Here is a 57,671-nt window from a genome sequence, read left to right as displayed (position 1 = left end):
ACTCGAAGAGGTCCGCGAATTCCTGGCCGAACCCGAAAAGTTCACCCGCCTGGGCGCCAAGATTCCCAAGGGTGTACTGCTCTACGGACCTCCCGGCACCGGTAAGACCCTGCTCGCTAAGGCCGTAGCCGGTGAAGCTGGCGTCCCCTTCTACTCCATCTCCGGTTCTGACTTCGTTGAAATGTTTGTGGGTGTGGGCGCATCCCGCGTGCGCGACCTCTTCAAGGAAGCCAAGTCGAACAAAGCCGCTATCATCTTCGTCGACGAAATTGACGCCGTAGGCCGTCAGCGTGGCGTCGGCATGGGCGGCGGTAATGACGAACGCGAGCAGACCCTCAACCAGCTGCTGGTTGAGATGGACGGCTTCGATGGCACCTCCAACATCATCGTCATCGCGGCAACCAACCGCCCCGACGTGCTCGACCCCGCCCTGCTGCGTCCGGGCCGCTTCGACCGCCAGGTCGGCGTCGACGCCCCCGACCTCAAGGGCCGCCAGCGCATCCTCGAAGTACACGCAATCGGCAAGCCCATTGACCGCCGCGTTGACCTAGCCTCCGTCGCCAAGCGCACCCCCGGCTTTACCGGTGCTGACCTCGCCAACGTCATGAACGAAGCTGCCCTGCTCACCGCCCGCGACGGCGGCAACGTGATTGACGAACGCGCTATCGACGAAGCTATTGACCGCGTCATGGCAGGCCCCCAGCGCTCCTCCCGCATCATGAGCGAGCACGAACGTACCGTCACCGCCTACCACGAAGGTGGCCACGCCCTGGTCGCGGCTGCCCTGCGCAACTCAGCGCCCGTCACCAAAATTACGATTCTGCCGCGCGGACGCGCCCTGGGCTACACCATGGTCATGCCCCAGGACGACAAGTACTCCACCACCCGCCACGAACTGCTCGACCAGATGGCCTACGCTATGGGTGGCCGCGCCGCCGAAGAGCTGATTTTCCACGACCCCTCTACCGGTGCGTCCAACGATATTCAGAAGGCAACCGATACCGCCCGCAAGATGGTGACCGAGTACGGCATGAGCGCCAAGGTTGGTTCAGTTCGTCTTGCAGCTAAGGACTCCGATCCCTTCCTGGGCGGCGGTGCTGGTGGCGGCAACAACTTCTCCGACGAGATGGCCTACCTGGTTGACCAGGAAGTCGCAGCCCTGCTGGAGCAGGCCCACGATGAGGCCTACGAGATTCTGCGCGATAACCGCGACGTACTCGATGCCCTCTCCCTGGCCCTGCTCGAGAAGGAAACCCTGCTCGAGAACGACCTGGCAGAAATCTTTGCGGGCGTGCGCAAGCGCCCCGAGCGCGACCACTGGTACTCCAAGGCCAACCGCGAGCCCTCAGCTCTGCCCCCGGTCAAGGTAGCTAAGGCAGAGTCCGACGAGACCCCGGTTGCCGAGGAGCCCATCGTCCAGCAGCCTACCGTTGACCCCATGGATCCCGGTAACCCCCACCCCGGTGCCGCAGGCCCCGCAGGTAACCCCGACGTTGACCCCTTGGGAGGGCCCCGTTAATGGCAGTTGACCAGCCCCGTATCGAGGCCGCTGTCCGCGAGATTCTGCTGGCTATCGGTGAAGACCCCACCCGCGACGGTCTGCTCGACACCCCCGCCCGCGTAGCCCGCGCCTATGACGAGATATTTGCCGGCCTGCACCAGAGCGCCGGTGACATTCTGGGCACGACCTTCGACATTGACCACTCCGAGCTGGTGCTGGTGAAGGACATCCCCTTCTACTCCATCTGCGAGCACCACCTGGTGCCCTTCGTCGGGCACGCCCATATCGGCTACATTCCCGGTGGCGACGGCAAGGTTACCGGCCTGTCCAAGCTAGCCCGCCTGGTCGATGTCTACGCTAAGCGCCCCCAGGTGCAGGAGCGGTTGACCACCCAGGTGATTGAAGCTCTCGAAGAGCACCTGCAGCCTACTGGCGCGATTGTGGTGATTCAGGCTGAGCACATGTGTATGTCCATGCGCGGTGTGCGCAAGCCCGGGGCGAAGACGGTGACGAGCGCCGTCCGCGGGGCCCTGCGCGACCCCGCAACCCGGGCTGAGGCCATGAGCCTGATTAACGCCTCCTGATTTCCCATGACTCTTCCCCACGCCCACGGCTCCTACGATAACCTGCCGACTGATCGCCCCCTGATTATGGGTATTCTCAACGTCACCCCCGATTCCTTCTCCGACGGCGGTTTGCACGCGGACGCTGCTACGGCAGTTGCGCACGCCAAGGCTCTGGTTGCGCAGGGGGCAGACATTATCGATGTGGGAGGGGAATCCACCCGCCCCGGCGCCACCCAGGTATCGCTGGCCGAGGAGCAGCGCCGCGTCCTGCCCGTCATTGAGGCCTTGGCAGCTGAAAGTATCGTCATGTCGGTTGACACGCTCAACCCCGAAACCGCCCGCGCCGCCGTCGCCGCCGGAGCCCACATCATCAACGATGTTGCCGGGATGAGCCTGCGCGATGACATGATTGAGACCGTCGCCGAGCTCGGTGTGCCCTATATCCTCATGCACTCGCGTGGTACCTCCCTCACCATGGACTCCCAGGCCGTCTACACCGACGTTGCCGCTGAGGTCTTCAACGAGCTCTTTGCCCTGCGCGAGCGGCTCATCATCGGGGGAGTAGCTCCCGAGCAGATCATTCTGGACCCCGGCCCCGGCTTCGCTAAACAGGGGGAGCAGAACTGGCAGATTCTGGCGGGCCTGCAGGCCCTGGCTGCCGGGGGGCACCGGGTGCTGGTGGCCGGTTCCCGCAAACGCTTTATTGCCCGGCTTCTGCAGGAGCAGGACGCCGCAGCTTCCGGCCTGCCCTCAGAGCAGGTTGCAGAGCGAGCGGCAACTGAACGGGACGTCGCCAGCGCGGCTCTTTCAGTCATGGCAGTTGAGGCGGGAGCCTGGGCCGTGCGCGTGCATAATGTGCAGGCAACCGCCGACGCCCTGGCCGTGCGTGCAGCCTGGCGGCAGGCGTCCGCCCGCTAGGGGCTAAGCAGCGGTTGGACGTGACACAGAAGCGTCATAAATGAAAATGTCTTTGTGACTTTAAGCGCTTTAGGGGTCGTACTTTAAGCCCGCTTAACTACCGCTTTTCCCAGCAAATGTCCGGGTGAGGCTGCCTTTAGATATGTCTTAAGGGCACACACAGTGGTCGCCGGGCAGTGCTCCCGGGGCGTGGATAATGGCTACAAAGTACCGGCGCTTCAACTCTGAACTACCACCGGTGAACCAGACTCGGTGAAAGGTGACCATGCACGATCACAGCTCATCGTCGGGCCAACGAGATTACTCCCGTACCGACCGAATTACGCTCACTGGCGTGGGTAGCGTGGGCTACCACGGCGTGCTCGACTCTGAGAAGCAGACCGGGCAGCCCTTCTTCGTCGATATCACCATGTTCACGGACTTCACCCAGGCTGCCGCCACCGACAACGTCGCGCACACCGTCAACTACGCCGAAGTAGCTGAGGTTATCCGCGAAATCGTAACCGGTGAATCCCTCGACCTCATCGAAACCTTGGCCGAGCGTATCGCGTCCGCTGTGCTCGAGAAGTTCCCCCTGCTCGCGGTTGAACTAACCGTGCACAAGCCCAAAGCCCCTATTGAGGTGACTTTCGCTGACGTGTCGGTGACGATTTTTAGGGAGAAGCATGCCGGTTAAAGCGATCCTTGCCCTGGGGTCTAACCTGGGCGATAGCGAAGATACCCTCATCAAGGCGATTGGTGATATCTGTTCCCACGAGAAAATTGCGGTGACCAAGATTTCCCCCATCGCTATCACGGCAGCTGTGGGTGGCCCGGCTGGCCAGCCTGACTACGCCAACATGGTGGTCGAGATTGAGACCAGCCTGCGCCCCTTCCTGCTGCTGGAATACACCCAGCAGATTGAGCAGAAGCACCACCGCACCCGCGACGTCCGCTGGGGCTCGCGTACCCTCGACATCGACATCATCGATATCGCCTCACTCGAGATGGACGACCCCGACCTCACCCTGCCCCACCCGCGCGCCGCTGAACGCGCCTTTGTGCTGGAACCCTGGGCTCGCATGGACCCCTCAGCCCTGCTTCTCGGCTCATCGGTACGCCAGCTGGCAGACAAGGCAGCGGACGCCGGTGGTATCCGCGAGTTCCACCCTGCACCGGTGGTCTGCGCGTGAAACTGCGAAGCCGGGCCCTTGCCCTCCTAGCGGGTGTAGGTGTTGCAAGCGGGGCAGTTCTCAACCTCCTGAGCGTCCAGTCAGGCGGCCCTGAGCTGTCCCTGCCCGCCCTCACCCTGGTCGCTGCCCTCATCTTGGCAGGTCTGGCCCTCTACTTCGCCCGGCAGGTCTACCGGTATAGCCGGGTCGAGACCCGTAAGAAGGCCGGTTCTATGAACCCCCTCATGGCCGCCCGGGTTGCTGTCTTCGCCCAGGCCCTAGCCCTCACTGGCGCCCTGGTCGGCGGCTGGCAGGTAGCGATTGTGGTCTACCAGGTGGGGCTGGCGTCCGCCCGCGCCACCGCCCAACCCCTCATCGAGAGCCTGCTTGCCCTCGCTGGCGGCCTGGTGATGCTGGTTGCCGGTATTGTCGCCGAGAACTGGTGCAAGGTGCCTCCGGGAGATAAGGACGCCGGTGGTGGAGTTGGCGGGGTCAGCCCGCAGATCGGCTCCCTGGCCCGTAATAAGCCGGACGCTTCGTCCTAAGGTAACGTTCGGTTTAGCTTTCTCACCGCCGTGCCATAATGGTGTAGACCACACCCTGACATGCATACGTAACGAGAGAGCACCATGAACGAGCCGCAATTTACACCTACCCTGCCTCCGCTCGACCTGGATGGCCTGGGCAAGCAGAGCATAGATTTGCCCGAGGTCAGTTGGAAGCGGGTTTCGCCCAAGTATGTTCGGGTTAAGCTCATCACCTCTCTGGTTTGGTCTCTCATTCTGCTGGGGCTGGCGTCCTTGCCGCTTATCATGACGTTTGTGGTGGGGAGCTGGAACTGGGCGCCCTGGGCCTACTGGGGCCTACCTGCCCTGGCGCTTATCTGGCGGCTGTGGGCGCTGATGCTGGTCAAGCGCCGGGTTCAGGCTATCGGCTACAGTGAACGCGCTGACCACCTGCTCAAGCGCTCCGGCCTGCTCTTCCGTTCAGTTACCGCCGTACCCTACGGGCGTATCCAGTACGTCGATGTGTCCTCTGGGCCGATCGAAAATGCGCTCTCACTGGCCAGCGTCGAGGTGAAAACCGCGGCGAACAGCATCACCATTCCGGGCCTGACTAAGAGCGATGCTGACCAGCTGCGCGAGGTTCTCACCGACCTGTCGGACGCCAGAATGGCAGGCCTCTAAATGAGTGAACAGGTACCCACTTCAGAGTCCCCGGCGGTTTCCACCGATATCACCGCCCGCGAAGAAGCTGCCCTCACCTGGCGTCGTGCCCACCCGCTCTCACCCTTGGTGAGAGCCTGGCTGATTATCGTCGTTTTCGTCTACATCATCGCTAACAACCTGGTCGAGGACCTCTTCACCGGTGAAGAGGTCCTTGACCTGCGCGAACTTGGGCAGAGCGGCCCGCCAGACACCGTCTTCCTCTCCTGGACGAGCATCTTCGGGGGCTTCTGGTTCGTGGGAGTACTGGCCGTCTTCTTCCTCCTCTTGCTACTGCCCTTCCTCTCAACCTGGTTCTTTTACCGGTTTGCAGTCGATGACCACAACGTCTATATCAAGAGCGGCATGCTCTTCAAAACCGAGCGCAAGGCCCGGCTGGACCGCGTGCAGTCTATCGACGTCAACCGCCCCCTGATGGCCCGCCTGTTGGGCCTGGCAGAGCTTAAATTCGACGTGGCAGACGGAGATTCTTCTGCCCTGCGGGTGCAGTTCCTCAAGTACGCCGACGCCCGCGCCCTGCGCGAGCAGCTTCTAGCCCGGGTGCGCACCCTCAAAGCCGATGCGGCAGACTCCCCGGCGCCGGCGTCCACTCCTGCCGACCAGCCCGCCCACCGCGACATGGCAGACCGCCTGAGCGACCATCTCACCGAGAACTTTCTGGGGGTTAAGGATGCCGGTGAGCAGCTCATCGTCAAGGTGCCGGCTGCGCGGCTGTTAGGGTCGATGGTGCTGAGCCTGGGTTGGGTCGTGGGCCTGCTTTTCCTTTTGGGCATGGGCGGGCTGATGTTCTGGGCAGAGATGTCCCTGGGCACGATTTTTGCCTCGAACGTGGCGGTTATTCTGGCTATCGTTTCGAGCACCTGGAAGCGCTTTAACACCGGCTTCAATTTTTCGCTTTCCACCAGCCCGGACGGCCTGAAAACCCGCTTCGGTTTTACCGACACCACCACCCAGACCCTGCCCGAGGGTCGTATTCAGCGTATTTTGGTGGAGCAGCCCCTGCTGTGGCGCATGACCGGCTGGTACCGGATTGAGGTCACCCTGCTGGGTAAGGGCAACGGCCAGGGAGAATTTGCCGGGGAGCTGTTGCCGGTGGGCACACTCGACGACGTGATGCGGGTGCTGCCCCTGGTACTCCCTGCCCAGCAGGACGGCGGAGTATCACCCGACCAGCTCTCAGCTGGCCTGGCGGGAAACGGCACCGATCAGGGCTTTACGGTATCCCCGGCACCTGCCCGCTGGTTTGACCCGCTCACCTACCGCCGCAACGGTTTTGCGGTAACCCCTCTGCTTCTCTTGGTCCGATCGGGCCGCTGGGTGCGCCGTCTGGCCTTTGTGCCCCACCGTAAGGTGCAGAGTTTTGAGCTGGCCCAGGGGCCCCTGCAGAAGAGGGCCGGGCTGGCCCACCTCTCCTTGCGGGTCGCCGGGGGAACCCTCTCCACCTCCGTGCATAATGCGGACGCCGAGGTCGCCCGCGCCCTGACTGTCCGCCTGGCCCAGATGGGGGTTGAGACTGCATCACCCTATTCTTTCTCTCTTCACCCTGAGACAAACTCCAGGGTAAAGAGAGAAGGAGTAGGGTCTTAGGGAATGAGCAGCACGGTGCCCCGGTAAACTAAGCAGGCATGACGCAGATAGAAAGGGCCCCATGCAGAGCACCAACCACCTTAAGCCCGCCCGCCTGGGTGTCGGCGTGATTTCAGCAGGTAAGGTAGGGGTCGTACTCGGTGCAGCCCTCCGAGCCGCCGGGCACCTGATTACCGGCGTCCACGCTGTCTCAGAAGCCTCCCGCACCCGAGCCGAAGCCCTGCTCCCCGGCGTCCACGTCACCACCATTCCCGAGATCATTACCACCAGCGAAGTAGTGCTCCTGGCCGTACCCGACGACGCCCTACCCGATCTGGTCAAAGGTATCGCCGAAACCGACGGCTGGCGGCCCGGGCAAATTCTTATCCACACCTCAGGACGCCACGGCGTCGGCGTCCTAGCCCCGGCTACCGCCCAGGGCGCCATCGGCCTAGCCATCCACCCGGCCATGACCTTCACCGGCCTCTCCCTCGACCTGCCCCGCCTCGCCAACACCAGCTTCGGCGTCACCGGCCCAGCTCCCTTCACTCCCATCGCCCAGGCACTGGTCGTCGAAATGGGCGGGGAACCCGTCCTCATCGCCGAAGGCGACCGCCCCCTCTACCACGCAGCCCTCGCCCACGGCTCCAACCACCTGGTCACCATCACCGGCCAGGCCCTCCAAATCCTGGCCTCCATCGGCATCGAGAACCCGGCCCGCTACATCGAACCGCTGCTGAGAGCCTCCCTCGACAACGCCCTCGCCAACGGCGATAGCGTCCTCACCGGCCCCGTAGCCCGCGGAGACGCCCACACCGTAGCCGCCCACGCCCAAACCCTCGCCAGCTACGCCCTCGAAGAAAACGCAGACGACATCAAGGCCGCCTACCTGGCCCTCGCCCGCGCCACCGCCGAACGCGCCCACAGCCGCGGGGCCCTCACCGATGAGAGCTACCATGCTGTGCTTCAAGCGCTCGCCGGGTAAACTGGGAGGGCGCAAAACACGAAAGGACCCCTCACCACCGTGACGAGTCAAGCCCCTATCGCACACACCATCACCGACCTCGGCAACGAAATGCTCCTGGCCCTCACCACCACCGCCAGCCGCCGCCGAGACACCGGTGAAACCCCCGCCGCAGAGAAACCCCTCACCGTAGGCTACGTAGCCACCATGGGCGCCCTGCACGACGGGCACGCCACCCTGATTCGCCGTGCCCGCGAACAGAACGATGTTGTGGTGCTCTCTATCTTCGTGAACCCCCTCCAGTTCGGGCCCAACGAAGACTACGACCGCTACCCCCGCACTCTTGAAGCGGACGCCGCCCTGGCGACCGAAGCAGGCGTCGACGTCATCTTCGCCCCCACCGTTGAAGAAATGTACCCCGGTGGCGACCCCAAAATCACCGTTGTCTCAGGCAAGCTGGGCACCCTCTTCGAGGGCAAGACCCGCCCTGGCCACTTCGACGGCGTACTGACCGTGGTCAATAAGTTCTTCAACATTCTGAAGCCCCTGGTAGGGGAAGGTACCCTTAACGCTTACTTCGGGCAGAAGGACGCCCAGCAGCTGGCCCTCATTCAGCGCATGGTTAAGGACTTGAACCACGAGGTAACCATCAAGCCTGTGCCCGTGGTACGTGCGGACGACGGCCTTGCCCTCTCATCGCGCAACCAGTACCTGAGCGCTGAAGAACGCGAAGCGGCCCTGGTGCTTTCCCGCACCCTGGCAACCCTGCGCGAAAAGTACATCACCGGCAGGTTGAGCGCAGAGGACGTCGCCCAGGCCCGTACCACCATCGACAGCACCGAAGGAGTGCGCCTGGACTACCTCGAAGTCGTCGATACCGACACCTTTGAGGCCCCCCAGAGCGAACAGGCACGTGTGCTAGCGCTCGTGGCAGCCTACGTAGGCTCCACCCGCCTCATCGATAACATGGAAATCAACTAAGACCTCTATACCCAACCTAAGAACAGGTACATCATTGACTGAACAGGGCAACACTCCCGCCGAAACCACCGCCTTCGACCACGGCGTCTCAGAGCAGATGCAGATTCGCCTCGAAAAGCGCGCCAAGCTGCTCGAATCTGGCCGTGAAGCTTACCCCGTGGGCGTCCCCGTCACCCACACCATCACCGAAATCCGTGAGAAGTACGACGGCAAGCTCGAAGCAGACCAGACCACCGGCGACATCGTTGGTGTGGCCGGACGCGTCGTCTTCGTCCGCAACACCGGCAAGCTCTGCTTTGCCTCCCTGCAGCAGGGTAACGGCACCCGCATCCAGGCCATGATTTCACTGGCCAGCGTGGGCGAAGAATCCCTGGCTGACTGGAAGGCCCTGGTTGACCTGGGCGACCACGTCTTCGTCAAGGGCGAGGTTATCTCGTCCCGCCGCGGCGAGCTCTCCATCATGGCGGACGAATGGCAGATGGCATCCAAGGCCCTGCGCCCCATGCCCAACCTGCACTCCGACTTGAACGAAGAGACCCGCGTCCGCCAGCGCTACCTCGACCTGATGGTGCGCGATGAAGCCCGCGACCTGGTCATCAAGCGCGCCAAGATTACCCAGACCGTGCGCAACGTGCTGAACGACCACGGCTACATCGAGCTGGAAACCCCCATCCTGCAGCTCATTCACGGTGGTGCGGCAGCCCGCCCCTTCGAAACCCACCTGAACGCTTTTGACCAGCCCATGACCCTGCGCATCGCCACTGAGCTTTTCCTCAAGCGTGCTGAGGTGGGAGGTCTGGAACGTGTCTACGAAATTGGCCGTGTCTTCCGCAACGAGGGCGTAGACTCCACCCACAGCCCCGAATTCACTACCCTGGAATGCTACGAGGCCTACGCCGACCAGTTCGTTATGGCCAAGCGCATGCAGGAAATCGTCATGGCCTGCGCCGACGCTGTGGGCGTGCACCAGATTGAAACCGAAGCCGGTACCATCGACCTCAGCGGCGAATGGAAGTGGCTGGGCGTCTACCCCGGCCTGTCCGAGGCCGTGGGCGTTGAGATTACCCCCGCCACCACCGCAGAAGAACTGCGCGCTATCGCCGAGAAGCACGAGGTCCCCGTTGACCCCAAGTGGGACGCCGAGAAGCTGGTTGTTGAGCTCTTCGGTGAAATCGTTGAACCCACCCTCATCAACCCCACCTTCGTCTACGACTACCCGCCCTCAGCCCAGCCGCTGGCCCGCCAACACCGCTCCGAGGCCAACCTCATCGAGGCCTGGGACCTCATCATCGGCGGTATGGAGCGAGGCACAGCCTTCTCCGAGCTCATCGACCCCGTAATCCAGCGTGAGCGCCTGACCGAGCAGTCCAAGCTGGCAGCAGGCGGCGACGACGAAGCCATGCAGCTCGACGACGACTTCCTGCGCGCCCTCGAATACGGTGCTCCCCCCATGGGTGGCCTGGGCCTGGGTATCGACCGCCTGATTATGCTCTTCACCGGCGTAGGTATCCGCGAAACCATCCTCTTCCCGCTCATGAAGCCCGAAGCCGAGTAAAGCGTCCTTACGCCCCTCTAGCCCGCCTGGTAGCCTGCCAGGCGGGCTTTTTTGCCAGTTATCTGGGGTAGATTGGAGGGAGCATAAACCCACGAAAGGTAAGGAAGAGATGGAATTCCTGATTGGCCTGGTTCCCTCAATTGGTGCGGGCCTGGTTCTTTATTTTATTTTGCGCTGGATGAACCGCGCTGACAGCACAGAGCGTGCCGCCCGGCAGGATACCGAAAAGGACGCCGAAGCCTGGTACCGCTCTGTAAAAAACGCGGACGGAACCCGGGACCCTTTTGGAACATCAGAAACTAAATAAAACTTTTTTGTTCTCTAAAGCGTGACTTATTTCCTTTTTGAGAAAAGAATATGTACTATTTATTTTAGTCATCAAGGGTGACTAACTTGATTGCGTACCCCACAGAAAAGGGGTAGAAGGCGGATATTCCCTATACGTCTCCCTACCCAAAAACGCGGTTGAGTTCATATTCCCCAAACAGCCTCATCCAAGGAGAAAATAATGGCTCAGAAGGTCAAGATTATTCTTGAAGACGATCTCGACGGCGGCCCCGCAGAAGAAACCGTACGTTTCGGTCTCGACGGCGGCCAGTTCGAAATCGATCTTTCTAGCGCTAACGCTGCCCGCCTGCGCGACGCCATCCGTCCTTTCGCCGCTAAGGCCCGTCGCGTCCAGCGCACTCCCGGCCGCCCCGCAGGCTCACGCACCACCGCTAAGCGCAACCCCGAAATCGCTGAAATCCGTAAGTGGGCCCAGGAAAATGGCCACGAGGTTTCCAACCGCGGCCGTATTCAGCAGCATATTCAGGACGCCTACTACGCAGCTATGGGCAAAGAAAGCAAGTAAATAATCTTCTTCTTGTCTTTATGAGGCGGAACCCGATGAGCGGGTTCCGCCTCATTACTTATAAGCAGCCTATAAAGTGCAGGCACGGAGGAAATGATAGATAAATTCCAGGCACCTTTGGTCGGTAAATATAGAGGTGTATCTAGGCAAAAAGTAGAGCAACCTTAGAGCTACGCAGCTGACTCAATGCCAGCCCTCTTAGCGGCATGAGACGCGGGAGCTTTCCCTCCCTGCGAACACCATTCATTCCGTGGCGAACAGGGCCCCGCAGGTGCGGAAACGCGCGTAATCTTTTGGGTAATAGTAAGTTTCCAAGGAGTGTTCAATGTTTGAACGGTTTACCGACCGCGCCCGCCGCGTCATCGTGCTTGCTCAAGAAGAAGCACGCATGCTGAACCACAACTACATCGGCACCGAACACATTTTGCTCGGTCTGATTCACGAGGGTGAGGGTATTGCGGCTCGCGCTCTTGAGTCGCTCGGTATTAACCTCACTGCTGTGCGTGACCAGGTGCAGGATATCATCGGTTCTGGCCCCCAGGCGTCCAGCGGTCATATTCCCTTTACCCCGCGTGCTAAGAAGGTTCTTGAGCTGTCGATGCGCGAGGCTATCCAGCTGAACCACGGCTACATCGGTACCGAGCACATCCTGCTGGGTATGGTGCGCGCCAACGAGGGTGTGGGCAACCAGATCCTGACCAAGCTGGGCGCTGAGCCCGCTAAGGTTCGTCAGACCGTGATGGACCTGATTTCTGGCTACCCTGGCAACAACAACGGTGAGGGCGGTAAGGAGACCGCCGGTGTGGGTGCGGGTAACTCCCGCGAGGGCACCCCGGCTGGGTCTGCCATTCTTGACCAGTTCGGACGCAACCTCACGGCTGCGGCGCGCGAGGGCAAGCTTGACCCCGTGATTGGTCGCCATAAGGAGATGGAGCGCGTTATGCAGGTGCTCTCTCGCCGCACCAAGAACAACCCCGTGCTGATTGGTGAGCCCGGTGTGGGTAAGACCGCCGTTGCTGAGGGTCTGGCCCAGGCGATTGTGCACGGTGATGTGCCCGAAACCTTGAAGGACAAGCACCTTTACACCCTGGACCTGGGTTCCATGGTGGCCGGTTCCCGCTACCGCGGTGACTTCGAAGAGCGCATGAAGAAGGTGCTGAAGGAAATCCGCAACCGCGGCGACATCATCCTCTTCATCGATGAGATTCACACCCTGGTCGGTGCAGGTGCCGCTGAGGGCGCTATCGACGCTGCCTTAATCCTGAAGCCCATGCTGGCCCGCGGTGAGCTGCAGACCATCGGTGCAACCACTCTCGATGAGTACCGCAAGCACATTGAGAAGGACCCCGCCCTGGAACGTCGTTTCCAGCCCATCCAGGTCGATGAGCCCAGCCCCGAGCTGGCTGTTGAGATTCTCAAGGGCCTGCGCGATAAGTACGAAGCCCACCACCGCGTGACCATCTCAGATGAGGCTCTGGAAACCGCCGTTAACCTGGCCCACCGCTACATCTCTGATCGTTTCCTGCCCGATAAGGCCGTTGACCTGATTGACGAGGCCGGTGCCCGCCTGCGTATCAAGCGCATGACTGCTCCGCCTGAAATTAAGGTGCTCGAAGAGCGCATCGCCAAGCTCAAGGGCGAGAAGGAAGAAGCCATTGCGGCTAACGAGTTCGAGAAGGCAGCTGACCTGCGCGATAAGGAGCAGAAGCTGGCTGCTGAGAAGGAAGAGGCTGAGCAGCAGTGGCGCAACGCCGGCGACGCCTTCGGTGAGGTGACCCCCGAGGTTATCGCCGACGTCCTTGCCTTCTCCACCGGTGTTCCGGTCTACAAGATCACTGAGGAAGAGTCCGGCCGTCTGCTCAAGATGGAAGAGGAGCTGCACAAGCGCGTCATTGGCCAGGAGAACGCTATCAAGGCTCTCTCCCGTTCAATCCGCCGTACCCGTGCGGGCCTCAAGGACCCCAAGCGTCCTGGCGGCTCCTTCATCTTCGCCGGACCCACCGGCGTCGGTAAGACCGAGCTGGCTAAGGCCCTGGCTGAGTTCCTCTTTGGTGACGAGGACGCCCTCATCACCCTGGACATGTCGGAGTACCAGGAGAAGCACACTGTGTCTCGCCTCTTCGGTGCCCCTCCCGGCTATGTTGGTTACGAGGAGGGCGGCCAGCTGACCGAGAAGGTCCGCCGCAAGCCCTTCTCCGTTGTGCTCTTTGACGAGGTCGAAAAGGCTCACGCTGATCTCTTCAACTCCCTGCTGCAGATTCTGGAAGACGGCCGCCTGACCGACTCCCAGGGCCGTGTGGTGGACTTCAAGAACACCGTCATCATCATGACCACCAACCTGGGCTCCCGCGAAATGGCCCGCCGTGTGCCCGTGGGCTTCCAGCAGGTCGGCGACGACCAGGGCTCCTACGAGCGTATGCAGGGCCGCGTGATGGAATCCCTCAAGGAGCACTTCCGCCCCGAGTTCCTCAACCGCGTGGACGACATCATTGTCTTCCCCCAGCTCTCCGAGTCTGAGATTCTGCAGATTGTTGACCTCTTCGTTGCCCGCCTGGCCAAGCGCCTGGCTGAGCAGGATATGTCAATTGAGCTGACCGATAAGGCTAAGGCTCTCATGGCGGCTAAGGGCTACGACCCCTCCATGGGTGCCCGCCCGCTGCGCCGCGAGATGCAGCGCAACCTGGAAGACCCGCTGTCTGAGAAAATCCTCTTCGGTGAGATCAAGTCCGGCGAGAAGATTACCGTGGACGTTGAGGGCGAGGGCGACCTGGCCAAGTTCACCTTCTCGTCAGCTCCCCTGGGTGACCTGGACGCCGAGGCCTTCGACAAGGCCTTTGGCGAGGACGAGAAGGAACTCCCCGCAATCCCCGAAGCCGAGGTAGCTAACGAGACTGCCGAGCAGCGTTTCGAGGCCGAAGAAGCCCGCGAGGCCGACGAGCGCTAAGCCGCCTTTGCAAGCGCAAGCCGCCTGCAGCGTCCTGATACCAAGGACGTTGCAGGCGGCTTTATACTGCACCGGGTAGTTTTGTGGTGCGCTGGCTGGTTCTGTGATGCTTTTGTGATGGGCGGTCAAAAATGTAACCAAAGCTTGACCAACCTTTCAGCTTGCGCCCAGCTCTTTAAGGCTTGCGCTCAAGGCTGGCTTGCCATACTTAAGTCATACGGTTCGACAGAGCCCCTGAAGCGATAAAGCCCCGGTGTGTGGGGCAACTTTAGGACAAGAAGACTCTTGTGTGTATGTGTGTGTAATGATGTAAATCAGCTCCCGCGCCGGTTGGCGGTCGGGGCTGATTTATTGTTTAAGTGGCTTTGCGTCTCACGGGGCTTTGGCCCCCGGGTGGGCAGGGCAGTAGCCTTGAGGAATGACAGATGTGACCGTCCGCCCCGCCACCGTGCACGATGTGCCCGCTATCCAAGCCCTGGTGCGCCCCTTGGCGCTTGAGGGGATTCTGCTTGATAAAGAGGCCGTGGCCTACTATGAGGCTATCCAGGAGTTCCTCATTGTTGAGGACGCTGCCGGGCAGGTTCTCGGCTGCGGGGCTCTGCACGTGATGTGGCAGAACATCGCTGAAATTAGGACGCTGGCGGCAGCTCCTGTTGCGCGCGGTCGGGGAGTGGGGCACGCCCTGGTAGCCGCTCTGGTGGAGCGGGCCCGGCGGCTGGGTGTTGCCAGTGTTTTTTGCCTGACCTTTGAGGTGGATTTCTTCAAGCGCCAGGGGTTTAGGGTGATGGAGAACCAGGATCAGATTGACTCTGAGACTTTTATGGAGCTGCTGCGGTCGCACGATGAGGGTGTGGCTGAGTTTCTTGACCTTGCCCGGGTGAAGCCCAATACTCTAGGAAATACCCGGATGATTCTGGAAATCTAGAGGAGCTGGAGGTTTTCCTTATACAGGTCTAGAATGTGCCTGACTTTAAGGTAATCTAGTTCACAACTTCTGAAAGGTGTGAACCATGAATCGTCAGGATTTGCAGGGAACATACCGTCAGAAAAAGTGACCCGGCATCGTCTACCAGCAGGACGCCACCACGGTTGACTACGAGGGCCCTAACATGCGCGCAGACCCGCCTGCTAACCCCGATTATTCACTGGCCTATGAGCTGGATTCCCTCGAGCCATACCGCACGGTTATTAGTCGCATGGTGAATAACAGTAGAGGCCTGTCGAGCTACGGTTTCGAACGATGCGTGGCTTTTACCCTCGACGCTGAGGGTACAGCGGAAGGAGAGCTCTCGTGCGTCCCCAACTAGACCTTGAGCAGGTACCCGGTACGGTTCTGGCTGAGAACGGGCGCCCGGTCCTTTTTGCAGACAGCACCTGGCCTCTTTGCGACCTGGGTTTACCCTCTGGCCCTGCTCCTGCTTTTGCTCGTGAATCAGCCCCTAGCCCTGTGGCTGGTGCTAGCCGCTGGTGTTTATGCCCACGGGGTGCGCTACCCCCGCCAGCACGGGGTCTTCAAGCGAGGCTACTTCTTCTCCTTCATTGCCGGAGTGGTTATTCCCTTCGTAGCGATTTTCTGGGCAGTGCAACGACCGTGAGCTTCGGTTAAAGACTGACCCTATCGCCCTCAACCTGCCGGGCGAGGCCGTCCGCTAGGAGCCCCGAGAAGCAGCGCTCAATCTGCTCCGGCGGGGGAGTGAGTGCTCGCAGCTTCGCAACAGCAGGAACAAGGCCCTCGGGAACAACAATATCTGCCCGCCCTACACTGGTCAGCAGCTGGGCCGGCACCGGCTCCTGGGCGGCGCGCAGCACGCCCATCATGGCACCCCGCAGCTGGCGGTCGGTACCGGCCCAGGCCTGGCCCTTAGGCACATAGTCGGCCTCGGGGCGTCCTGCCGTAACCCAGGCACAGGAATCCACCACCGGGCAGCGCTCGCAGCTCGGGGATTTAGCGGTGCAGATGAGCGCTCCCAGCTCCATGACCGAGACATTCCACAGGCAGGACGCTGCCAGGTCAGCGGGCATTAGCTCATCGGCTAAGCGGGTTTCGGCAGCTGTAAGCGCCTTAGCTGGTAGTGCCTTGCCCAAGATAAGGCGGGCGTGAACCCGACGGATATTGGTATCAATCACCGTGGCCCTTGCACCAAACGCAAACACAGATATAGCTGCCGCGGTATATGAGCCCACCCCGGGTAAGGCCAAAAGCTCCTCGTAACTACCCGGCACCTGGCCATCGTGCTGCTGAACAATAGCCTGAGCCGCAGCGTGCAGGCGAAGCGCCCGGCGGGGGTAGCCCAGGCGTCCCCAGGCCCGCACGGCCTCGCCCGAATCCTCAGCCGCCAAATCAGCGGGGGAGGGCCAGCGCTCTAACCAGGTCTCCCAGACCGGCAAGACCCGCTTAACCGGAGTCTGCTGCAGCATAAACTCGCTGACCATCACCTCCCAGGGAGTATTGCTCCCGGTGCGCCAGGGCAGGTCACGGCGGTTCTCTAAATACCACCCGTTAATCTCGGTGTGCAGGTTCTCAAGTTCCTGGGGAGTCAGCTGGCTCAGCGGCAAAGTAAAAGACACCCCAACACTCTAAAACACCGGCCTTTACGAGAGCTAATACAGCGCAAAAGTTCCGCAGGTGGCATAGAAAAAGGTACTCTAGATGTATGTCTGAAAACGTTGATTCACAGGTGGAAGAGGTCTCACCCGAGGTCTACCGCCGCCGCCGCATTGTTGCCGTCCTAATCCTGGTCCTCGTCCTGCTCCTCATTATCGGCCTTATCAGCTGGTTAGCAGGCCGCGGTAATAGCTCCGATAACGCAACCGCCACCGCAAGCACCTCAACCAGCGCCGAAGCCTTCAGCGACTTTAGCCAGCGCGCCACCGAATCAGCGACCCCCTCAGAAAGTGCTGACCCCAGTGCCTCCGTAAGCGTCAGCGAATCAGCGTCAGCCGAAGCAAGTGAATCAGCTGAACCCACTGCGTCCGCCTCACCCACCGAGGCCGTGGTAGCAGCCTGCACCGCAGCCGACCTGCAGGTAAGCCTGACCGCCGACCGCAACAGCTACGCAGCAGGCCAGAACCCCGCCCTGGCTGTTACCTACACCAACACCTCGGGTAACCCCTGCATCGTGACCGGCGGCGTTAACAACGTAGACGTTAACATCACCTCCGGCCCCGCCCAGGTCTACAACTACGCCCAGTGCTACGCCGACCCCGTAGCCGACGCCGAAGTTGCCGCCGGTGCCACCAACACCACCGCCCTGACCTGGAACCGCGCCCTCAACGTCCTGGGCTGCAACACCGCAGCAACCATCCAGCCCGGCTACTACTGGGCAACCGCAACCGTCAACGGCGTGACCTCACAGCCCGTCCGTATCATCGTCACCGGATAAGACCACTAGCCCCACAGACCGCTACCGCCCCGGCCAGCCCTGCGCGTGCCGGGGCGGTGCCGTTTCTAGCCCCGCTGTGCACTAAAATTGGTGGAGTGCTAACGGTTTATAGTGAATCTCTGCTGAAAACAATCGCCCAAATCGCCCCCGGTACCGAACTCCGCGAGGGGCTGGAACGAATCTTGCGCGGCCGCACCGGTGCGCTAATCGTGCTGGGCAGCGATAGGACCGTAGCGCAGATGTCATCGGGCGGGTTTGCTATCAACACCGAATTCTCTGCCACCCGTGTGCGGGAACTCGCCAAGATGGACGGCGCGATTGTTTGCGACAAGGACGCTTCCACCCTGCTGGCAGCCGGGGTGCAGCTGCTGCCCGACCCGTCCATCGACACCAATGAGTCGGGTACCCGCCACCGCACCGCAGAACGCGTGGCAAAACAAACCGGCTTCCCCGTCATCGCGGTGAGCGCATCTATGTCCCTGATCTCGGTCTATACCGAGGGAATCCGCTACACGGTTGAAGACACCCAGTCGCTCATGAGCCGCGCCAACCAGGCTATCCGCACCCTCGATAGCTACACCGAACGCCTTGAACAGGTGCTCCACCAGCTGTCCTCCCTCGAAATCGAAGCCAACGTAACCCTGCGCGATGTAGCCAGCACCCTACAGCGTATGGAAATGGTTCGCAGAATTACCGTAGAGGCGGGCCACTACGTGGTGGAGTTGGGCAACGTGGGCCGCCTGGTTGCTCTGCAGCTTGAAGAACTGACTACCCACGACCTGCCCGCCACCTGGGTCGTCTTGCGCGATTACCTGCCCGCAGACACCAGCCCCGAAGACCTCCAGGCTGCTGTGGACGCTTTGGCTCAGCTTGACGATAAGGAAATCGTTGACCCCCTGACCATCGCCCGCACCGCAGGGCTGGGTGAAGAGTTAGACGCCCCCCTGCACCCCCACGGCCACCGCCTGCTGGCCGGTATTAAGTCCATGCCCGGGGCGGTTGCTGACCGCCTGGTCGACCGCTTTGACGGCCTACAGTCGCTCATGGCCGCCAGCCTCGATGACCTGCGGGCCGTTGAGGGTATCGGTGAACAGCGCGCCCGCGTAATTCGAGAATCCCTCTCTCGCATGGCCGAAAGCTCGCTCTTAGAGAGATTTATGTAGGCTTTAGCTGCTGGCGGTAGCTGGCCGTGCTTAAAGTGTCAGCCACCGGCCTTATGCTGTTGATATGGCTACCCGTAAAACAACCCGCTCACGCTCCGCTAACGCCTACCGCTGCACCGAATGTGGTTGGACCACCGCTAAATGGGTGGGGCGTTGCGGCGAATGCCAGTCCTGGGGCACCGTAGAAGAAGCCGTCGGGCCGGTTGCCGCGAAAACCACCGTGGCATCGAGCGTGCAGACCCCCGCCCAGCCCATTGGGCGGGTTGATTCCACCGTGGCTCAGTACATGAGCACCTGCAACCCGGAGTTCGACCGTGTCTTAGGCGGTGGTCTGGTGCCGGGAGCCGTTATCCTTATGGCCGGTGAACCCGGCGTCGGTAAGTCCACCCTGCTACTCGACGTGGCCGCTACCTTTGCCCGCGGTGAGTCAACGGGAAAGCCCCACAACGTCCTCTACGTAACCGGCGAAGAATCAGCCGCCCAGGTCAAGCTCCGCGCCGACCGCATCGGGGCCCTAGCCGATACCCTCTACCTGACCAGCGAAACAGATCTCGGCACCGCCCTGGCCCATATCGAACAGGTTAACCCCGACCTGCTGATTGTGGACTCTGTACAAACCCTGGCCTCATCTGAGGTCGAAGGGAGCGCCGGTGGCGTCACCCAGGTGCGAGAGGTTGCCGCCTCGCTGATTGCCGCCGCTAAACGCCGCAATATGTGCACCCTGTTAGTGGGCCACGTGACCAAGGAGGGCACTATCGCTGGCCCCCGCCTGCTGGAACACCTGGTCGATGTGGTCTGCCAGTTCGAGGGCGATAAGCACACCCCTATTCGTATGCTGCGGGCTATCAAGAACCGCTTTGGCCCCACCGACGAGGTGGGCTGTTTCGATATGCACGAGGACGGCATCGCCCCCGTCACCGACCCCTCGGGCCTCTTTGTCTCCCGCACCCCGCACCCAGTCTCGGGCACCTGCGTCACCGTCACCATGGAGGGCCGCCGCCCCCTGCTCGCCGAGGTGCAGGCCCTGCTCGACACCAGCGCCACTCCGCAGCCCCGAAGAACCACCAGCGGCCTCGACAGCTCCCGTATCTCTATGCTTTTAGCTGTGCTACAGAAACGTGCCGGGTTCAACGTGGGCAAGCTAGACTGCTATATCTCAACCGTGGGTGGGGCTAAGATTTCTGAGCCGTCCGCCGACCTGGCCTGCGTCATCGCCCTGGCCTCCGCCGCCCAAGATAAGCCCCTGCCCCGCAAGCTGGCGGTCTTTGGCGAAGTCGGTTTAGCGGGTGAGGTACGAGCTGTTCCCGGCATCCGCCAGCGTATCGCCGAGGTCGGGCGACTGGGCTTTACCCACGTGATTGTGCCTGCTTCACCTGCTGGTGTAGGTGATGTACCCGCCGGGGTGTCGGTACGCGAGGTTGCCTCACTGGGGGAGGCCCTGGCCCTGCTCTTCCCCGGCCAGGGCTAGTTGCCCTTCTCCTTCTTGAGGTTCTGCTCGATCACGGTTAGCTGGGCTGTATTCAGGGCCTGCTGCTTCTCAACTCTAGCGGCGCTGTCGAGCATCTGGGCGGACGCGTTCGCCCCGGTTCCCGCAGGCGGTACGGCAGGCATACTGCGGGGATCACGTACCGAAGCTTCGCGAATCTCCCGAATGGGGGCGCGGTCTTTTGCCCGAAGAACCGTGGTGAGCTGACGGGTATCGTCCCGGTGCTTCTGCTCCACCCGCTGCCGACGGGAACCCTGCTGACTACCGGCGTCCGTATCTGCCTGCACCGGGAGCATCGTGGTGGGGGCGTGCTCCGTCATGGAATCCCCCAGGGACACCAGCATATCGACTGCCTGCTGGTGGGTCAGCCCCGAAGCCTCCAAAAGGTCGACCACCAGGGGGCGGAGCATCAGTACCAGGGCCTCAGCCTCCATGGTGCGCACACCCATCATGTGCGGCTCCAGGCGGCCAGCCAGCTGCGAGAGATCACGGCGGGCCTTCATCTTCCGCTCGGTACGGACGGCCGCCTCGGGGGCAGACATGCCCTCACCCAGCACCTCCACCGCGTCACCAATGCTTTTGAGCGCCTCAGCGATAGAGGTGATAGCTTCTTGCGAAATCTGCACGTTATTGATGGTTGAAGCGAGTCGACGGTTGAGTACCCGGGTGTTGCGGATAGCGTAGTCAATCTTGCCCAGGGTCTGTGAGTAACGGTCGAGCTCCTTCATATGAGACCGGCCCGTCCAGGCCAGCTGGGCCATACCCTTTGAAGTAATAATGTCCTTCTCACAGGTGTTATAAAGCGGCTGTAGGCGACGGGCAGACGCCAGGGCATGCCAGGCCTCCTTGCCGTCGTAGTGCTCCATGGCCTCACCTGCATCGCGGAAGACCGCAGCAAAAGAACCCATCATGGTTTTAGCGTTCTCACGCGGGGTACGGCGCGGGTCTTTAGGGAAGAGAAACATGAGCAAGAAAGCGCACAGGCCACCGACAATACCGTCTAGACTTCGGGCAAAAGGCCCGTCAATATTCGGCGGGAGCAAGACCACCAGGCAGGACTGCAGGCCCATCTGAATCGTAAAAAGAATACCGTCATCCAAAAAACGGGCCAGCATAATCGACAGGAACATGACCAGACCCGCCTGCCAGATGCCCCGCCCCAGGGCCAGCATCATCATGTCGCCCATCAAAATACCCAGGGTCACGCCAAACGACACCTCAAGGATGCGGCGGGCGTGGGTAGCGCCAGTGATATAGCCCAGAGAAACAATGGCAGCGGTCGCCGCAAAAATCGGTTCGGTATGCCCCAGCACCTTCTCCGCAAAAAGATAGGCCCCGATGCCCGAGACCACAATCTGAAGAGACTGGAAAAAGCCATCCTTCATACGGAGCCAACCCAAACGGATATGCTCCTGCGCCCGCTTCTTTAAACTCTCAACCTGCTGACCAAAACCCATACCCACCATTCTAAACCCGCGGCCTCAACCCGACCGCCGGCGTCCTTAACCCTAACTGTGCGCCACCTGTTCACTCACCGTTCACCCACTGCTAGCCCACCTGCTACCTAACGCCCCTAAAGTCAGATGCGTTAGACACCGTTCCCTTCCTACTCACTGTCTCACACAGTTCTCACACGAGACAGGGTAGGGCACACAAACTCAAAGGAAATCACCTGTGAAGGCTAAGTCACTTGCTCGTTGGGGCTCACTTGCAGCTGTAGGCGCACTCGCATTCACCGCTTGCGGTTCAGACAACGCAACCGGCACCGCCACCTCATCAGACGCAGGCTCCAGCGCAGCTTCCCTGCCCTCCACCCCCCTGACCGGCGTCGGCGCCTCATCCCAGCAGGCCGCAATCACCGCCTGGGAAACCGGTTTCGCTAACCTGGGCGGCACCGTACAGTACTCACCGGACGGCTCCGGTGCAGGCCGCGAGGCCCTGCTCGCTGGCGGCGCCAAGTTCGCAGGCTCAGACCGTCCCCTGAAGACCACCGAGTGGGAAGAATCAAAGGCAGTCTGCGGTGACGGCGGCGCCATCAACATCCCCGTCTACATCTCCCCCGTAGCCGTAGCTTTCAATCTGCCCGGCGTCTCATCACTGAACCTGGACGGCGAAACCATCGCCAAGATCTTCAAGGGCGAAATCACCACCTGGAACGATGCAGCTATCGCCTCACAGAACGAAGGCGTCACCCTGCCCGACACCAAGATCACCGTCGTCCACCGCTCAGATGACTCCGGCACCACCCAGAACTTCACCGAATACCTGGCTGCCGCCTCTAACGGCGCCTGGGATGTAGAAGCAGACGGCAACTGGCCCTCCCAGTACGCCGGTGAATCCAACAAGGGTACCTCTGGCGTTGTCTCCACCACCTCATCCACCGAGGGCGCTATCACCTACGCTGACGCCTCAGCCATCGGCGACCTGGGCAAGGTCAACGTCAAGGTTGGCGACTCCTACGTTGAACTCTCAGCAGATGCCGCTGCCAAGACCGTTGAACTCTCAGAGCGCGTCGGCGGCATGAACGAGAACGACATGGCAATCAACATCAACCGCACCCCCGATGACTCTACCGCCTACCCCGTTGTTCTGGTCTCCTACCACATCGTCTGCTCCGGCTACTCCTCAGAAGACGACGTCACCCTGGTCAAGGCCTACGAGAACTACGTAGTCTCCGAGCAGGGCCAGAAAGACGCCGCTGACGCAGCTCACTCAGCTCCCCTGACCAGCGCACTGACCGCTGACGCCCAGAAAGCTATCGAATCCATCACCGTTACCCAGTAACACCGCGTTCATCAAGGTGCGGCCAGGTTTCCCACCCGGTCGCACCTTGAACCGCGTCAAAACGACAAAGGTTTCACATTCCCATGTCAACCACAGCAGCACCGCAGCCGGGTACCAGCAGTGCCCGCGTGAAAGCCAAGGACCTTCCCGAGGTCGGCAACCCGGCGGCAGATAAAATCTTCTCGGGTATCTCCCTCGGCGCCGGCGTCCTTATTCTTATCGTCCTGGCAGCTGTCGCTATCTTCCTGGTCGCCCAGGCCCTGCCGGTTTTCACCGCAGACCCCGCAGACCTCACCAGCGGCAGCTTCATTCAGTACATCATTCCGCTGATCATCGGCACCCTCATCGCCTCGACCATTGCCCTGCTCCTGGCAACCCCCATCGGCATCGGCGTGGCTCTGTTCATCTCCCACTACGCCCCCCGCAAGCTGGCTAAGGGCATCGGCTACGTCATCGACCTGCTAGCCGCTATCCCCTCCGTTATCTTCGGTGCCTGGGGCGCTTCGGTACTGGCCCCCAAGATTGTACCCTTCTACGACTGGCTCGCCACCTATCTGGGCTTTATCCCTATTTTCGATGGCCCCGCCTCACAGACCGGTAAGACCATTCTGACCGCGGGCATCGTCCTGGGCATCATGATTCTGCCCATCATCACCTCCATGTGCCGCGAAATCTTCATCCAGACCCCCACCCTGCAGGAAGAAGCAGCCCTGGGCCTGGGTGCCACTCGCTGGGAGATGATTCGCATGACCGTCTTCCCCTTCGCCCGCACCGGCATCATTTCCTCCGTCATGCTGGCCCTGGGCCGCGCCCTCGGTGAAACTATGGCAGTGACCCTGGTGCTGGCATCCGGCCCGCTGACCGCCTCCATCATCAAGTCCGGCAACCAGACCTTCGCCTCAGAGATCGCCCTCAATTTCCCCGAGGCCTACGGTCTGCGCATGTCAGAGCTTATCGCCGCAGGTCTGGTGCTCTTTGTCATCACCCTCATCGTCAACATCCTGGCCCGCATGATCGTGGCCCGCTACAAGGACTTCTCAGGAGCTAACTAATGTCTGTAGCTACCACCTCATCCCGCTTCGCCAGCCGCCAAGCCCCCAAATGGCTGCCCCTGGCCGTCGGCGCAGGCTCCCTGATTCTGGGCGCCGCCGCCAGTGCCCTCACCGGCTTCTCCATCGCAACCTTCGCCCTCTTTGCAGGTACTATCTTCGTGATTGCCGGACCCCTGGCCGTCACCTCTTTCGAAGGCAAGCGCAAGGGCCAGGACGCCTTCGCCCGCTACCTGGTCTACGGCACCTTCCTCATCGCCCTCATCCCCCTGGTCTCGGTGCTCTACACCGTACTCGCCAAGGGCATCCCCGGCCTGTCAGGTAACTTCCTGAGCACCTCCATGAAGGGCGTCACCGGCGTACACGATAACGCCGCCGCCTCAGGCGAAGGCCCCGTGCTCGGCGGTATCTACCACGCCATCATCGGCACCCTCGAAATTACCCTGCTGGCCACCGTCATCTCGGTACCCATCGGCCTGCTCACCGCCATCTACCTGGTGGAATACGGCCAGGGCAAGTGGCTCTCCAAAGCCATCACCTTCTTCGTGGACGTCATGACCGGCATCCCTTCCATCGTGGCGGGTCTCTTCGCAGCCTCCTTCTTCGCCCTGGTATCGGGCAACCCCATGAACCGCATGGGCCTGGTGGCAGCGGTCGCCCTGTCCGTCCTCATGATCCCCACCGTGGTGCGTAACGCCGAAGAGATGCTGCGTATCGTGCCCAACGAACTGCGCGAGGCCTCCTACGCCCTGGGCGTCCGTAAGTGGCGCACCATCATGAAGGTGGTTATCCCCACCGCTATCTCGGGCATCGCATCGGGCGTGACCCTGGCTATCGCCCGCGTCATCGGCGAAACCGCCCCCATCCTGGTGACCGCAGGCTTCGTCACCTCCATCAACTGGAGCGCCTTCAGCGGCTGGATGGCAACCCTGCCCACCTACATCTACTACCAGATCATGACGCCCACCAGCCCCACCGCCGCCTCGGTCTCAGAGACCCGCGCCTGGGCTGCCGCGCTGATCCTGATTATCATCGTGATGGTACTCAATCTCATCGCCCGAGCCATCGCCAAGATCTTCGCTCCCAAGACCGGCCGATAAACCCAGCAGCGCACCAGCCTAGCGCGCCCACCGGCTCCAAGACTTTTAGAAAAAGGAAAACTCCATGTCAAAGCGCATCGACGTTGAAAACCTGAACGTGTACTACGGCGACTTCCTCGCGGTAGAAGACATCTCCATGGAAATCGAACCCCGCACCGTCACCGCCTTCATCGGGCCCTCAGGCTGCGGCAAGTCAACCTTCCTACGCACCCTCAACCGCATGCACGAGGTTATCCCCGGTGCCCGCGTTGAAGGTAAGGTGCTACTCGACGGCGAAAACCTCTACGGCAAGGGCGTTGACCCCGTGGTCGTCCGCTCCCAGATCGGTATGGTCTTCCAGCGCCCCAACCCTTTCCCCACCATGTCCATCCGCGAGAACGTGCTGGCGGGCGTCAAGCTCAACAACCGCAAGATCTCCAAGACCGACGCAGACGAGCTGGTCGAATCCTCCCTGCGCGGCGCCAACCTCTGGAATGAGGTCAAGGACCGTCTCGATAAGCCCGGCTCCGGCCTCTCCGGCGGTCAGCAGCAGCGCCTGTGCATCGCCCGCTCCATCGCAGTCAAGCCCGATGTGATTCTCATGGACGAGCCCTGCTCCGCCCTCGACCCCATCTCAACCCTGGCCGTTGAAGACCTCATCAACGAGCTTAAGGAAAACTTCACCGTCGTCATCGTGACCCACAATATGCAGCAGGCAGCCCGCGTCTCAGACAAGACCGCCTTCTTCAACATTGCGGGCACCGGCAAGCCCGGCAAGCTCATCGAGTACGCCCCCACCCAGGAAATCTTCAACAACCCCAGCCAGAAGGCCACCGAAGACTACGTCTCAGGTCGCTTCGGCTAAGCCTAGCGCCCCGCTAGCCGCCCGCTCTAAGCGGGCATACAAAACTCCCTCACCCCGTAGCTATGCGGGGGAGGGAACACCATGGGAATGTGTGTGCCGCCCGGCCCCGTAACTCCTTTCGCTGCTGGAAAGGACGGGGTCGGGCGGCTTTTTAATGTGGCACCCCGGCTTGCACCGGGGTGTATCTTATGTGCCGGGGCCTGGCTATTCGCCGCGCATCTTGCGGCGCATCCAGCCGCGCAGGGTGGCGTTTTCTTCGGCCTCAATGAGAGAATCAGCCAGCTCGGCGTTACGACGCTCTAGCTCGTTGGCACGAGCCTGGGCCCGGTCGCGCTGGAGTAGACGCTGGTAGTCCCATGAGAGAGCCCGGTCGGTCTCTGCGCTCGCACGGTCAGCAGCCAGTGAAATCTCGGCAATATCGTCGCGTACTAGCAAGTTGGTTATGTTCCACTCGCCGGTAAAGATGGTGGGGGTGTTGCCCAGCTCGCGGACGGCCGGGGCAGCCTGCCCTGCCCCGTGCAAGAGGACGTGGGAGGCGGCGTCCCACCAGCTGGCGGAGAAACCGCGTAGCTGCTCGGCTCGCGCCAGCAGGGTTTCAGAGAGCTCATTGCGGAGCTGAATGACCTCGTGCAGGGCTTCAGCCGGGGCATCAGAATTGAGCAGAGCCAGGGGAATAGCGTAGTTTTCAGCCCCGTACTGCTCCATCATGCCGCGCACCCGCATGTCGGTGAAGGCATCGGGCAGCAGGGCCACAAAGGGAACGCCGGCTGAGAGGGAGAAGACACCGGGATGGTAGCGGGTAGAGACCGCGATGAAGGCGCCGCGATGAACCTGCACGGCGTCGTCCGCGTGCACCATGGGTAGCTGCACGGGGTCGGAGAACATGTGCGAGGCAATCTCAGCATGCACCGCCACATCGCCCTGGTCGGTCAGGGGCTCGCCCATGTGGGGCAGGAAGACGGTGCGCAGGCCGTATTCCCGGTGTATATCATCAAGCAGCTGCCCGATAACCCGGGCCTGCCCCGGGGCAAGGCCCGAGAAAGTGGCGCAAATGTAGTGCTCGGGCAGGTCAACGACCGGGCGGCCAGGCAGGGAACGCTTCTGATGCTGGTAGAAGGTAGCGTCATCCACAATCAGGTGGGAATCGATAGCCGCGTTACGCGCCCAGGCCTGGGAGAAGCGCTCCCGCATACCCACAAGCTGGGCTGAAGAGAGCATATCGCGCAGGGTCTCGGCGTCCGCGTCGGTGAGCACGGGGCCTACCGACTGGCCAGAGATAACCAGGGGAAGCTCATGGGCTTGGGCTACCAGGGCGTAAGCGGCACATTCGTAGAGCAGGTGCCCGGTAGCTGAATTCATGTTACCGCCACCGGCGATGACAATGCCGTCCATATCGGCTACCTGACGCACGAAGGTGGTGATGTCTTCGCTGGCAGGGTGCCCTGCGAGGTGCTGTCTGACCTGACCCAAGAAAATCTCGCGTTCGGCAGGGGGAGCCGGGAAGTCAAGGGTCTTGATATAGCCGGTGGCAGAGCCGATGTAGGCCTGGGACCGGTCGATGTTTTGAGCTGCGATAAAGACTTCGTAGCCGCGGCGGGTAAGCTCGGCGGCAGTTGCGATGCCCATGGCTTCGTCGCCAACGTGGTACACAGACTGCCCTAGGTCTGCGAGCACTAGGATGCGAGGCATAGTAGCGGTTTCCTTTCACAAAGCCTAGGTGCGCTACGGGGGAGCGCCCTGAGTGCCCATGCCTGGTGGGCAGCTTAGAGGTGGTGCGAGTGGTTTCTTATGTTACAGTCTAGTCTCGCATTGTTTGCGGTGGGAGCGCTACAGCAGAGGTGAGAGCGCCAGGAAGAGGATTGCCGAGAGGACGAAGCAGACCGGCATAGTAATAAACCAGGCCAGGATTATGCGGAGCACAATTTTGTGGCGCACAGCGGCAAAGCGCTGGTTGACCCCTGAACCGAGGACGGCGGATGCCGCTAGGTGGGAGGACGAGACCGGGGTGTTGAGGAAGAACTGCAGGAGCACCATAGCTAGCGCGGTTGAGCTTTGGGCAACGGCCCCGCGGAAGGGGTCAACTTTGACCATCTGGTGCGCGAAGGTGTAACCGATGCGGGAGCTGCCCCGGGCGGTGCCGAAGCCCAGCACCATGGCAAGGAAGAGGGCGGAGATGATGTAGGTGGTGGGGTGTACTTCGAGCCCGGCGGAGAGTAGTAGAACAGCGTAGATGACGACAGCCCGCTGGCCGGTTTGGATTCCGTGAATCAGGGAAATCAGTGAGTTGGCGAGGGAGAGGACGCTGCGGGAGAAGCGGTTGACGGTAGAGGGGTAAGAGCGTTGGAGCAGGCCGTAGAAGGGGAAAACCGCTGCCCAGGCGAGGATGAAGAGGACGATGGGGGCCAGGATAAGGGGCACAAAAAGGAAGGCGGCGAGGGGCTCAGAGAAGGGGGTGGAGGTGCCCAGGTCGGTGGCGCGGGCTGCCCAGGTAGCGCCCGCAAAACCCCCGATGAGGGAGTGGGTGGAGGAGGAAGGAATACGGAACCACCAGGTAATAATGCCCCAGATAATAGCTGAGATGAGGGCCGTAAGAATGAGCCCCAGGCCGGTGTTGTTGTGGGGCACGGTCAGCCAGTGGGTGGTGACTGAGCCCAGCATGATACCCGTGATGGCCATGCCGATAGCGTTAAAGAGGGCGCTGGTGCGCAGGGCTATTTTAGGGGTGAGGGCCCTGGTCTTGACGGGTATAGCGGTGGCGTTGGGGGCATCCCTGAAGCCGGTGACGAAGGTGAAGGCAATCAGGGCCAGGCAGCTGAGGGCAAAAAGGGTGAGGGTCACTAGGATTCCTGCACGATGATGCGGCCGATTTCGGTGGCGACGGTGCGCATGGCTTCGGACGCCTCAATGAGCTTATGCACGAAGCGGGTGGTCTGCAGGTAACGGGTCTGCTTGTAGCGGTCCTGGATATCTGCATCATATTCTTCGGCAATGCGCACGGCCTGCTTGGTGATGCGGAGCATGGTGATCCAGTAGTCGTCGAGGTCGCGCAGGGTGCTGAGTTTGGGGATGATTTCGGTGGTGAGCACTGCCTGGCGCTGGATGAGGTCGAGCAGGGTCGCTGCCTTGGGTGAGAAACGCACGATGTGGTAGAGGTGCAGAATGTTGGCTGCTGAGGTGAGCTTTTCAACGACGTTGTTGAGTGAAACAGCCAGAGTATAGATATCTTCGCGGGGGATAGGCGTCGAGAAGGAGCTGCGCACAGCGGTCATGGTGGTGTGCAGTATGTCGAGGGTCGCAGCTTCGTGAGTGAGGGTGCGTTCCAGAAGTTCCGGGTAGCGGTCTTCGGGGGAGCCCACCATTTCTGAGAGCAGGGCAGCTGCTCCGGTGACCTGTTCTGAGAGCGCGGCGAGGGCGGTCAGCGAAGTGTTTTCTTGGGGGAACATGCGTTGGAACATGGGACAGCTCTCCTGGGTGTGGGCGGGTGGGCAGGTGCTGAGCTCATGGTACCGCGCCAAGGTTAACGGGGTGGCGCTCGCTTGTAATGCGGGCGGACGCAAAAGCCGGGCTACCTGCCTCGTGGAAAGGGAGGCGGAGCCCGGCAAGTGCGGTATGAAGTTTAGCGATGTCAGGCTGGGAGCGCCTCTCGGCGGAAGGCCGCTCGAAGCGGCTAAAGATTTGGAGCCCGGGGCTACCTATTAGCAGCCTGACATCTTGGTATCCATCATTCTCCTGTTTGCCAGCGGTGTCAACCCCCTGGCGGTGCTCCTGGCTATTTTGCCTGTCGGGGAGGTGTTGTCGCGGCCTTTAGTCGAGGGTTCCAGCCCGCCAGTTGAGGGCTGCTTCTTCGAGCTCGCGCGCGGTTCCGGTGAGTTTGCGGGCTGCGGTTCGCAGGCGGACGGCTCGCGCAGCGGCCTCGTCGCGCACCTCGGCTGAGGGGGAGTGTAGCTCGGTCACCTCATCGGGGTGCCCGCCCCTGGGCGAGACCCGCTGGCCGTGCCTTAGCTCGAGGGCGACGTCGTCCTGCCCCAAAGCTAGCACGCGGCAGAAAGCCGCAAAGCGGTTGAGGGCGACGTCGAAGTCGCCGGTGTAGGCGCCTGCCAGAATTGCGTCGACGGTGGTGCAGATTTCGTCGGCGGTAGGTGGCGAGGGCACCCCGGCTAGGGCCTGAGCTAGGTAGCTGGAGTGCATGCCGCGCTCGTAGTAGTGGCTCATGAGCTGGGAATTAGCACGAATGACACCGCGCAGGGCATAGATACGCCAGAGGGCCCCGGCAACGGTCACGGGAGCTGCCCACGACCAGAGTTCAGCTACGGCTTCGATACCGAACTCGTCGGTGTAGTGCACCAGGCGTTTGGTGACGGAGGGGTCTTCGTTGGCGCGTCCGCGGGCTAGCAGGGCGCGGGCGGACGCCTGGGCGGCAGCAGCTAGGTCTTCTGGGCTGCCAGCACCCTGGTAGCGTTCGAATTTTTCGGTGGAGAGGCGGACGGGGCGGTGAAAGCGGGCGTCAGAAGGCATGCCTACCAGTGTAGAACTGCTGCGGGAAGAGGGAAAGGTTATGCGCTGAGAGGTAACACTCGGGTGCGCGTGATGACGCTGGTGAGCAGGAGGGCTGCGATGGTCCCGGCCAGGGTTTGGCCTGCGAGGACGGCAATCTGTAGCTGGGCTGCGAGCAGGGGTGAGGCCCCGCCCATGAGGGCGCCGACGAAGGTGCCGGGCAGGGTGACGAGGCCGGTGGCGCGGGTCTGGTCAAGGCCGGGCGTGAGGGCCTCGGTGATGGCGGCTTTGGTGATGTCACGATAGGCGACCGGGGCAGTGGCTCCCAGTGCTAGCCAGCTTTCTATTTCGCCTTGTCGGGCGGTGGCGAGGGTTGTGAAGTTGCGCGCGGTAAGGGTTGTGATGGTCATGGTGCCACCGATGATGATGCCCGCAACGGCTACCAGGTTTTGAGTGGAGTAGGGGACGAGGCCCAGGGCGAAGATGAGGGCAACAGCGATGAGGGAGCCGGTTGCAATCGCTAAGGCGGTGGCTACCTGCCCCCGGTGCAGGCGCCTGCTGTGTTTGCCCGAGGTGACGGTTGCTGTGGTGAGCATCAGGGCGATGAAGAGCACCACGGCCCAGGGCGCTGCCAGAATACCGTGCAGCAGGAGGGCAATGATGGCGAGCTGCAGGCAGGCCCGCAAGATAGCGATATAGGGCTGCCAGCGGAGCTGAATCTTTTGGGCAGCGAGCAGGGCCGTGGTGAGGCCGACGACGAGCAGAAGGGCTGCGGCGTAGTGGGCAAGGGGGCTGTTCAGTAGGGCAGTCACACAGCTATTAGAGCACGGCAGCGGCGCGGACGCCTGTTGCGGCCGGGTTTTTGGAGCTTTGCGTCACGGGGTGTATAGTGGAAGACGCTGAGTTTACTTAGTGGATGCGCCTTTAGCTCAGTTGGTAGAGCATCGGACTTTTAATCCGTGGGTCGTGGGTTCGAGCCCCACAGGGCGCACATCATCACCCCGTTCCGGCGACGCCGGAGCGGGGTTTTCTGCGTCTCCACTCGTAAGAGGAGAGTCTGTAACAGGGCCGAGCAACTGACCTAGCGTGATGCCGAGATACATTGCAATCACTCCTAGGTCGTTAATGGTGAACGCGCTAACTCCTCGAAGCCTCTTCGATAGAGCAGAATGAGCCATTCCTATTTCATCTGCTAGCTGGCGTGCACTGAGGTTGCGCCTTCCCATCCAAGATTTAACTTCACTAGCCACGGCTAGCTCAAACTCCGAGACGGGGCCATTGGCCCAAGCTTTAGGCATTGCAACTCCTGTAGGTAGAACGCTGATGTTCACTAAGATAGCACATATAAGCCAAAAAGCACCTTTTTGTGTTCAAAAAGTACACGAAACACTTGAAGTGGAGCCCCTGGAGCTCTAGTGTGTACTTTATGAATACAGGACGAAGTATATCTGTAGAGGTTGGGATGAATGTGCGAGCAGAGCTTGCGCGTTCTGGCCAAACCATAGCTGCCGCGGCTACGGCGCTTAACATGAGCGCTCCTGCTTTTAGGCGCCGCTTGAAGGGACAAGTGCCTTTTAACGTGGCTGAGCTTAAAGAAATTCAGCGAATCACAGGAACGCCTTTCTCTGACCTTGTCAAAGTCACTGAAAAGGCAATAGCAGTATGACCCACCAACCAGCCAGCGACCTAGGCATCAAGCCAGCAAGACTCAGCACAGGCAAGCAGGATGGCAAACAGAATCATCCGCTTCACAAGGAGTTGCAAGCCCTGCTAGAAGATACTCACCGGCAACAGAAAATAGCTACCTTTGAGCAAACCCATAGGCTCCCCGCTCTCAGGCCTTCAACTACGGCTCCACATGCCCGAGAAATCCGCTACCTACTCACCTCAGAGAGCGGCTCCATCCTTATTGAGGCCGTCCGCAAAATCACCTACCCACCCCTCTGGTATGCCCTAGCGGGGTTGGACAGGCCTGATTCCTGAACCAGGTACCAGAGCAGTCACTCCAGAATCTAGAATGTGCGCATAGAGACAATCCAGTCTCTTTGCAACATCTAGAGAAAGAGGCGACTATGCCCGCAGAAACCACACTTTGGGCCATGACCCACACCCACTCTTTGACCCCGTACGAGACTTTATCTCTCCTGGTCATCGCAGATAACACCCATATCCTCATCGATGGCAGTTTTAGCAAAGTTAAGAAGAGTTACATCGCCTGGAACATGGGTCTTTCAGAAGATCAGGTAGCGGTAGCCCTCAGCGGTTTAGAAGAAAAGGGCCTTATCACCATCCATAAGGACTACATGGAAGTCCACGATGACATCGTTGGGGTGAAGGAGGCCTATGTACCCAAGGAGTAAACCCTCTTATGTCCTCAGAAGCTAAAAATTGGTCGAAAACACACAGCTTTGGCGGAGCAAGCAAAAAAGGTGCTGGATCCCGCAAAGACCTTTTGCGCTTCCTCGCAGAAGAAGCTGATAGGCAAGGCATTGTTGTAGATGCTGGCATTGATTGGCTTGAGCATGAAACCGAGATTAGCACCAAGACCATCAAGCGCATCCTGCATGAGTTTGAACAGCTTGACCTCATCCACCGAGAGCGTCAGCCCCATTCGTCCTTTGAAGGGCAGATGGTTGATGTAATTGTGCTTCACCTGTGGGAGCGAGGCAATAAACTGCCCTGGAAGACTGTCAAGCAGCTGAAGCGTGAAAAGCAGCTTTCTCGGAGCCGTTGGGGAGCACCTTATGAAGCTCCTGAGAATGCCTCAAATGTAGTTTCTAACCCTGTGGATAACTCACCTGCTGGGAGTTATCCACAGGTGGACATGATGTCCAGGTTCCCCGCTCCTGTGGATAACACCCCAGAAAAAGGACACCATGTCCGATTCAATGGACATGGTGTCCAACATAAGGGTGGACAAGGTGTCCAGCAACGGACATCATGTCCACCGAAACCCTCCAAAAACGGACATGATGTCCAAAAGCCAAAAAGTGCCTTTAAAGGAACGCGCGTACGGACATCCTTAATAGACTCTCTATCAGTCAGTCAATCTCTTAACGCCAGTAGGCCTGTGGATAACTTTTCGACTGACCGACCAACCACCTACGCAGAAGAAAATTCTTCTATCGTCCGCGGAGTAAAACTCTCGGCTCTGCGGTCCATGCTTGAAGCCAAGCTCAATATCTCCTTGACACACATTAGCGATGCTGAGCTAGGGCGAATGGTAATCGTTGTCTTCTCTCGTGCTACGGCCCCAGTTCGTTCCCCACTAGCTTTTGCTATCACAGCCATCAGCACAGAAATCCAGGAGCTTCACTCGCTGGCTATCTCTCTGCTAGAGGCTGAAACAGCCCAGAGTAAGCCCAAGGGCTTTTGCTACACACATACCCGCGAGTTCACAGGTACTTGTCCACTGTGCGCTAAGGAAGCCTCAGGCCAACTGAAAATTCAGGAATCAGAATCTGCTGTTGATGGGCAAGCTGGGGCAGCTTTTCGCGACCAAATTCGTGCCCGTCGCCAAGCAAAACAAAACACCCTTGCAGCTAGCTAAAGCATCGCCCCAGACCCACTGGAGAAAAAATCATGACCATCACCCTCAGCCCCGAAGAAGCCTTCCGCCTAGGAACCTTCATGCGCTGCGACTGGATAGCCATAGCCCTAGGCTACAAACTGCGCATCTGGGAGCCACTGGACTACGAGACCTGGGAAGAGTACCTAGCCTGCGAACACTGGGAGTTGAACTACAAACCCGGCAGGTTCCAAAACCCCGACCTAGCTTTCTGGGCTTCTTATGGCATGAGCGTAGAGGCCATTAGCCGGATTACCACCTTGGAACCTGAAATCATCCGCGCTGAACTAGCAACAGCTAACGCTGCCTAGCCGGCAGGCGAAAACAGCAGAAGAGACAACCACTATGCAGACAACCACCAGCACCTTCTGGACACCAGAACGCCTAGAAACCTGGGAAAGCACAAGCACCGTCATCTACAAAGTGCTATCCAAATTCCCCCACATCCACGACCTCCCCGGAGCCATTGAAGACACCCACCAAGACGCCTTCCTAGTTGCCCACCAAGGCCTGCATACTTTCGATGAGGCTCAAGGCGATTTTGGGGCATGGATCCGAAGCATCGCCGTCAGGTGCGCCTATGCCCACCTGCGAAACCTCAAAAGCGATGACCGCACCCAGGCAGAAGCCACCGTCGACGCAGCCCTCACAGGCTTGACCTCAGACTCAGCCCTAGAAACCCTTCTGGCTCTAACCCACATGGAAGAGAAACTTCAGGACCTAGCAGCGGTGCTAGGTATTGCAATCAAAGCACTAGGGGACATCGAACCCATCACTCGAGTGCTGAACCTGATTCTGGCTGAGGAGCCATTGAGCTACCGATCCACAGCTGAGGTGCTCGGTATCGCTGAGAAAACCCTCTACAAGTCCAGCGCCAAAGTGCTCATGTACACCGAGGTCATTTACCGGGCCCTGCTGATTCACCGATACCGGCAAGACGCCGGGCTAGAAGAAGCCCCGGTACTCATGCGTGAAGTCATCTCCTGCCTACCGCGGAGTAGCCTGACCACCGCGCCGCACTTCACCCACCGCATCGTCCAAGCCACCCTAGAGGCCGGGCATGTAGAGAACATCGACCTTGAAGCCCTGCAAGAGAGCACTGGCTGGTCTGAGTCCTACGCCCGGCGGTGTATCTGCACAACATCGAAGCTTTTCAATCTTGCCCTAGCCGTCATACAGCAAGGAGACATCTAAACCAAAACAACACACCACAGAACAAAACGCAACGCAATAGAACCATATGAAACACAAGTGTTCAGTTCTGCTATAGACCGGTAACTGAGCGCAATCCCAGAAAGAAATCAAAAGAAATTCATGAAAAACATCCCTCATACCACCAGCACCGCCACTGCCCTGGCTGCAACCGGCCTGCTCGTCCTGAGCCCTGTAGCTTTTGCCGATGAAGCTCAGCTTCCCTCTTCAGCTGGTGTCAGTCAGCTAGCTACCCTAGCCCAGGCCTCAGAGACCACCAGCACCCCGATGGCCGGGGAAGAACCCACCGAAGACACCCATGAGGCTACCCAGCCATCAGATAGCGACGAAACCCCTGAGCCTATCGAGGTTGTTCCGGTGCCAACCCCTAGCCCTTCTGACGATGCGGAGCCTACCCCGGCTCCCAGTGCCCCGGAAGAACCCTCACCAGAGCCCACAGACCTACCGGAGACCCCCGAGCCTATCGAGGTCGTTCCGGTGCCAACCCCTAGCGAACCGGCCCCCAGTCCTTCTGATGATGCGGCACCAACCCCGGCTCCCAGTGCCCCGGAAGAACCCTCACCAGAGCCAAGTGAAGCTGAGAATACCCCTATGCCGGTCACCAGCCTAACTCCCAGCCCCACTGCCACCAGCCAAGCCCCCTCCCTAGCCGAAGCACCAAGCGAAGAGGTGGGCACGGTAACAGTCGATGAGCAGCAAAACATTGTGCTCACCGGGGCTGTCATCGAGGAAAGTACAAACGCGACAGGCGAAAATGTTCTTGTGACCCAAGAAGTCACCGCAGCAGGCGAACAGGTGACCACCCGCTATGTTGCAAACCCGGCCTCAGGGCAGACCACTGTCACCCAGACCGTCACCAACCCTGTCACCGGCGAGCAGAAAACCACCGAGCGCACTGTCCCCGCAACCACCTTCAAGGCAGGCGGGGCGGCATCTATCACCGCAGCTAAGGTGGCAGAACCTGGCAGTAATACTCTGCCGGTTCTTCTAGGAATCACCGCGGCTGCTGGGCTCACCCTAGCTACCGCTGGGGCTGTTCTTTATCGCCGCCAAAAATAAATCCCTCTTCCCCTACCTGAGGAACCTTACCGGTGAGCGGGGTGCCACAGGCTCCGGTGGCACCCCGCCCCATTCATTCTCCTTGAACTTATCTGCACCTACACTGACGAAAAAGAAAGACCGCTCTCTCGACCCCATGAAAAAACACCAGCTACTTCTACTGACCGGCAGCCTTCTCACACTAGGAGCTAGCGGCGGCCTTCTTGCGACCCAAACCAGTCACGAAGAACCTGTAGCAGAACCCGTGGTAGAGGTTGCCCAGGCCCCAGCACCGGCCACCGAGTTCATAGACTACCCCTGCACACCACCAGAGCAACTACCCCAGGATCTAGAGGTTCCTGCCGGTAGCTGGTACGCACCAGCACTAGGGGTAGGTGCTAGCTTTAGCCCTAGCGACTACCTACCGGCTGAATCCATCAGCGACGACGGTATTATCTACGCCCCCTCTGAAGCTATCGAATCTCCCGAGGGCGCTTCCTTACTGGTAGGGCATGTTGATTTACAGCCTGGAGTAAAAAGCCAAAAAGGTGGGGAACTGACCCCCTGGGGTAAGCTGCATCAGTTCAAAGCATGCGATCTGATCTACACCAGAGCGGTTGATGGAACCCTAGTGATCTCCCAGGTCACCGGCATCCTCGTTGCTGATCAATTTGACCCGGGGCTCGAAGCTAAAGTAGCGGAAAATCCGAGCGACGTAGCCCTAGTTGAACAGCTACGGAAACAGCGAGAAGTTCAGGCGCGTATCTTTCGCTCAGTAGGGGATAAGAGCATTGTACTGCTGACCTGCTCAGGGCCTTCCGTCGCGGATGTCGGAGGGGAATTTCAATTCCGATACGCCGATAACCTGATTATCGAGACCAAGCCTATCAACCTCTAAAAGTACCCATAAACACTACACAACTATTCTGTTCACCAGTAAACAGAACACAATATAATAAAATACAACATAACGAAATTGTTTAGTTCTATTGTGTTCTGTTTTGTTAAATGTTAGGATAAAACCATGATTTTACTCATCGCCCACCACAAAGGCGGGGTTGGCAAATCCACCCTCGCTATCAACCTGGCTGTAGCCTTCCAGCAGCTGGGTAAAAAAGTCCACGTCCTAGAAACAGACCCCTCTGTGCGTACAGCCTCCCGCTGGGCAGACGATAGGGAAGAGCTAGGGTACGCGCCGGTAATCACCACTCGCAAAGAAGGTAAGCTTTCGGCCACTCTCAAAGAGATGAACGATCAGAATGACGTCGTCATCGTCGACACCGCCGGGAAGGACTCCAAGGAGACCCGCTCAGCTATGATTGCAGCCGATATTTTGTTGGTGCCCACCGGAACTTCACAGGCTGATTTGGATTCCACTCTTGATTTGGCTGATACTATCGAAACTGCCCGTGACTACAACGAGGAGCTCAAAACTCTGATTGTTATTTCTAAGGCTTCTACCCATGCTCTGAGCGATGAGGTTCAAGAGGCTAAAGAATACCTAGAGGACTTCCCCCAGGGCGTTGATGCTGAGGTGGCCGAAGCGGTCGTTTATCATCGTAAGGCCTACCAAAGCACTCTAAGCGAAGGAATCTCCGTCCTAGAATCTAGGGACACTAAAGCTAAAGCAGAAATCCAGTTACTAACTCAAGAAATCCTAACTCTGAAAGAGACCCGCTAATGGTACGCAAACGCAGCAGCGAAAAAACCGCCGATGACTTCATCGAAGCAGCAGAAAAAGATGCCTCCTGGAAGCAAGAAGAAACTGTTTCCTCCAAGGAAACAGTAGATTCATGGCAGCTGGGTATGCCCACTGATACACCTGGACGTGTCAAAGCTCGTGCAAAAGCCAGCCTCAAGCGCGGTATCTACACCATGCAGGCCACAACCAGCCAAAAAGCGCTTATGGACTACGCAGCAGAAAAGCTGGATATCAGCAAGGCCAAGCTGATAGAGCGTTACTTCTTTGCCTCTCTAGAAGAAGAGTTTGGCGCGGACGTCCCCATCATCAAAGAATAGCTAGCTGCAGGATAGAGCTATGACTGATATTCCACTGACCATTACAGGTAACATCACCAAAACCCCGGTAGTACAGTACCTTCGGGGAAACAAAGCGATTCTACGCATGACTGTTGCCTCAACCCCACGCTATTACTCCAAGGCAGAGCAAGGCTACGTTGAGGGAGAGACCACCTTCATGCCGATTGAGGTGCGCTCTAGCGGATCTGAAAAACACAACTACTACGTAGAGGAGCTCACCGAACAGTTCCAAAGCGGAGACCGCGTCATCGTCACCGGCAACCTGGTCACACGCTCTAAACAAGACGGAAATGAAACACACCGCTGGAATGTGCTGATGGCTGAGGAAATCGGCTTTAGCACCAGGTATACAAAAGTCACTCCGCACCGTAAGAGGCCGAGATCAGAGCCTATCGAGCATCGCCCTGTAGAGCAGACCGATTTTACTCACCAGCCGTTTTCCCACCTGCATCAGCCCTACCGCGCTGAGCCACCTTTAGCCGGCTTGAATCAGGAACGCTACCAATAGAAAAGGGATCCCTGTGAGCCTACCCCCGGTGCAACCACAACAACCCTTTGCGACACCACCTTATAAAAGACCGTTTCGGCACAGCCTGTGGGAATTTGTGAAAACGGTACATCAGATGGTGTGGGTGATGGGCATGTTCGTCGGGATTCCTTTCGTGATGATTCCTGTGTTGGGCTGGTTTCCTCAGGTGCGTGCCTTCTTGGGATACTGCGCTATCTGGGCACTGGCTATCAGTTTTGTTATCTATCTTGTCAATGACCTGCTAGCGAGGGGAATGCCTCCTTGGTAAATCATCTTGGGTTATCGCATAGAATGGTTAGTGGTGCCCTAGTGGGTGCTAGTAAAATCATGTGACGCTAACTTTTTGACCCTGGTATTTTGCTTCTGTGCATGGAAGCTCTTTTCTGGCTAGGGCAGAGGGGGAGCGTTGGTTTGGTCTTCTCTTATGGTGAGAAGAAGGTTAGAGAGAACGCCGCTTTATCTTTTGGGGTAGAGCGGCGTTCTTCTTATCGGCATAGTCACTCAGCGTGGTGAGAGTGCTTCTGAGTAAATGTATGCTTTAATCTCGTTTGTGCTAGTAGGGGGTGGGAGCAAGCCAGTCCCCCCTATGCGTGCAATCACCAATTACAAGTATCGTAAATAGGCTGCTTACCCTCTCTAACAATCTGCTGGATTGTCGGGATACGGTCACGCCACTGCGGGTTACTCGGGCGGATACTTTCTAAATCAATGGTTCTTGTAGCAGGAAGCCCGACAACATGGCACTCCCATTGCTGAGCCATGCTTTCGCTACTCATAGAACGCGGATGGTGTTCCCGCAAATCAGCAAGGCCATCACGGTACACTTTGTCCATCTGTCCAACACCCCATAAGGCTCGCGCCTTAAGAGTAACTTTAATGGCAACATGCCAATGAGTCTCAGCTGTCCATTGCTCAGTTACAACCTGACTAATTATTCCACGAGAATAAACCGGATCTGCAATAATTGGGTAGGCGTACTCTCCTGATTTGTGATCGACATGTTGCACTAACTTGTTATCCCTTATGTCAAAGAAAGTAGGAACAGTTTTACCCGCTGCGTCTTTAGCCCAAGGCTCGTCAATCACCGCAGAGATTTCCCCTTTGGAATCCAAGACAACGATATACTTATCTACTTTTGAAAATTTCTCGCCTTCAGACAGAACAAAATTATATTCATATTCAGACGGGGCATTTATATTTTTTATTGCTGTGGAAAACTGAATATCCCCAGTTTCTTTTAAGGAAGCGTAGGAGTCATAGTTTATTCCTTCAAATCCTGCTACAGAATCAGCGACAACCTGGGCGTCTGATGCACCTTCTTCCGTCGGCATCGTAATCAATGTTTTTGAATTGGAGTCTTCAATCGATACTGGTGAATCTGAGTCCTTAGGGACTTCAATTTTTAATTCCCCTGAGTCGAGAAGAAAAATATTCTCTGAATTCCCCTCTGTGGTTTCACTAGGTAAGTTTCCTTCCAAGGGGTGGTATGTGGCATCTAGTGAAACATTGGAAATCGCTTCTAGTGATCCATCTAGTTGGGAATCCATGGCAAAGGATGGAGAGTATAAAAGAGGTATCACTAAAGTTGTAACAGAAATAATCTTTAATTTCTTTAAAATTTTTACCCACTTTTGTCGAAGAGATATCCTAAAACACCTGTCAGTATGATTACCCAGTACAGGGTAAACAAGGCAGCTATAGTGAATGCGGCGATTTTAAGCTTGCGAGGCAACCTGAACTCACATCCTTTCTGTGACACAGTTCATACTACATGGGTTTGGGGGGGGGGAGAGTCTAAGTAATCGCTGAGGTAATCCCGCCGCGTGGTTTCAAGATCTGCGTGTTCTACCCCAAGGGATTGCTTTAATGTCTCCAGAGGGGATGACATATATCGGTTCATCGGGCTACAGAGAGGAATCTCAGTCGTCTGAAGAAGAGCTGGCATCGACCTGGCCACGAGATGCGTATAAGGTGCTCGTTCATAAGAGTACTATTAGCCCGCGCTTAGCCGTTTGGGTAATGAGTATCGATGGAGCATTAACGCCACTGGCAACTAGCCTTCCTTGGATGCCTCATCCTGTGGAGGTCTTAGGACGCGTCGTCGGGAAAATTCGGCACCATTCAGAGCATCTAGGTTATAAAGCTGAGGCGTACCGTTTGTTTCAGGGGCTAAAGCCGGGAAAGTATTATGAATTGAGCGCAGAAGACTTTATAACACTCTTTTAACCACAGGGGCTCTACTTCTAGGTAGAGCCCCATGCCTCTAAAATTTACCTTAGAAGCCCTGGAATAGAATTGCGGCGACAGGGAAAAGGAAAATTAAGATACCAATAGTAAAGGTTCCCCACAGTCTTTTCCAAGCTGCGCATGGAATGATTGCTAAAGAGAGAAACCACGTCCAGGCCCATCCTTTACCGTCAGTTAATCCGCTATGAATAATGACATACATTCCAGTAATCGCTAAAACACCGCAGGTAACGCTCATTAGAGGTGACTCTTTTGAGAAAAAAATTTTGTTCTTAGGTAATGTTTGTTTCATCTAGCCTGTTAACTCCTGATGAGTACGGAATGGGATTGGGTAGTATAATTGAGTTTGGAGTAAATACAGCTCGAATAGCAATAGCTTTTGCTAAAACTGATCCCTTATACTTCCCTTGAACTATATCCACTGTAAGACGAGTTACAAGCTGGAAGTCGCAGGATTTATTAAAGTATCCTTTCTCGCCATAACACAGGTCATGATCCTTGCAGCGTGAATCAAGTAAATCAATGGGTTCCCCTGGGCCACTATGTCCCGGGCCGCACCAATTCCCGTGGACCTCCCAGCCAGCTGCTATAGAGTTACCGGGGTTCCTTGTATATTGGTTAAGGGGTCGGGTCTGCTGAGTGTTATTGTTAAATTCCTGGGCCGCTTCGATAACTATCTCGGGGGCTCCGCTGTTGCGTGCACCCTCCGCATCGAAGGCGATAATATTATTTTGCTGATCAAATATTGCATAGCTTAAAAGCTGATCAGCAAGTTCTTCGGTTGAAGAAGCGTTGCTATAGGAATCTACTCTCGAAGAGATATCTTCTATAGGGGTGGCATGCGTGGGCGTAGAAAAAATAAGGAGACTGCTGAGGGCTAGCGCCCCTGTGAAGCGAGAAAAAATTTTCTGAGGAACCATTTTAAGTCCTTGGGGTTTATAACACGGCACTGTGGTTTAAGTATTCTACGCTGTTCCCGTGAGATGCTTCAATAGAATTTTAGTTCTATTTGTGTTGAATTTTGAGCTAACTAATAGCTATGCAGGAGGCGCAAGGAGATGTAGAGACTTATTCATAAGAGATTTCGCAGGCTCACGCTTGTTGCCGACTCTCTCGCCTGGTCTGTTTCGCTCACTAGGCGATTCACACCAGCCGACGAGCCAGCAGCTTCGCAGTGAGCCCGCCTCACCTACCCTTATAATAAGCCCCCCCGGATAACTAGCGCAAAAACCCTCTTTTTCAGACCCTCTTTAGGGCCATAAAAAGCCCCTCTGACTAGCGGGGACACGGACACGCACGCCCTTTGTGGGTTATGGTTCTTACTAAGCCCCCTCTTCACGACTCACCGGTGCCGACATTCTGCTCTTGTGTATACAAATGTCGAGGAGGAGCTTAACTAGGCGCGTGCAGCACAGTAAGCTGCACGAAAAGCTGAAGAAGGAGCATCTCGAAAAATTCGGTCAGTCGTCGCGCAACTCCGCGGTAAAGGGGTATCTTTGGCTGATACCGCTGCACTTATAGAACTCTCAAAATATCGGGTTCAGCAGCTCCAGACCGTGTAGTTCTTGAGAAGAGGCAAGGGGTGTATACATCACGGCTCTGTATCTTCACAGGAGCTAGTAGCAACATAAAGTAGCCAGCTATTAGATGGTGGAGGGCCTCAATGGTAGAGTAGCTAAGTCGATTGAGTCGGGTGGCAGCGGTGGCGTCATTTTCTTGTGTGTAGGTTAGGGTAGATGTGGGGCCAGGGGCCTGGCTGGGCTCTCCTGAAACCCAAGTCTGTATAGGATTCTGTGTCTGTAGGTATTGAGGGGCTACTGCTGGACTTCTAGAGGGTTTTGTTGTTGGTTAGCTGAGACGTGGCATAAATTAATTTTCATAAGTTGATTTACTGTTTCAGGGGCTGCGGCTCAAGGTTAATTCCCATGTAGATATTGCTCAGACGATATTCAGGCAACATCTCCAAAGGCCTTACCCCGTTGAAGTACTCTGCAGGCAGGGTGTGCCTGAAACTCTGAAACCCAGCGTGGGTGAAGAATGCACGTGATTCAGCCTTTCGAGCGGATAGAGAGAACTTCGTGATCTGATGTTCTTGGAAATAGCTGTAGCAGGCCTGGAGTAGCTGTTTGCCGATTCCTTGACCTCGGAGATCTGGGGTAACAGCTAATTCTTCAATAAAGGCGGTATTTTCGCAACAGTAGCGAATTGATTCAAGGGTTTCTGCTTGACCTTGGGTATCAAGCTGGAAGACGACATGGGGGTTCCAATGATGCAGGAAGCTCGTGGCGTGAATAGCACCAACCAGTTGGCTACGGTCAAAAGAGCCTATCCATAGGTCATGTACTTCTGGTGCAGTAAGTCCTGCTGTGGTGAAGAGATTGCGTAGCTTCCGGCGTTGAAGTTCATCCTCTTTGTACTTGGTGAGGTTTGTTGGAGTGATGAGTTCGTGAACCATTCGTCGAGCTGGTTTTTGTGCCTGTTCAGTTTCGAGAATTTTCAGTTCCACGGAGCTTTCTTTCTCTCCTGGTTGATACTGGGCAGTATGCAGGATGAGTTCTTGTCTGAGCCCTTAGAGCACTGGCTCATAATCGAACGTTTTTGACGCAACCTAGTCTACCGGTGTCCTGAGAGAGTGGGAAGCCCTCTGTCTTGCGTCAGAAGCCTGAGTCAAAACCTAAGTGATTCAGAACCAGGCACTGTATTTGCCTTACTTCTATTTATTGTCACTCAATTATGAGTTATAATTATTGTATGGTCATCAACTTCACCGAGTCAGCAGCGCGACATGGCATCTCAGAGGAAGACGCACTCTACGCGGCGACTCATGCCGTCGAGAAAAAGCCCATCATCGATAGGAGAGGGAACAAAGCTATCCTCTTCATCGGTCCACCCCACGGGCAAACTAACAGGCTTATTGAAGTCATCGCTAGCTTTGATGGAAAAGATTTTCTGATTTACCACGCAATGGATACAGGAAGAAGGAAGTAGATATGGACAAGAACCTCATTCACGATGAAGCATACTGGGAACAACGCGCTGACGATGTACTCAACGGCGACTACACCCTCGACCCTGACGGCGAACACCTCTACGGCGAAGAAGCCGCTGAATCAGCCAGGGCACTTTTGAGGAAAGTCGCTGGCACTGATGACCCAGCTGAACTTGCCAAAATGGTACGCGGTCGCCGCAAACTTGCAGATTCAAAAAAGAATCCCTCACCCATGTTGCACTTGCGACTCCCTGAGGAACTGAACGCAACTATCCGTGACCTTGCTGCCAAGCGTGGCGAGAGCACTTCAGAAATAGCACGCGAACTGCTTATCAAGGGTCTAGCAGCAGCCTAAAAGAAACTGGCCGGTTCAATTGGACCGGCCAGAACTTTTTAAGAACCTACTGAACCAGCTACAGTAGAGCCATGAGCACAGAAGAACAACGATTTTTCAGCCACGTTGTCAAAGGGCCTGCGCCAGAATCCTGCTGGATTTGGACTGGTGCTATCAGCGATGATGGCTACTGAATCTTCTGGCGCAAGGACAGTGTCACTGGCAAAGACGCGCCCATGCGTGCTCACCGCTATGCGCTCTTGCTCATTCATCCTGACCTCACTAATCTGCACTCCTTACACCGGTGCGATAATACCTTATGTGTGAAAGCAACTACAGATGAAGCTAGCTTCACGGCTCTCTGTCATTATCGGCAGCTCATCTTCTCGTTCCTATCTGCGAAGTTACTATATCTTTCATGAGCTTCTCGATGTCATCTTAGAAATTACCTGGGTGAGAGACTAGCTCCTCCCAGCTGTCAACCGGCCCCGGCATCCAGGCGCGTTGTGTTTCCTCAAGAATTTTCTCCACCCTCTGCTGGGTCTCTTCTGACCAGAGTGGAATATCATCCTCTCGAGTCCCTGCCCAGAATATCTTGCCATCACGTGTTGTCTCATGAGCGCTGGGTTCAACTAGGTCGTAGTACAAGAGTCTCATCTGCTGACAGGCGGATAGGTAAGGCAGTCTTAGAGCAAGGAGCTCATTGGGGTGAGTGGTCTTCTTGAAGAGAACTACGAAAAAAGTGTCATAGGGCACAAATAGGTGCAATTTATGCTTATACTCTTGTATGAACTGTTCTTGTCCCACAAAACATTTAATGCACTCTAGGTGAAAGTCAACCATAATAAGCCCCAGGAGGTTTCAGATAAGTCAGAGAATACGCCGTAGCCTTGTGGCAATTTTAGCTCTTGCTGCGCTTATAGTCACTCCTGCACCCTCTCTGGCTGCTGAAGGCTACGACATAACAGAGCCTCTGGCCACTATTAAGAACCCTAATGCCCCAGGCGAATTTCCTATCCGCAGAGGCTATTACGATGCGGAAACAGATCGTGGTTTCGGCTTTGATAAGGCCTACCATAAGCATGGTCTGACAAGTCTGGAGGCCATCAAAAAAGTGAGTGTTTCCCCTCAAAGCGAGTGGCAAGGGGACACCCTTGTGGCTAAGGCGTACGTAGGCAAATATACATGCAACGTGCTGACCTGCAACCTAGAAGAACAGCGAGAAGTAAAGGCTATCTTTACTACGGCTACCAGGCATCATGATCTTGAGCTTGATTCGCAGCTTGGGATGATAACGATTTATTGTGAGAATCCAGATAAGGCGCCGAGGTGTCCTGAGTGGGTTCAGGATTCCATCTTGCGCCCGGGCACTCCTCTCGCTCGAGGGGTACAAGGCCAGGGCGTTTCTGCCGGTGAAAGTTATATAGAAGAAATTACGGTTTTCTCGTATGAACTCCCTCATGAATCTATAAGTAGATAACCGTAATACGGTGATGTTGGATGTGGTTGTGATCCGTAGAGATTCTGTAGTAGGTGCTAATTATTGGCGAGGTTTGCCCTGGGCCGTCCGCAGGTAAGTAAAGAGTGCGGAGCGTCCCCTCCACTCGTGCGCGCGTTTAAAGACAGCAGCGCTCTTCTAGCTGCACGCCAAGGTAAGAAAGAACCTGAGATTGTGCGTCTAGCAGCTGCAGAATACATCAAGGCACACGCGCTGCATAAAGCTGATGGATAACTGGCCGGTGTGGATTCATCTACACCGGCCAGAACTCTTTTAAGAACGTACAGAACGCGAAGAAGGTATATCTCTTACTGATACTGCTGCCATCCTTGAAGTCTCGAGTCCAACAACTACAGGCAGCCTAGTTAAAAAGCTAGGGGGCAACAGAATAGTAAATCTGGCGGCCCCGCCCCACTCTGTTTCAGCTCAACTACTATACTGCCGAAGAGGTCTCTACATCTTCAGTAACAGCCGACGCCTCATCGATTTTTGTCGCTGCTTTTGCCGCACCCAGTTTCAGCAGCTTACGAGCTTCAGCGGTAGAGAGCACCAGGCGCTGGGCAATCTCACCAACAGCAATACCTTCAGCCTTCATCCGAGAAACTACAGCTGCCTGCTCAATCTGCGAACTCTCCTGCTGCTCACCAATCTTCACTCGAAGCTGCTCAATCTTAGCTTCCAAATCCTCAATCTGCTTCTCCAAGGAAGCCACACCATTCTTCTCAGGAATAGAGAAAAACTCAGCTGCAAGCTCCAACAAACGATCCTGCTGCTGCTGAAACTTTAGAGCAGCTTCTGCTGCCTTTTTCTGTGCATTAACAGCAACACTACTTTGACGACCGGCCAACACTCCTCCTATAGATACAGGATATTCTCTTGTCTCTAGCCTACCGGAGGGAATGTTTCTTTAACAGAACTTACTGATTTTTTAGCAGCAGAAAAGGACATCGTCGCTACCGCGCCGCTGGCTCTGCTAGCTTCACCGCAGGATCAGTAGCGGCTTACTTCCAGCCAAAGCTTAAGTTCTATTTGTGAGGCCGCTACTGATCGCGGTGATAGGAGATGCCGGTTGCCTGCGACAAAGATACTGAGCCAAGAAAAAATGCAACTGCTCGCAAGCTCGCAGCGATGGTTATCCCCTTTTCCTTCGGCGCTACGCTTATTTCCTCAGAAAAAGTGGTGCCCCACCGCCCTAAACGGTTGCCATTTTTTCTTTGACAGCTCAGTTCTCTTTGCTCCGCCAACCGGCACAGGGGCGGGCTCCCAGTCACACATCTAACCCGCCCCTCTCACCTAGCGAATGGAGCACATCATGGTTCAAGCAGGCGATATTTTCTACACCTCATGGGGATACGAACAGACTAATGTCGAGTTCTACCAGGTCATCAGAGCCACCGAAAAGACTGTGTGGGTAGGCGAGATTAGCAGAGCAAATTCCGGTGATTGGTGGAGCGGGCACACCGAGCCAGCTAAGGACAGTTTTGTTTCAGATAAGGTTCTCAGGCGCAAGCTCAAGGGCGGAGAGTCACCGTTCTTTTCGGTGAATGCAGTTGCAGATGCTTGGCTCTATGAGGGGCAACAGCTCTACTACTCAAACTACGCCTAAACCTAGTTCTCCAGTAAAACAATGGCCTGGACGCGCAAGGCATCCAGGCCACCCAACAAGTCCTAGGTACGAAAGAAAACGTTACCAATCACCTAAGACCCATCACAGAAAGACTAACATCATCATGACAACCTCAGCAAGTACCGAAAAGCTCATGACCCGTCTGATGTTTGACGAGGAAGGCGCCGGGGCAGAAATTGCATACTACCTGGAGACTGAGCCGACCGAGCATGAAGTACATCAGCCCTCACAGGGAATCTGTATCTACATTCCTAAGAAGTATGTTCACCTGGTGACTTGTTTTGTGAACTGGAAGAAGCCCACCAAAATGCGGGGCTGGTGCTCATTTGAGTTGGTACGCGATAAGGGCGGGCAGGACATTCCCAAGTATCTTCCTGAAGAAGTGCGATACCACCTACTCATGACCAGCGCCGGAGTTCTTGAGTATCTGGCGGATATGACCAGCTAACCAGAAAGGCAAGTGCCCCCGTGACCACCTAACGGTCACGGGGGCACTTCGCGCGCCGGGCAAGGCCCGGCGTACGGTTTTGCACAATCGGCACGGATTCGCTAGCGCTCAATGTGGAAAATCTATGGATAAAACTATAGCTCCCCCGCAGGCTCCTCCGCTATAGCGTTACCCACAGATTTACCACAATAACCTCAGCTTTGATGCACAGCCCTATCCACAGATTCCCCCGCAAGCTCCTCCATCTATGGATAGCCCTGCACACAAGCTGGCCTCATGTGTAAAACCGCGACAAGTATGTCGAACACAAAAAGCTCTTTAGCTATGGACGCCTCTTCCTCCGCAGGCTCCCCCAGAGGCGTCCATAGCTAAAGAGCTGAATTTTTGGTTACACCTCATGCATCCAATAAGTCAGGTATTTCTATTATGATCTACTCATAATAACGTAAGTGCTAGAATATCCCTATGATGACCCTTCACAAGCTCTCAGCCGGGGACGGTTGGCGCTACTACACCCAGGAGATCGCAAGCGGCGATGTTCTGCGTGCTAAGGGGCGAAAAATCGGTGACTACTACACCGTCGAAGGGCTACCACCCGGTCAATGGGTGGGCTCAGGAGCAGCCCAATTAGAGCTACACGGGACTGTTTCTGAACATCAGATGGACATCCTCTTCTCTGGCTATAAGCTTCCTGTAACCCGAGAAGAACTCTCGGATGTGCTCAAGAACCGGGCTCTAAACTACATTGAAATCAAAACTCAAGCCTATGAAGAGAAGCGGCTAGAGTTCGCACAGAAGATGTGGGAAACCGTCTACGCTAAGCGCTGCGGGAAGATCCAAGAAGAGATAGCAGAGTACCTATCAGAGGATGGTAAACGACTCGCTCAACGCACAATTAGCCATCGTCTTGCCAAGCTAGAAGAGAGCGGAAACGACCTCAGCCCCTACCCCTCAGGCACCGATATTGACGACAAAGAAGCCCTCAAACAAAACTTCCTGCGCACCTACAAAATGAGCGACTGGGAGAAAAAACTAGCAGCCTCCCACGCTCAAAAAGCAGAACAAGCAGCTCGCACCAAGGACAACCAGCAGGCCGAAAACACCCACACCTTCAAGCAAGCAGACACCCCCTATATGCGCCTGCTTGAAGAGAAAAAAGCTGCCTTCTTCCGCCAACAACACCGCCAAGCATCCGGTGCTGAACTACGCGCCATAAAACGCGAAGCAGGTGCAATTACCTTCCGACAAGAGCACCACCGCGAACCTAAAAACGATGTAGAACTGCGCAAATGGATGGCCCAGCAATCCACCGCCAAGCAACAAATCATCACAGGTTTTGACGCCGTACTCACCCCTCCCAAATCCGTCTCGATTGCTTGGGGACTGGGAGATGAAACCCTGCGAACCGGTATCGAAAATGCCCACGAAAAGGCTATCCAAGACGTCGTACACTACCTTGAATCCCAGGTCATCTACACCCGCCGAGGCCAAGGCGGTATAGCCCAAGAAGACGTTGACAGTGGCATCATCGCCACCAAATACCGCCACTATGATTCCCGCGAAGGCGACCCCAACATCCACGACCACATGGTCATCGCAAACAAGGTTCAAGGCCAGGATGGGCGCTGGCTTACCCTGGATGGGCGGATGCTCTACTCCTACAATGTGGCAGCATCCGAGCTTTACAACACCCAAATCGCTAAGCACATCCATCAAGATTTAGGTCTAGAATTTGCAGCCCGTAAAAAGCACGGTGGAGTTATTCATGAGCTTGCCGGTATCAATGAAGAAGCCATCCATCACTTCTCAGCTCGCCGCCAAGACATCGATGGAACCCTCGATAAACTCGTTGAGCAGTTCATCGAAAACCACGGCTACCCACCCAATGCTAACCAGCGCATTAAGCTTCAACAGCAGGCTACTTTAGAGACCCGTCCCTCCAAAGGTGAGGTGAAATCTCTTTCAGAGCTCAACACCCAGTGGGTTCAGTCTGTCAACGAATCCAAGCTTAAACTCCCTACTGGGGAAGACCTGCTCAAGCATCTTAAACGTGAGAGCACCAAGCAGGCCAGCTCTATTGCCAAGGACATCGCTCAGGCCCTTGCCACCTCAGATATTGAACACGCTCACAAAATTATTGCCCGGTTAGAAGAATCTCGTAGCACCTGGCGCAAATCCAATATCGAAGCTGAAGCCCAACGCTACTTCCGGGATATAACCGGTGGCGCCGGTATTGACGAGGATAAATTCCGTTCCACTCTCAAGGCCACTGAGGCTGTCTCTATCAACCTCAATAACTATGAAGAGCAGCTCTATCCAGACTCAGCACGCCGTAAAGACGGCACCAGCATCTACCTGAACGCTGACTATAAAGTCTTCACCTCCCACCGCATCCTCAACGATGAACAGGCCATCATTGAGGCTGCGACCATCCACCACAGCATCCCTTCTTCAACCCCTGAAATCTTCGCCCAAGAAGAGCAGAAGCTACTTGAATCAGGTGCTTTGATCTCTGATGCCCAGCGGGCTATGGCCAAGGACTTTGCCACCAGCCAGAAACTACTATCAATCGGTATCGGCCCGGCCGGCGCTGGTAAAACCTCCAGCTCTAAGCTCACCGTTGCAGCAGCTACCGCAGCAGGACGTCAAGTAATCGGTCTTGCACCCACCGCGGCAGCCGCGTCCGTTATGCGTCAGGAACTAGGTATTGAAGCCGATACTCTTGATAAGTTCCTCATCACGCCGATGGAACTGAACCCCGGCGATATGCTGCTCGTCGATGAGATCGGCATGGTCTCTACGCCGAAGCTGGCTGCAATTATTCGTATGGCCAAGGCTAACGGGGCAGTAGTCCGAGGTATCGGTGACTACCGACAGCTAGCAGCCATCGGCTCAGGCGGAGCCCTCCGCTTGATCGAACGAGAAGCAGGCGCAACTTACCTTGAGGATGTCTACCGCTTCCGCAATCAGGAAGAAGCGGCAGCCTCTCTAGCCTTACGCGAACCGGCCATCAACGGAGCTGATAAGCCCTTTGACTGGTACCTAGAGAACAACCGGATAGTTTCTGGCGAATCCCAAACCATGCTCGATAGTGTCTTTGCTGCCTGGGCTAAAGACACCGAAGAGGGTAAGAACTCGCTTATGCTCGCTGGTACCAATGACGAGGTCACCAGACTCAGCGAACTAGCCCAGGTGCGAGCTATCGATTTAGGCAAGGTAAAGACCGGGACCTATACCACCTTGCACACCGGATCTCGCGCATACAAGGGGGACGTCATTGTTACCCGCGAAAATAACCGAAGATTACTGCTCAATCGAGGAAAGGATTTCGTCAAAAACGGGGATCTCTGGATTGTTAAACACGTACACAAAGACGGTTCTCTGAAAGTCAAAAACCAGGCTAGCGGCGGGGTTATCACCCTTCCAGAAAGCTACGTTAAAACTGAGGTAGAGCTAGGGTATGCTGCCACCATCAACCGGGCCCAAGGCTCAACCGTCGATACCGTCCACGCAGCAGTCACCTCCTCCACCGACCGAGCCGGAGCCTACGTTGCCCTCTCACGAGGACGAGACTCTAACAACCTCTACGTCGTTACCGACGAGAACAACACCCAGGCAGAAGTCCTCGAAGCCATCACCAATAACTACGACACTAATCTCTCAGTCCATGAAGAAGTCCAGCGTCTCTACGATGAACACCTGAATATTGCCCACCGCATCGATATCTATGAGGACCTATCGGTGCGGGCTACTGAAGAAGGCATGAAAACCGTTGCAGCCCACGCTCTAGGAGAGCCCACAGCGCGGGCTCTAGCCTCATGTCCTGCTTGGGGTGCCCTAGCCCATGAGCTGGCAGATACTTACCGCCACGGCCTAGATCCAGTAGAAGTCCTCAGCCGAGCTTATTCCTCAGGAGAATTAGGGAATGCAAAGGACGTAGCTGCTGTACTGCACTGGCGTATCCAAAATATCCGCGAAGATGACGCCCAGAAACGGACGCATACCCTGCGCAGCCCTCTAGCAGCTATCAGCGACGAGCACCTTGACCGGCTGGTTCATCAAGCTAAGAAAACAACCATTCCCCTTTCAGAACGTAAGCTTGAGCAACCGAACTGGGCATCCTACCCCTATGCTCTAGCCCCTACCGATGAGCTCCGCCAGCGCCTGGTGCAGACTAACAAGGCCCTAACAGCCAACGAAAAAGATCCTCAGGCCTACGCCCAGCTCAATGAGAAGGTCAGTCAGATGTCTGCTGAGATTGCCCGCCGTCGCTGGGCCTCAGCCGAGCAGCAAGAAGTAGAGAAACTAGTGCGTGGAGAGATTCCGCGCTCCAAGGCTAAATTCACCGTTCGAGACGCTCTGGTACATGAACAAAAGATGCGCCAGAACCTGCTGCCGACCCTGGAACAACCAGCACCTAAAAACGTTGTTCAGCAGGGTATCTCGCGCTACAGCCTTGATACTTTCTGGGAGAAAGACCAGTACACTCCCGGCGACTTTAAGGCAGCGCTCACCCAGCACCGTAAGCAGATCGCTGAGCTGATTGAACTTCGCGGCCGTCAACTAGCTGCCCAGCAGCCTGAGTGGACCAAGGAACTAGGGCCTGTGCCTGCTAACACCCGTAATGCTAGACACTGGTACCGGGTAGCTGCTGAGGTAGAAGCCTACCGCCACAAATACAATGTCCCTGACTACGAGACAAATGCTGTGCCTAAGAAATACAGAGAGGGTGAGCGGGGCGCCTATCTGCAAGAGCAGGTTATTGATGTTCATAAGCGTTCTCGTCTCTCTTCAACCTGGATTGCTCCAAATAGGCTCACTGATCAGGCTCTGGACGCTGAGTTTGCCTATGCGCAGAAGTATAAAGTCTCTGAAGTGCAGCAGCTCATTGAGGCCCAGCGGGAAATCAAACCTCTGACCGACAAAGATTTTGATCTTGACCGGGTAAGGAAACAGGAGGAAAAGAAGGTGATGGAAGTGGCCCAGCGTCTAGCTCACAAGGTTGGAGACTCTACCTTAGTCGAGGCACTGAACCAGGCCAATATTGCTAAGGGGACTGTTGCCCAAGCTCAGGCCCACCGGTCTTTGGTGGAATCCGATGTACTCCGCTCTGCTTTTGCTGACTGGAAGTTACTGAGCAAGGCAGAGTATGGCTATGATAAGGCCCTAGAATCTGGTAACCCCCAGAGGATTAAGCACGCTGAACGCAAGTACCATTTCCTAGAGGAGCAGTACATAGCTGTCTACGGTAGTGTGACGAAGCCTAGTAACGATAGGCAATGGCTCAATACTGTTCCGGTTTACCAGTGGGCTGAACAGCAGGTGACGGTAGCCCAGCAGCAGTTTGCTCAGGCTAAGGCCAACCTGGAGCAGGCCAAGGTCGTTGCTGAGCTCAAGAGCAAGCGAGCTCAAAGCAGTAGTGCGGATTCCTTGAGCCAGCTAGCAGCCAAGGTGAAGGCTATGAAGCCTATGGAATCCCAAGCTCCTCAGCAAGCGAGCCGGGGTGCTGAGCAGCAGGAGTTTTCCCGTCGCGGACCGCGTCTTTAGTCTCCTGTCGGTTAATTTAGCCGCCTCTCAACCTTCAAATGAAGGTTGAGAGGCGGTTTCTCTTAGTTCTTACGAGTGCGTAAGAACCCAGTGGCAACTGCCAACGTCATAAAAAGCGTTGCTGCTACCAGCCGCCACCATACGGGAGAGGACGCAGCCAGAGCCACCCAAGAGATAGCCATGAGACTGCACAATAGGAAAGTTGTTCTTGAGACTTTCATGTGTCTATTCGTGTCCCCTCTGCTGTATAGTGAGGGGTGAAGACCTACCCGTAGCAGGGGCAGGCCCTCACCTAGTTATTTAGCGTCATCGGTAGGCTTTGCCGAGCCTATCGCCCATCTGAGGATATCCTTGATGAGGTATCTGATAGTGATGAGACTTCCGATGAGGCCGATTATGTCGAGTATCGACATGAATCACCTCACTATATTATTTTGATGTGCCGGGCAGGCTTGCTCGGCACATCTCTTAAAACCTCGTGGAAGATGCGAAATACTAGGCCGGCACATCTGGTGCTTTGTATTATTTGGGGCTATTTCATGTAACTAGAGCTAGGCTGTCTATACAGCATATGTAGTTTTATGTATCCACTAGTCAAGTATGCTTTGCGCGTTCTGTCTGGGATGAAGCCCTAGGGCCCTACTATTGGGCTGCTATCCAGAAACCATATGGAAGTAAACGTTCTGCTTGCATGGTGGCAATGTAAAATTGGAGGGTGCAGCGCAAGGTGGCCGAAAGTTGCCACGTAAACTGTATAAGTATAGGCTGTGGGGCGCATTCTTGGCCGGAACCTATCACACCAAAAATCATAACTTCTCGCTAGGGGCAGAAAACATGATAACTAAAAGCAACCTGAAGACAGCTCTTCTTTCTTTAGGCTTCGAACAATGTGGGAAGAAGCTGTATGGTGTATATAACCCTCTAAGGGGCGAAGCAATAGAAGTAGACTTTGAAGCTGAGAAAATAGTCTACCCTGAGACTTTAAGAGTCAATGAAAAGCAAACCACAAACTTTTCCCACCCAGAAAACTTTGTGGTACTTGAATGTGTATTCAGACTTCTTCAAAAAGGGTACCGCCCTGAGCACATCGAACTAGAAAAACGCTGGAAGCTGGGGCACGAAGCAAAAGGTGGAAGAGCGGACATCTGCGTATACGACGCTAACGGTGAGAATGTCATCACTATCATTGAATGCAAAACGCCAGGCGCGGAATATAATAGAGAGTACCGAAAAATTCTCGCAGATGGTGGACAGCTCTTCTCATATCGCCAACAAGAAGGCTCAGCCCAATGGTTATGTCTTTACACAACGGACTTTATCGAAAATTCTGTAGTACATCAGGCAGAGGTTATACCTGTATTCGATGACCCGGAGAAGAAGAAGCAGAAGCTCAAAGACGGGACAATCACCCTTTATCAAGAAGCAACTACAGTTTCACAACTTTTTTCAGTGTGGAAAGAGACCTACGGGCAGCTGCGTCGAGGCGATCTTATATTCAATAGCGAAGCCTCTGCCTATAATGTTCAAGTACTCCCTCTACGTAAAAAGTATCTTAAAGAATTTAGTGAGTCAGATGCTAGCAAAATCGTCAATCAGTTTGAAGAAATTCTTCGCCATAACAATGTGTCAGATAAGGAAAACGCATTCAATAAACTGATTGCTCTTTTTATTTGTAAACTGGTTGATGAATACGAAAAGACTGACAATGATATCGTTGACTTCCAGTATCGCCTAGGGGTCGATACCTACGAAAATCTTCAAGACCGATTGCAACTCTTGCATAAAAAAGGAATGGAAGAGTTCATGAAGGAGGAGATGTTTTACGTATCCTCTGCCTACCCTGAAGAGCTCTTCAAAAACTACACTAAAGAAAATCGCAAAAAAGCTATTGAGGACCTCAGTGAGGTCATCCGCAAGCTGAAGTATTATTCAAATAATGACTTTGCCTTTAAAGATGTCCATAACGAAGAGCTTTTCTTGCAAAATAGCAAGGTTCTTATCGAGGTGGTTCAGCTTTTTGAGCGCCACCGGATTGTTTACCCCTCTAAGCACCAGTTTCTAGGTGATCTCTTTGAGCAACTGCTTAATAAGGGCTTCAAGCAGAACGAGGGACAATTTTTCACCCCCATGCCCATCACGAGATTTATCTGGGATTCACTGCCTTTAGAACGCTTCGTTCAAAGAGTAGCAGAGAATAAGTACCCTAGAATAATTGATTATGCATGCGGCTCAGGGCATTTTTTAACAGAAGCTGTCTCTGCTGTGAACAGTGTACTCGGTGCGGACGTTTCTACTTCAACCCAAGAAGAGGCGCGAAATAACCAATGGGTACGGAACCATATCCACGGTATCGAAAAAGATTACCGTCTTGCCCGTGTCTCCAAAGTATCTCTCTTCATGAACGGGGCAGGGGAGGGGACCATAGTATTCGGTGACGGCCTGGATAATCACCCTGATCAAGGTATCAACAACCATCACTTTGATATCCTCGTAGCGAATCCGCCCTACTCAGTTAAAGCGTTCAAACAGCACCTGCACCTGACGCATAATACATCCCAAGTGATACATGCTGTGAGTGATACCGGTGGGGAAATAGAAACACTATTTATAGAGCGTATGGCTCAGTTGCTGAAAGCTCAGGGACTCGCCGCCATTATCTTGCCCTCTTCATTCCTCACCAACGAGCCCAAAAGCTATGCCGCAGCACGTGAAGTGCTTATGAAAAATTTCATGATTAGAGCTGTTGTGCAATTAGGAAGTAAAACATTTGCAGCGACAGGAACAAACACGGTAGTACTGTTTTTGGAGAAGTACACGACTCCGCCCGAACAGATTCACCTGATTGATGATACAGTTCAGTCTATTCTCTCGGGGGCTGACTTAGCTGGCTGGGATGATGAGGCTATCTTCAGCGCATACCTTAGTCGTATCCACGTTGCTGAAGACGAGTACCGCGCTATCGTCATCGACCAAAATGCAACAGTAGAATATATCGAAAAGATAGACTATTTCAAGAATTACTGGGTAACATTTAACGACTCTAAAGCCTGGATAGATTTTACAAAGAAGAAAATATTCAAAGAATTGAGCAAAGACGAAAAAGAGCAACGTCGTTTAATTCGTTTCTATACCCATGCCCGCACACTTGAGCAAGAGAAACTGCGATACTTTGCACTTTCCCACAACTGCCAAACTTTGGTGATTACGGCTCCTTCTGAAAATAAACTACAAAAAGAGTTCTTAGGATACGACTGGAGCAACCGCAAAGGTAGTGAAGGCATAAAAATTATTAAGCCAGGTGGAATGCTATACGATGAAAAAGATAGGCAAGCACCTGGAACTTTGGCTGCCGCCATCCGCACTTCTTTTGCTGGCCAGAAACACGAGGTCTCTACAGAGAAGAAAAAATATTTATCTTTCATTGATACCTCTGAGCTATTTAATTTTTCCAGGCCTTCTTTCGCAAATGTTATAACCTTAACTGCTGATAAAAAAATTTCCGTTAACTCAGTGTACCCGTTAATAACATTAGGGAAACTGGTCAACGTTGATATTCGTAAGGGCGAGACCATAACGCAGCAGTCTGCCGGTGAGGGAGACGTTAAGGTTGTTGCTGGTGGTAAGCAACATGCATATCTAACAGATAAAGCTAACCGAGAAGCTCACGTTATTACGGTAAGTGCATCTGGTGCTAATGCCGGATATGTAAATTACTGGGCAGAACCTATCTTCGCCTCTGATTGTACGACTATCCAAGCCAGCGAGAGAGTGACGACTCGGTGGGTTTTCTTTTATTTGAAGTTCATTCAAGAGCAAATCATCTCGACACTGCAACGAGGGGCTGCACAACCGCACGTATATCCGTGGGTCGTGGGTTCGAGCCCCACAGGGCGCACACAATAGGCCCCGCTGGTTTTGAACTAGCCCCCGAAAGTTGGACTGGTTTAATCCTAGACCGTCAGGGCTGCCAAAGCCTGGCTCCGATACCCCATCGGAGCCAGGCCCTTTAATCGCTCCTGAAGCCTACCGTTGTTATACCAATAGATATAGTCATCAACCGCCTGAC

At 56.4% G+C, this 57,671-nt stretch carries 54 protein-coding genes, 1 tRNA gene and 1 pseudogene (1 of these 56 running past the window's edge); 42 read left to right on the top strand and 14 right to left on the bottom strand.

Going from position 1 to position 57,671, the window contains the following annotated elements; translation table 11 throughout:
* From ftsH to E4U03_RS03385, 16 genes are all read left to right on the top strand, one after another.
* A protein-coding gene (ftsH, locus tag E4U03_RS03460; RefSeq protein WP_135011597.1) for an ATP-dependent zinc metalloprotease FtsH crosses the window boundary here: on the top strand, positions 1 to 1,519 show its 3' portion. 575 nt of this gene lie to the left of the window's left edge; 1,519 of the gene's 2,094 nt are visible here — the last part of the coding sequence; the start codon falls outside the window, past its left edge; its stop codon occupies positions 1,517 to 1,519.
* Positions 1,519 to 2,085: a GTP cyclohydrolase I FolE gene (gene folE / locus E4U03_RS03455; protein WP_135011596.1), complete on the top strand. Its 567-nt coding sequence runs from the start codon at positions 1,519 to 1,521 to the stop codon at positions 2,083 to 2,085. The genes ftsH and folE overlap by 1 nt, the downstream gene beginning before the upstream one ends.
* Positions 2,086 to 2,091: 6 nt before the next feature.
* The gene (gene folP / locus E4U03_RS03450) at positions 2,092 to 2,985 is read left to right on the top strand and encodes a dihydropteroate synthase (protein WP_135011595.1); all 894 of its coding nucleotides are present in this window, start codon (positions 2,092 to 2,094) and stop codon (positions 2,983 to 2,985) included.
* Positions 2,986 to 3,250: 265 nt separating this feature from the next.
* Positions 3,251 to 3,661, top strand: a complete 411-nt coding sequence (gene folB, locus E4U03_RS03445) for a dihydroneopterin aldolase (protein WP_135011594.1) — start codon at positions 3,251 to 3,253, stop codon at positions 3,659 to 3,661.
* Positions 3,651 to 4,157 (top strand): 2-amino-4-hydroxy-6-hydroxymethyldihydropteridine diphosphokinase, encoded by a 507-nt coding sequence (gene folK / locus E4U03_RS03440; protein ID WP_135011593.1) that lies wholly within the window; start codon positions 3,651 to 3,653, stop codon positions 4,155 to 4,157. The genes folB and folK overlap by 11 nt, the downstream gene beginning before the upstream one ends.
* Positions 4,154 to 4,681: a DUF3180 domain-containing protein gene (locus tag E4U03_RS03435; protein WP_167752257.1), complete on the top strand. Its 528-nt coding sequence runs from the start codon at positions 4,154 to 4,156 to the stop codon at positions 4,679 to 4,681. Before folK ends, E4U03_RS03435 begins: the two co-directional genes overlap by 4 nt.
* 84 nt (positions 4,682 to 4,765) lie before the next feature.
* Positions 4,766 to 5,323, top strand: a complete 558-nt coding sequence (locus E4U03_RS03430) for a PH domain-containing protein (RefSeq protein WP_135011591.1) — start codon at positions 4,766 to 4,768, stop codon at positions 5,321 to 5,323.
* Entirely contained in the window at positions 5,324 to 6,949 is a 1,626-nt protein-coding gene (locus E4U03_RS03425; RefSeq protein WP_135011590.1) for a PH domain-containing protein, read from the top strand.
* Positions 6,950 to 7,010: 61 nt separating this feature from the next.
* Positions 7,011 to 7,913 (top strand): Rossmann-like and DUF2520 domain-containing protein, encoded by a 903-nt coding sequence (locus E4U03_RS03420; RefSeq protein ID WP_135011589.1) that lies wholly within the window; start codon positions 7,011 to 7,013, stop codon positions 7,911 to 7,913.
* 90 nt (positions 7,914 to 8,003) lie between these two features.
* Positions 8,004 to 8,873: a pantoate--beta-alanine ligase gene (gene panC, locus E4U03_RS03415; RefSeq protein WP_135011619.1), complete on the top strand. Its 870-nt coding sequence runs from the start codon at positions 8,004 to 8,006 to the stop codon at positions 8,871 to 8,873.
* Positions 8,874 to 8,970: 97 nt separating this feature from the next.
* Positions 8,971 to 10,428, top strand: coding sequence for a lysine--tRNA ligase (gene lysS / locus E4U03_RS03410; RefSeq protein ID WP_135011618.1), 1,458 nt, complete (start codon positions 8,971 to 8,973; stop codon positions 10,426 to 10,428).
* Between the two features lie 109 nt (positions 10,429 to 10,537).
* Complete coding sequence (locus E4U03_RS03405; protein ID WP_135011588.1) at positions 10,538 to 10,735, top strand: hypothetical protein; 198 nt, start codon at positions 10,538 to 10,540, stop codon at positions 10,733 to 10,735.
* A 201-nt stretch (positions 10,736 to 10,936) separates the two neighbouring features.
* Positions 10,937 to 11,281: a histone-like nucleoid-structuring protein Lsr2 gene (locus E4U03_RS03400; RefSeq protein ID WP_135011587.1), complete on the top strand. Its 345-nt coding sequence runs from the start codon at positions 10,937 to 10,939 to the stop codon at positions 11,279 to 11,281.
* A gap of 325 nt (positions 11,282 to 11,606) precedes the next feature.
* A complete protein-coding gene (locus tag E4U03_RS03395) occupies positions 11,607 to 14,225 on the top strand; it encodes an ATP-dependent Clp protease ATP-binding subunit (RefSeq protein WP_135011586.1) in 2,619 nt (872 codons plus the stop codon).
* Between the two features lie 418 nt (positions 14,226 to 14,643).
* A complete protein-coding gene (locus E4U03_RS03390) occupies positions 14,644 to 15,150 on the top strand; it encodes an amino-acid N-acetyltransferase (RefSeq protein WP_135011585.1) in 507 nt (168 codons plus the stop codon).
* Between the two features lie 436 nt (positions 15,151 to 15,586).
* The gene (locus E4U03_RS03385) at positions 15,587 to 15,820 is read left to right on the top strand and encodes a hypothetical protein (protein ID WP_135011584.1); all 234 of its coding nucleotides are present in this window, start codon (positions 15,587 to 15,589) and stop codon (positions 15,818 to 15,820) included.
* Between the two features lie 7 nt (positions 15,821 to 15,827).
* On the opposite strand, the gene E4U03_RS03380 is transcribed toward E4U03_RS03385, so the two are convergent.
* On the bottom strand, positions 15,828 to 16,793 hold the full coding sequence (locus tag E4U03_RS03380; protein ID WP_135011583.1) for an A/G-specific adenine glycosylase: 966 nt from the start codon (positions 16,791 to 16,793) through the stop codon (positions 15,828 to 15,830).
* A gap of 86 nt (positions 16,794 to 16,879) precedes the next feature.
* On the opposite strand from E4U03_RS03380, the gene E4U03_RS03375 reads away from it, so the two are divergent.
* The 3 genes from E4U03_RS03375 to radA all read left to right on the top strand — a co-directional run bounded on the left by E4U03_RS03375 (position 16,880) and on the right by radA (position 20,239).
* Entirely contained in the window at positions 16,880 to 17,608 is a 729-nt protein-coding gene (locus E4U03_RS03375) for a hypothetical protein (protein ID WP_135011582.1), read from the top strand.
* 95 nt (positions 17,609 to 17,703) lie between these two features.
* Entirely contained in the window at positions 17,704 to 18,771 is a 1,068-nt protein-coding gene (gene disA / locus E4U03_RS03370) for a DNA integrity scanning diadenylate cyclase DisA (RefSeq protein WP_135011581.1), read from the top strand.
* A 64-nt stretch (positions 18,772 to 18,835) separates the two neighbouring features.
* Positions 18,836 to 20,239, top strand: a complete 1,404-nt coding sequence (radA, locus tag E4U03_RS03365; protein WP_135011580.1) for a DNA repair protein RadA — start codon at positions 18,836 to 18,838, stop codon at positions 20,237 to 20,239.
* On the opposite strand, the gene E4U03_RS03360 is transcribed toward radA, so the two are convergent.
* A complete protein-coding gene (locus E4U03_RS03360) occupies positions 20,236 to 21,714 on the bottom strand; it encodes an FUSC family protein (RefSeq protein WP_135011579.1) in 1,479 nt (492 codons plus the stop codon). The genes radA and E4U03_RS03360 overlap by 4 nt on opposite strands.
* A gap of 217 nt (positions 21,715 to 21,931) precedes the next feature.
* Between E4U03_RS03360 and pstS the strand changes: the two genes are divergently transcribed.
* From pstS to pstB, 4 genes are all read left to right on the top strand, one after another.
* The gene (pstS, locus tag E4U03_RS03355; RefSeq protein WP_135011578.1) at positions 21,932 to 23,041 is read left to right on the top strand and encodes a phosphate ABC transporter substrate-binding protein PstS; all 1,110 of its coding nucleotides are present in this window, start codon (positions 21,932 to 21,934) and stop codon (positions 23,039 to 23,041) included.
* 83 nt (positions 23,042 to 23,124) lie between these two features.
* On the top strand, positions 23,125 to 24,093 hold the full coding sequence (gene pstC / locus E4U03_RS03350; protein ID WP_135011577.1) for a phosphate ABC transporter permease subunit PstC: 969 nt from the start codon (positions 23,125 to 23,127) through the stop codon (positions 24,091 to 24,093).
* Positions 24,093 to 25,190 carry a phosphate ABC transporter permease PstA gene (pstA, locus tag E4U03_RS03345; protein ID WP_135011576.1) on the top strand — a complete coding sequence of 366 codons (1,098 nt, stop codon included), beginning with the start codon at positions 24,093 to 24,095 and terminating at the stop codon, positions 25,188 to 25,190. The genes pstC and pstA overlap by 1 nt, the downstream gene beginning before the upstream one ends.
* Before the next feature lie 64 nt (positions 25,191 to 25,254).
* Positions 25,255 to 26,034, top strand: a complete 780-nt coding sequence (gene pstB, locus E4U03_RS03340; RefSeq protein ID WP_135011575.1) for a phosphate ABC transporter ATP-binding protein PstB — start codon at positions 25,255 to 25,257, stop codon at positions 26,032 to 26,034.
* A 204-nt stretch (positions 26,035 to 26,238) separates the two neighbouring features.
* Here pstB and E4U03_RS03335 read toward each other — a convergent pair whose 3' ends face one another.
* The 5 genes from E4U03_RS03335 to E4U03_RS03315 form a co-directional block, all read right to left on the bottom strand.
* The gene (locus E4U03_RS03335; protein ID WP_135011574.1) at positions 26,239 to 27,723 is read right to left on the bottom strand and encodes a polysaccharide pyruvyl transferase family protein; all 1,485 of its coding nucleotides are present in this window, start codon (positions 27,721 to 27,723) and stop codon (positions 26,239 to 26,241) included.
* A gap of 138 nt (positions 27,724 to 27,861) precedes the next feature.
* On the bottom strand, positions 27,862 to 28,872 hold the full coding sequence (locus E4U03_RS03330; protein WP_167752255.1) for an inorganic phosphate transporter: 1,011 nt from the start codon (positions 28,870 to 28,872) through the stop codon (positions 27,862 to 27,864).
* Positions 28,872 to 29,489, bottom strand: a complete 618-nt coding sequence (locus E4U03_RS03325; protein WP_135011572.1) for a DUF47 domain-containing protein — start codon at positions 29,487 to 29,489, stop codon at positions 28,872 to 28,874. The genes E4U03_RS03330 and E4U03_RS03325 overlap by 1 nt, the downstream gene beginning before the upstream one ends.
* A gap of 349 nt (positions 29,490 to 29,838) precedes the next feature.
* Positions 29,839 to 30,549: a histone acetyltransferase gene (locus E4U03_RS03320; protein ID WP_135011571.1), complete on the bottom strand. Its 711-nt coding sequence runs from the start codon at positions 30,547 to 30,549 to the stop codon at positions 29,839 to 29,841.
* A 38-nt stretch (positions 30,550 to 30,587) separates the two neighbouring features.
* A complete protein-coding gene (locus tag E4U03_RS03315; protein ID WP_167752254.1) occupies positions 30,588 to 31,340 on the bottom strand; it encodes an ABC transporter permease in 753 nt (250 codons plus the stop codon).
* Between the two features lie 106 nt (positions 31,341 to 31,446).
* Between E4U03_RS03315 and E4U03_RS03310 the strand changes: the two genes are divergently transcribed.
* Positions 31,447 to 31,519, top strand: a tRNA-Lys gene (locus tag E4U03_RS03310).
* 76 nt (positions 31,520 to 31,595) lie between these two features.
* Here the strand turns inward: E4U03_RS03310 and E4U03_RS13695 are convergent.
* Positions 31,596 to 31,754: pseudogene (locus E4U03_RS13695) on the bottom strand (helix-turn-helix domain-containing protein); the annotation flags it as partial.
* Positions 31,755 to 31,954: 200 nt separating this feature from the next.
* Here E4U03_RS13695 and E4U03_RS13690 point away from each other — a divergent pair.
* The 11 genes from E4U03_RS13690 to E4U03_RS03250 all read left to right on the top strand — a co-directional run bounded on the left by E4U03_RS13690 (position 31,955) and on the right by E4U03_RS03250 (position 39,183).
* On the top strand, positions 31,955 to 32,194 hold the full coding sequence (locus E4U03_RS13690) for a helix-turn-helix domain-containing protein (protein ID WP_416220607.1): 240 nt from the start codon (positions 31,955 to 31,957) through the stop codon (positions 32,192 to 32,194).
* 406 nt (positions 32,195 to 32,600) lie between these two features.
* A complete protein-coding gene (locus E4U03_RS03295) occupies positions 32,601 to 32,888 on the top strand; it encodes a hypothetical protein (protein ID WP_135011568.1) in 288 nt (95 codons plus the stop codon).
* A gap of 8 nt (positions 32,889 to 32,896) precedes the next feature.
* On the top strand, positions 32,897 to 34,078 hold the full coding sequence (locus E4U03_RS03290; protein ID WP_135011567.1) for a phosphate-starvation-inducible PsiE family protein: 1,182 nt from the start codon (positions 32,897 to 32,899) through the stop codon (positions 34,076 to 34,078).
* A 32-nt stretch (positions 34,079 to 34,110) separates the two neighbouring features.
* On the top strand, positions 34,111 to 34,407 hold the full coding sequence (locus E4U03_RS03285; protein ID WP_135011566.1) for a hypothetical protein: 297 nt from the start codon (positions 34,111 to 34,113) through the stop codon (positions 34,405 to 34,407).
* Between the two features lie 34 nt (positions 34,408 to 34,441).
* Positions 34,442 to 35,290, top strand: a complete 849-nt coding sequence (locus E4U03_RS03280; protein WP_135011565.1) for an RNA polymerase sigma factor — start codon at positions 34,442 to 34,444, stop codon at positions 35,288 to 35,290.
* 120 nt (positions 35,291 to 35,410) lie between these two features.
* Entirely contained in the window at positions 35,411 to 36,367 is a 957-nt protein-coding gene (locus tag E4U03_RS03275) for a hypothetical protein (RefSeq protein ID WP_135011564.1), read from the top strand.
* 244 nt (positions 36,368 to 36,611) lie between these two features.
* Positions 36,612 to 37,244 (top strand): hypothetical protein, encoded by a 633-nt coding sequence (locus tag E4U03_RS03270; RefSeq protein WP_135011563.1) that lies wholly within the window; start codon positions 36,612 to 36,614, stop codon positions 37,242 to 37,244.
* Positions 37,245 to 37,370: 126 nt separating this feature from the next.
* Positions 37,371 to 38,027, top strand: coding sequence for a ParA family protein (locus E4U03_RS03265; RefSeq protein ID WP_135011562.1), 657 nt, complete (start codon positions 37,371 to 37,373; stop codon positions 38,025 to 38,027).
* Complete coding sequence (locus E4U03_RS03260) at positions 38,027 to 38,365, top strand: hypothetical protein (RefSeq protein ID WP_135011561.1); 339 nt, start codon at positions 38,027 to 38,029, stop codon at positions 38,363 to 38,365. The genes E4U03_RS03265 and E4U03_RS03260 overlap by 1 nt, the downstream gene beginning before the upstream one ends.
* A gap of 19 nt (positions 38,366 to 38,384) precedes the next feature.
* On the top strand, positions 38,385 to 38,894 hold the full coding sequence (locus E4U03_RS03255) for a single-stranded DNA-binding protein (protein WP_135011560.1): 510 nt from the start codon (positions 38,385 to 38,387) through the stop codon (positions 38,892 to 38,894).
* A 13-nt stretch (positions 38,895 to 38,907) separates the two neighbouring features.
* On the top strand, positions 38,908 to 39,183 hold the full coding sequence (locus E4U03_RS03250) for a hypothetical protein (RefSeq protein ID WP_135011559.1): 276 nt from the start codon (positions 38,908 to 38,910) through the stop codon (positions 39,181 to 39,183).
* 328 nt (positions 39,184 to 39,511) lie between these two features.
* Here the strand turns inward: E4U03_RS03250 and E4U03_RS03245 are convergent, their stop codons facing one another.
* The 4 genes from E4U03_RS03245 to E4U03_RS03230 form a co-directional block, all read right to left on the bottom strand.
* A complete protein-coding gene (locus tag E4U03_RS03245) occupies positions 39,512 to 40,462 on the bottom strand; it encodes a hypothetical protein (RefSeq protein WP_135011558.1) in 951 nt (316 codons plus the stop codon).
* Between the two features lie 728 nt (positions 40,463 to 41,190).
* Positions 41,191 to 41,400: a hypothetical protein gene (locus E4U03_RS03240; RefSeq protein ID WP_135011557.1), complete on the bottom strand. Its 210-nt coding sequence runs from the start codon at positions 41,398 to 41,400 to the stop codon at positions 41,191 to 41,193.
* Positions 41,401 to 41,434: 34 nt separating this feature from the next.
* Positions 41,435 to 42,082, bottom strand: coding sequence for a hypothetical protein (locus tag E4U03_RS03235; RefSeq protein ID WP_135011556.1), 648 nt, complete (start codon positions 42,080 to 42,082; stop codon positions 41,435 to 41,437).
* A 968-nt stretch (positions 42,083 to 43,050) separates the two neighbouring features.
* A complete protein-coding gene (locus E4U03_RS03230) occupies positions 43,051 to 43,668 on the bottom strand; it encodes a GNAT family N-acetyltransferase (RefSeq protein WP_135011555.1) in 618 nt (205 codons plus the stop codon).
* 245 nt (positions 43,669 to 43,913) lie between these two features.
* On the opposite strand from E4U03_RS03230, the gene E4U03_RS03225 reads away from it, so the two are divergent.
* The 3 genes from E4U03_RS03225 to E4U03_RS03215 all read left to right on the top strand — a co-directional run bounded on the left by E4U03_RS03225 (position 43,914) and on the right by E4U03_RS03215 (position 45,965).
* Positions 43,914 to 44,150 carry a toxin gene (locus E4U03_RS03225; protein WP_135011554.1) on the top strand — a complete coding sequence of 79 codons (237 nt, stop codon included), beginning with the start codon at positions 43,914 to 43,916 and terminating at the stop codon, positions 44,148 to 44,150.
* Positions 44,151 to 44,152: 2 nt separating this feature from the next.
* On the top strand, positions 44,153 to 44,506 hold the full coding sequence (locus E4U03_RS03220) for a ribbon-helix-helix protein, CopG family (protein ID WP_135011553.1): 354 nt from the start codon (positions 44,153 to 44,155) through the stop codon (positions 44,504 to 44,506).
* A gap of 871 nt (positions 44,507 to 45,377) precedes the next feature.
* The gene (locus tag E4U03_RS03215; protein ID WP_135011552.1) at positions 45,378 to 45,965 is read left to right on the top strand and encodes a hypothetical protein; all 588 of its coding nucleotides are present in this window, start codon (positions 45,378 to 45,380) and stop codon (positions 45,963 to 45,965) included.
* 451 nt (positions 45,966 to 46,416) lie between these two features.
* On the opposite strand, the gene E4U03_RS03210 is transcribed toward E4U03_RS03215, so the two are convergent.
* The gene (locus E4U03_RS03210) at positions 46,417 to 46,830 is read right to left on the bottom strand and encodes a hypothetical protein (protein WP_135011551.1); all 414 of its coding nucleotides are present in this window, start codon (positions 46,828 to 46,830) and stop codon (positions 46,417 to 46,419) included.
* Between the two features lie 465 nt (positions 46,831 to 47,295).
* On the opposite strand from E4U03_RS03210, the gene E4U03_RS03205 reads away from it, so the two are divergent.
* From E4U03_RS03205 to E4U03_RS03190, 4 genes are all read left to right on the top strand, one after another.
* Complete coding sequence (locus E4U03_RS03205; protein ID WP_167752250.1) at positions 47,296 to 47,589, top strand: hypothetical protein; 294 nt, start codon at positions 47,296 to 47,298, stop codon at positions 47,587 to 47,589.
* 124 nt (positions 47,590 to 47,713) lie between these two features.
* A complete protein-coding gene (locus E4U03_RS03200; RefSeq protein WP_135011549.1) occupies positions 47,714 to 48,058 on the top strand; it encodes a hypothetical protein in 345 nt (114 codons plus the stop codon).
* Between the two features lie 465 nt (positions 48,059 to 48,523).
* The gene (gene mobF / locus E4U03_RS03195) at positions 48,524 to 53,605 is read left to right on the top strand and encodes a MobF family relaxase (protein ID WP_135011548.1); all 5,082 of its coding nucleotides are present in this window, start codon (positions 48,524 to 48,526) and stop codon (positions 53,603 to 53,605) included.
* 738 nt (positions 53,606 to 54,343) lie between these two features.
* Entirely contained in the window at positions 54,344 to 57,508 is a 3,165-nt protein-coding gene (locus E4U03_RS03190; RefSeq protein WP_209304111.1) for an N-6 DNA methylase, read from the top strand.
* A 47-nt stretch (positions 57,509 to 57,555) separates the two neighbouring features.
* Here the strand turns inward: E4U03_RS03190 and E4U03_RS12740 are convergent.
* Positions 57,556 to 57,671, bottom strand: a 116-nt coding sequence (locus E4U03_RS12740) for an IS3 family transposase (protein ID WP_135011154.1), incomplete at its 5' end; no start/stop codon positions are given.

Source organism: Rothia nasimurium, from assembly GCF_004569295.1.
Classification (GTDB): domain Bacteria; phylum Actinomycetota; class Actinomycetes; order Actinomycetales; family Micrococcaceae; genus Rothia; species Rothia nasimurium_B.
Note: the sequence above shows the minus strand (reverse complement) of the source record. Positions and strands in the feature narration are given on the sequence as shown.

Coding starts and splice junctions, on each gene's coding strand:
- E4U03_RS03265 (WP_135011562.1), top strand. CDS start 37,371: ATGATTTTACTCATCGCCCACCACAAAGGCGGGGTTGGCAAATCCACC.
- E4U03_RS03255 (WP_135011560.1), top strand. CDS start 38,385: ATGACTGATATTCCACTGACCATTACAGGTAACATCACCAAAACCCCG.
- E4U03_RS03220 (WP_135011553.1), top strand. CDS start 44,153: ATGGACAAGAACCTCATTCACGATGAAGCATACTGGGAACAACGCGCT.
- E4U03_RS03390 (WP_135011585.1), top strand. CDS start 14,644: ATGACAGATGTGACCGTCCGCCCCGCCACCGTGCACGATGTGCCCGCT.
- E4U03_RS03430 (WP_135011591.1), top strand. CDS start 4,766: ATGAACGAGCCGCAATTTACACCTACCCTGCCTCCGCTCGACCTGGAT.
- E4U03_RS03285 (WP_135011566.1), top strand. CDS start 34,111: ATGACCATCACCCTCAGCCCCGAAGAAGCCTTCCGCCTAGGAACCTTC.
- folP (WP_135011595.1), top strand. CDS start 2,092: ATGACTCTTCCCCACGCCCACGGCTCCTACGATAACCTGCCGACTGAT.
- panC (WP_135011619.1), top strand. CDS start 8,004: ATGCTCCTGGCCCTCACCACCACCGCCAGCCGCCGCCGAGACACCGGT.
- E4U03_RS13690 (WP_416220607.1), top strand. CDS start 31,955: ATGAATACAGGACGAAGTATATCTGTAGAGGTTGGGATGAATGTGCGA.
- E4U03_RS03375 (WP_135011582.1), top strand. CDS start 16,880: ATGTCTGAAAACGTTGATTCACAGGTGGAAGAGGTCTCACCCGAGGTC.
- E4U03_RS03320 (WP_135011571.1), bottom strand. CDS start 30,549: ATGCCTTCTGACGCCCGCTTTCACCGCCCCGTCCGCCTCTCCACCGAA.
- E4U03_RS03200 (WP_135011549.1), top strand. CDS start 47,714: ATGACAACCTCAGCAAGTACCGAAAAGCTCATGACCCGTCTGATGTTT.
- E4U03_RS03225 (WP_135011554.1), top strand. CDS start 43,914: ATGGTCATCAACTTCACCGAGTCAGCAGCGCGACATGGCATCTCAGAG.
- E4U03_RS03240 (WP_135011557.1), bottom strand. CDS start 41,400: ATGAGCGTTACCTGCGGTGTTTTAGCGATTACTGGAATGTATGTCATT.
- E4U03_RS03275 (WP_135011564.1), top strand. CDS start 35,411: ATGAAAAACATCCCTCATACCACCAGCACCGCCACTGCCCTGGCTGCA.
- E4U03_RS03405 (WP_135011588.1), top strand. CDS start 10,538: ATGGAATTCCTGATTGGCCTGGTTCCCTCAATTGGTGCGGGCCTGGTT.
- mobF (WP_135011548.1), top strand. CDS start 48,524: ATGATGACCCTTCACAAGCTCTCAGCCGGGGACGGTTGGCGCTACTAC.
- E4U03_RS03400 (WP_135011587.1), top strand. CDS start 10,937: ATGGCTCAGAAGGTCAAGATTATTCTTGAAGACGATCTCGACGGCGGC.
- E4U03_RS03325 (WP_135011572.1), bottom strand. CDS start 29,489: ATGTTCCAACGCATGTTCCCCCAAGAAAACACTTCGCTGACCGCCCTC.
- E4U03_RS03335 (WP_135011574.1), bottom strand. CDS start 27,723: ATGCCTCGCATCCTAGTGCTCGCAGACCTAGGGCAGTCTGTGTACCAC.
- E4U03_RS03205 (WP_167752250.1), top strand. CDS start 47,296: ATGGTTCAAGCAGGCGATATTTTCTACACCTCATGGGGATACGAACAG.
- folK (WP_135011593.1), top strand. CDS start 3,651: ATGCCGGTTAAAGCGATCCTTGCCCTGGGGTCTAACCTGGGCGATAGC.
- E4U03_RS03235 (WP_135011556.1), bottom strand. CDS start 42,082: ATGGTTCCTCAGAAAATTTTTTCTCGCTTCACAGGGGCGCTAGCCCTC.
- E4U03_RS03395 (WP_135011586.1), top strand. CDS start 11,607: ATGTTTGAACGGTTTACCGACCGCGCCCGCCGCGTCATCGTGCTTGCT.
- lysS (WP_135011618.1), top strand. CDS start 8,971: ATGCAGATTCGCCTCGAAAAGCGCGCCAAGCTGCTCGAATCTGGCCGT.
- E4U03_RS03260 (WP_135011561.1), top strand. CDS start 38,027: ATGGTACGCAAACGCAGCAGCGAAAAAACCGCCGATGACTTCATCGAA.
- E4U03_RS03290 (WP_135011567.1), top strand. CDS start 32,897: ATGTCCTCAGAAGCTAAAAATTGGTCGAAAACACACAGCTTTGGCGGA.
- E4U03_RS03295 (WP_135011568.1), top strand. CDS start 32,601: ATGCCCGCAGAAACCACACTTTGGGCCATGACCCACACCCACTCTTTG.
- E4U03_RS03245 (WP_135011558.1), bottom strand. CDS start 40,462: ATGGATTCCCAACTAGATGGATCACTAGAAGCGATTTCCAATGTTTCA.
- E4U03_RS03280 (WP_135011565.1), top strand. CDS start 34,442: ATGCAGACAACCACCAGCACCTTCTGGACACCAGAACGCCTAGAAACC.
- folB (WP_135011594.1), top strand. CDS start 3,251: ATGCACGATCACAGCTCATCGTCGGGCCAACGAGATTACTCCCGTACC.
- E4U03_RS03420 (WP_135011589.1), top strand. CDS start 7,011: ATGCAGAGCACCAACCACCTTAAGCCCGCCCGCCTGGGTGTCGGCGTG.
- pstB (WP_135011575.1), top strand. CDS start 25,255: ATGTCAAAGCGCATCGACGTTGAAAACCTGAACGTGTACTACGGCGAC.
- folE (WP_135011596.1), top strand. CDS start 1,519: ATGGCAGTTGACCAGCCCCGTATCGAGGCCGCTGTCCGCGAGATTCTG.
- E4U03_RS03360 (WP_135011579.1), bottom strand. CDS start 21,714: ATGGGTTTTGGTCAGCAGGTTGAGAGTTTAAAGAAGCGGGCGCAGGAG.
- pstA (WP_135011576.1), top strand. CDS start 24,093: ATGTCTGTAGCTACCACCTCATCCCGCTTCGCCAGCCGCCAAGCCCCC.
- pstC (WP_135011577.1), top strand. CDS start 23,125: ATGTCAACCACAGCAGCACCGCAGCCGGGTACCAGCAGTGCCCGCGTG.
- E4U03_RS03425 (WP_135011590.1), top strand. CDS start 5,324: ATGAGTGAACAGGTACCCACTTCAGAGTCCCCGGCGGTTTCCACCGAT.
- radA (WP_135011580.1), top strand. CDS start 18,836: ATGGCTACCCGTAAAACAACCCGCTCACGCTCCGCTAACGCCTACCGC.